The 55,103-nt window shown below is 64.9% G+C and carries 57 protein-coding genes, 1 tRNA gene and 1 other RNA gene (1 of these 59 running past the window's edge); 31 read left to right on the forward strand and 28 right to left on the reverse strand.

The features are described 5' to 3' along the window. Nucleotides 1-193 (forward strand): HNH endonuclease signature motif containing protein (locus ACIGGF_RS13115; RefSeq protein WP_397521747.1); only part of this gene is annotated, 193 nt, incomplete at its 5' end. A gap of 94 nt (nt 194-287) precedes the next feature. On the opposite strand, the gene ACIGGF_RS13120 is transcribed toward ACIGGF_RS13115, so the two are convergent. Beyond that, nucleotides 288-416, reverse strand: a complete 129-nt coding sequence (locus ACIGGF_RS13120; protein WP_397521748.1) for a hypothetical protein — start codon at nt 414-416, stop codon at nt 288-290. Nucleotides 417-678: 262 nt separating this feature from the next. Between ACIGGF_RS13120 and ACIGGF_RS13125 the strand changes: the two genes are divergently transcribed. Genes ACIGGF_RS13125 through ACIGGF_RS13135 form a run of 3 tightly spaced genes read left to right on the forward strand, consistent with a single transcriptional unit; the run spans nt 679 to nt 3,558 of the window. Then, nucleotides 679-1,533, forward strand: coding sequence for a tryptophan 2,3-dioxygenase (locus tag ACIGGF_RS13125; protein ID WP_397521749.1), 855 nt, complete (start codon nt 679-681; stop codon nt 1,531-1,533). Then, complete coding sequence (locus ACIGGF_RS13130; protein ID WP_397521864.1) at nt 1,533-2,741, forward strand: kynureninase; 1,209 nt, start codon at nt 1,533-1,535, stop codon at nt 2,739-2,741. The genes ACIGGF_RS13125 and ACIGGF_RS13130 overlap by 1 nt, the downstream gene beginning before the upstream one ends. Beyond that, on the forward strand, nt 2,722-3,558 hold the full coding sequence (locus tag ACIGGF_RS13135) for a PaaX family transcriptional regulator C-terminal domain-containing protein (RefSeq protein ID WP_397521750.1): 837 nt from the start codon (nt 2,722-2,724) through the stop codon (nt 3,556-3,558). The genes ACIGGF_RS13130 and ACIGGF_RS13135 overlap by 20 nt, the downstream gene beginning before the upstream one ends. On the opposite strand, the gene ACIGGF_RS13140 is transcribed toward ACIGGF_RS13135, so the two are convergent. The 4 genes from ACIGGF_RS13140 to ACIGGF_RS13155 all read right to left on the reverse strand — a co-directional run bounded on the left by ACIGGF_RS13140 (nt 3,555) and on the right by ACIGGF_RS13155 (nt 7,259). Continuing rightward, entirely contained in the window at nt 3,555-4,298 is a 744-nt protein-coding gene (locus ACIGGF_RS13140; RefSeq protein ID WP_397521751.1) for a queuosine precursor transporter, read from the reverse strand. The genes ACIGGF_RS13135 and ACIGGF_RS13140 overlap by 4 nt on opposite strands. Before the next feature lie 78 nt (nt 4,299-4,376). Further along, the gene (locus tag ACIGGF_RS13145) at nt 4,377-5,252 is read right to left on the reverse strand and encodes a hypothetical protein (protein ID WP_397521752.1); all 876 of its coding nucleotides are present in this window, start codon (nt 5,250-5,252) and stop codon (nt 4,377-4,379) included. A 101-nt stretch (nt 5,253-5,353) separates the two neighbouring features. Beyond that, nucleotides 5,354-6,214 carry a tRNA glutamyl-Q(34) synthetase GluQRS gene (gene gluQRS, locus ACIGGF_RS13150; RefSeq protein WP_397521753.1) on the reverse strand — a complete coding sequence of 287 codons (861 nt, stop codon included), beginning with the start codon at nt 6,212-6,214 and terminating at the stop codon, nt 5,354-5,356. Nucleotides 6,215-6,299: 85 nt separating this feature from the next. Next, the gene (locus ACIGGF_RS13155) at nt 6,300-7,259 is read right to left on the reverse strand and encodes a ferritin-like domain-containing protein (RefSeq protein WP_397521754.1); all 960 of its coding nucleotides are present in this window, start codon (nt 7,257-7,259) and stop codon (nt 6,300-6,302) included. A 524-nt stretch (nt 7,260-7,783) separates the two neighbouring features. Here ACIGGF_RS13155 and ACIGGF_RS13160 point away from each other — a divergent pair. Next, nucleotides 7,784-8,221 carry a hypothetical protein gene (locus tag ACIGGF_RS13160; RefSeq protein ID WP_397521755.1) on the forward strand — a complete coding sequence of 146 codons (438 nt, stop codon included), beginning with the start codon at nt 7,784-7,786 and terminating at the stop codon, nt 8,219-8,221. A 19-nt stretch (nt 8,222-8,240) separates the two neighbouring features. Here the strand turns inward: ACIGGF_RS13160 and ACIGGF_RS13165 are convergent, their stop codons facing one another. After that, nucleotides 8,241-8,579: a cupin domain-containing protein gene (locus tag ACIGGF_RS13165; protein ID WP_397521865.1), complete on the reverse strand. Its 339-nt coding sequence runs from the start codon at nt 8,577-8,579 to the stop codon at nt 8,241-8,243. A 208-nt stretch (nt 8,580-8,787) separates the two neighbouring features. Here ACIGGF_RS13165 and ACIGGF_RS13170 point away from each other — a divergent pair, with 208 nt between their 5' ends. Then, entirely contained in the window at nt 8,788-9,960 is a 1,173-nt protein-coding gene (locus ACIGGF_RS13170; protein WP_397521756.1) for an ATP-binding protein, read from the forward strand. Nucleotides 9,961-10,417: 457 nt separating this feature from the next. Here the strand turns inward: ACIGGF_RS13170 and ACIGGF_RS13175 are convergent, their stop codons facing one another. From ACIGGF_RS13175 to ACIGGF_RS13190, 4 genes are read right to left on the reverse strand one after another with little or no spacing between them, the layout of a single operon-like run. Continuing rightward, a complete protein-coding gene (locus ACIGGF_RS13175; RefSeq protein ID WP_397521757.1) occupies nt 10,418-11,449 on the reverse strand; it encodes an ABC transporter ATP-binding protein in 1,032 nt (343 codons plus the stop codon). Then, nucleotides 11,446-12,225 (reverse strand): ABC transporter permease, encoded by a 780-nt coding sequence (locus ACIGGF_RS13180; protein ID WP_397521758.1) that lies wholly within the window; start codon nt 12,223-12,225, stop codon nt 11,446-11,448. Before ACIGGF_RS13180 ends, ACIGGF_RS13175 begins: the two co-directional genes overlap by 4 nt. After that, the gene (locus ACIGGF_RS13185; protein WP_397521759.1) at nt 12,216-13,055 is read right to left on the reverse strand and encodes an ABC transporter permease; all 840 of its coding nucleotides are present in this window, start codon (nt 13,053-13,055) and stop codon (nt 12,216-12,218) included. The genes ACIGGF_RS13180 and ACIGGF_RS13185 overlap by 10 nt, the downstream gene beginning before the upstream one ends. Then, the gene (locus ACIGGF_RS13190) at nt 13,052-14,290 is read right to left on the reverse strand and encodes an ABC transporter substrate-binding protein (protein WP_397521760.1); all 1,239 of its coding nucleotides are present in this window, start codon (nt 14,288-14,290) and stop codon (nt 13,052-13,054) included. Before ACIGGF_RS13190 ends, ACIGGF_RS13185 begins: the two co-directional genes overlap by 4 nt. Before the next feature lie 124 nt (nt 14,291-14,414). On the opposite strand from ACIGGF_RS13190, the gene ACIGGF_RS13195 reads away from it, so the two are divergent. Together ACIGGF_RS13195 and ACIGGF_RS13200 are read left to right on the forward strand one after the other, a co-directional pair. Beyond that, nucleotides 14,415-15,185: a TVP38/TMEM64 family protein gene (locus ACIGGF_RS13195; RefSeq protein ID WP_397521761.1), complete on the forward strand. Its 771-nt coding sequence runs from the start codon at nt 14,415-14,417 to the stop codon at nt 15,183-15,185. Beyond that, nucleotides 15,182-15,793 carry a CDP-alcohol phosphatidyltransferase family protein gene (locus ACIGGF_RS13200; protein ID WP_397521762.1) on the forward strand — a complete coding sequence of 204 codons (612 nt, stop codon included), beginning with the start codon at nt 15,182-15,184 and terminating at the stop codon, nt 15,791-15,793. Before ACIGGF_RS13195 ends, ACIGGF_RS13200 begins: the two co-directional genes overlap by 4 nt. Here the strand turns inward: ACIGGF_RS13200 and ACIGGF_RS13205 are convergent. Beyond that, on the reverse strand, nt 15,788-16,516 hold the full coding sequence (locus ACIGGF_RS13205; RefSeq protein WP_397521763.1) for a haloacid dehalogenase type II: 729 nt from the start codon (nt 16,514-16,516) through the stop codon (nt 15,788-15,790). The genes ACIGGF_RS13200 and ACIGGF_RS13205 overlap by 6 nt on opposite strands. 198 nt (nt 16,517-16,714) lie before the next feature. On the opposite strand from ACIGGF_RS13205, the gene ACIGGF_RS13210 reads away from it, so the two are divergent. Then, the gene (locus ACIGGF_RS13210; RefSeq protein ID WP_397521764.1) at nt 16,715-18,133 is read left to right on the forward strand and encodes a radical SAM domain-containing protein; all 1,419 of its coding nucleotides are present in this window, start codon (nt 16,715-16,717) and stop codon (nt 18,131-18,133) included. Between the two features lie 5 nt (nt 18,134-18,138). Here ACIGGF_RS13210 and ACIGGF_RS13215 read toward each other — a convergent pair whose 3' ends face one another. Next, nucleotides 18,139-19,587, reverse strand: a complete 1,449-nt coding sequence (locus ACIGGF_RS13215; protein ID WP_397521765.1) for a dihydrolipoyl dehydrogenase family protein — start codon at nt 19,585-19,587, stop codon at nt 18,139-18,141. 149 nt (nt 19,588-19,736) lie between these two features. On the opposite strand from ACIGGF_RS13215, the gene ACIGGF_RS13220 reads away from it, so the two are divergent. After that, complete coding sequence (locus ACIGGF_RS13220) at nt 19,737-20,387, forward strand: class I SAM-dependent methyltransferase (RefSeq protein WP_397521766.1); 651 nt, start codon at nt 19,737-19,739, stop codon at nt 20,385-20,387. Between the two features lie 106 nt (nt 20,388-20,493). Here the strand turns inward: ACIGGF_RS13220 and ACIGGF_RS13225 are convergent, their stop codons facing one another. Continuing rightward, nucleotides 20,494-21,207 carry a TetR/AcrR family transcriptional regulator gene (locus ACIGGF_RS13225; RefSeq protein ID WP_397521767.1) on the reverse strand — a complete coding sequence of 238 codons (714 nt, stop codon included), beginning with the start codon at nt 21,205-21,207 and terminating at the stop codon, nt 20,494-20,496. Between the two features lie 82 nt (nt 21,208-21,289). Between ACIGGF_RS13225 and ACIGGF_RS13230 the strand changes: the two genes are divergently transcribed. The 4 genes from ACIGGF_RS13230 (at nt 21,290) to ACIGGF_RS13245 (ending at nt 24,286) form a co-directional block, all read left to right on the forward strand. Continuing rightward, nucleotides 21,290-22,150, forward strand: a complete 861-nt coding sequence (locus tag ACIGGF_RS13230; RefSeq protein WP_397521768.1) for an NAD(P)H-binding protein — start codon at nt 21,290-21,292, stop codon at nt 22,148-22,150. Nucleotides 22,151-22,269: 119 nt separating this feature from the next. Continuing rightward, nucleotides 22,270-22,731 carry an NAD(+)--rifampin ADP-ribosyltransferase gene (arr, locus tag ACIGGF_RS13235; protein WP_397521769.1) on the forward strand — a complete coding sequence of 154 codons (462 nt, stop codon included), beginning with the start codon at nt 22,270-22,272 and terminating at the stop codon, nt 22,729-22,731. A 37-nt stretch (nt 22,732-22,768) separates the two neighbouring features. After that, nucleotides 22,769-23,635 carry an alpha/beta fold hydrolase gene (locus ACIGGF_RS13240; protein ID WP_397521770.1) on the forward strand — a complete coding sequence of 289 codons (867 nt, stop codon included), beginning with the start codon at nt 22,769-22,771 and terminating at the stop codon, nt 23,633-23,635. Between the two features lie 33 nt (nt 23,636-23,668). Further along, nucleotides 23,669-24,286, forward strand: coding sequence for a dihydrofolate reductase family protein (locus tag ACIGGF_RS13245; protein WP_397521771.1), 618 nt, complete (start codon nt 23,669-23,671; stop codon nt 24,284-24,286). Between the two features lie 13 nt (nt 24,287-24,299). Here ACIGGF_RS13245 and ACIGGF_RS13250 read toward each other — a convergent pair whose 3' ends face one another. The 5 genes from ACIGGF_RS13250 to ACIGGF_RS13270 form a co-directional block, all read right to left on the reverse strand. Then, nucleotides 24,300-25,022: a hypothetical protein gene (locus ACIGGF_RS13250; protein WP_397521772.1), complete on the reverse strand. Its 723-nt coding sequence runs from the start codon at nt 25,020-25,022 to the stop codon at nt 24,300-24,302. 82 nt (nt 25,023-25,104) lie between these two features. Further along, nucleotides 25,105-25,839 (reverse strand): ABC transporter permease, encoded by a 735-nt coding sequence (locus ACIGGF_RS13255; RefSeq protein WP_397521773.1) that lies wholly within the window; start codon nt 25,837-25,839, stop codon nt 25,105-25,107. Beyond that, nucleotides 25,836-26,564, reverse strand: coding sequence for an ABC transporter ATP-binding protein (locus ACIGGF_RS13260; protein ID WP_397521774.1), 729 nt, complete (start codon nt 26,562-26,564; stop codon nt 25,836-25,838). The genes ACIGGF_RS13255 and ACIGGF_RS13260 overlap by 4 nt, the downstream gene beginning before the upstream one ends. 48 nt (nt 26,565-26,612) lie before the next feature. Then, nucleotides 26,613-27,230 carry a TetR family transcriptional regulator gene (locus tag ACIGGF_RS13265; protein ID WP_397521775.1) on the reverse strand — a complete coding sequence of 206 codons (618 nt, stop codon included), beginning with the start codon at nt 27,228-27,230 and terminating at the stop codon, nt 26,613-26,615. A 34-nt stretch (nt 27,231-27,264) separates the two neighbouring features. Next, on the reverse strand, nt 27,265-28,173 hold the full coding sequence (locus tag ACIGGF_RS13270; protein WP_397521776.1) for a LysR family transcriptional regulator: 909 nt from the start codon (nt 28,171-28,173) through the stop codon (nt 27,265-27,267). 137 nt (nt 28,174-28,310) lie between these two features. Between ACIGGF_RS13270 and ACIGGF_RS13275 the strand changes: the two genes are divergently transcribed. Beyond that, nucleotides 28,311-29,726, forward strand: a complete 1,416-nt coding sequence (locus tag ACIGGF_RS13275) for an MFS transporter (RefSeq protein ID WP_397521777.1) — start codon at nt 28,311-28,313, stop codon at nt 29,724-29,726. Next, a complete protein-coding gene (locus ACIGGF_RS13280) occupies nt 29,723-30,469 on the forward strand; it encodes a 3-hydroxybutyrate dehydrogenase (RefSeq protein ID WP_397521778.1) in 747 nt (248 codons plus the stop codon). The genes ACIGGF_RS13275 and ACIGGF_RS13280 overlap by 4 nt, the downstream gene beginning before the upstream one ends. 190 nt (nt 30,470-30,659) lie before the next feature. Here the strand turns inward: ACIGGF_RS13280 and ACIGGF_RS13285 are convergent. Continuing rightward, a tRNA-Ser gene (locus tag ACIGGF_RS13285) sits at nt 30,660-30,747 on the reverse strand. A 95-nt stretch (nt 30,748-30,842) separates the two neighbouring features. On the opposite strand from ACIGGF_RS13285, the gene ffs reads away from it, so the two are divergent. Next, nucleotides 30,843-30,937, forward strand: an RNA gene (ffs, locus tag ACIGGF_RS13290) — signal recognition particle sRNA small type. Between the two features lie 55 nt (nt 30,938-30,992). Then, nucleotides 30,993-32,279 (forward strand): aminotransferase class I/II-fold pyridoxal phosphate-dependent enzyme, encoded by a 1,287-nt coding sequence (locus tag ACIGGF_RS13295; RefSeq protein WP_397521779.1) that lies wholly within the window; start codon nt 30,993-30,995, stop codon nt 32,277-32,279. Nucleotides 32,280-32,340: 61 nt separating this feature from the next. Here ACIGGF_RS13295 and ACIGGF_RS13300 read toward each other — a convergent pair whose 3' ends face one another. Next, nucleotides 32,341-33,858 carry a DHA2 family efflux MFS transporter permease subunit gene (locus ACIGGF_RS13300; protein WP_397521780.1) on the reverse strand — a complete coding sequence of 506 codons (1,518 nt, stop codon included), beginning with the start codon at nt 33,856-33,858 and terminating at the stop codon, nt 32,341-32,343. Nucleotides 33,859-33,963: 105 nt separating this feature from the next. Here ACIGGF_RS13300 and ACIGGF_RS13305 point away from each other — a divergent pair, with 105 nt between their 5' ends. Then, complete coding sequence (locus tag ACIGGF_RS13305) at nt 33,964-34,635, forward strand: TetR/AcrR family transcriptional regulator (RefSeq protein ID WP_397521781.1); 672 nt, start codon at nt 33,964-33,966, stop codon at nt 34,633-34,635. 160 nt (nt 34,636-34,795) lie between these two features. Further along, entirely contained in the window at nt 34,796-36,052 is a 1,257-nt protein-coding gene (locus tag ACIGGF_RS13310) for a lipase family protein (protein ID WP_397521866.1), read from the forward strand. Nucleotides 36,053-36,077: 25 nt separating this feature from the next. Here the strand turns inward: ACIGGF_RS13310 and ACIGGF_RS13315 are convergent, their stop codons facing one another. Then, a complete protein-coding gene (locus ACIGGF_RS13315) occupies nt 36,078-36,407 on the reverse strand; it encodes a YnfA family protein (protein WP_397521782.1) in 330 nt (109 codons plus the stop codon). 92 nt (nt 36,408-36,499) lie between these two features. Here ACIGGF_RS13315 and phoU point away from each other — a divergent pair, with 92 nt between their 5' ends. From phoU to ACIGGF_RS13355, 8 genes are all read left to right on the forward strand, one after another. After that, complete coding sequence (gene phoU / locus ACIGGF_RS13320) at nt 36,500-37,153, forward strand: phosphate signaling complex protein PhoU (RefSeq protein WP_397521783.1); 654 nt, start codon at nt 36,500-36,502, stop codon at nt 37,151-37,153. 37 nt (nt 37,154-37,190) lie between these two features. Then, nucleotides 37,191-37,994, forward strand: a complete 804-nt coding sequence (locus tag ACIGGF_RS13325) for a transglutaminase family protein (protein ID WP_397521784.1) — start codon at nt 37,191-37,193, stop codon at nt 37,992-37,994. 46 nt (nt 37,995-38,040) lie between these two features. Then, nucleotides 38,041-38,340: a hypothetical protein gene (locus tag ACIGGF_RS13330; protein WP_397521785.1), complete on the forward strand. Its 300-nt coding sequence runs from the start codon at nt 38,041-38,043 to the stop codon at nt 38,338-38,340. A 5-nt stretch (nt 38,341-38,345) separates the two neighbouring features. Next, on the forward strand, nt 38,346-38,780 hold the full coding sequence (locus ACIGGF_RS13335) for a hypothetical protein (protein ID WP_397521786.1): 435 nt from the start codon (nt 38,346-38,348) through the stop codon (nt 38,778-38,780). Between the two features lie 74 nt (nt 38,781-38,854). Next, a complete protein-coding gene (locus ACIGGF_RS13340; RefSeq protein ID WP_397521787.1) occupies nt 38,855-39,430 on the forward strand; it encodes an HhH-GPD-type base excision DNA repair protein in 576 nt (191 codons plus the stop codon). A gap of 53 nt (nt 39,431-39,483) precedes the next feature. Beyond that, a complete protein-coding gene (locus ACIGGF_RS13345) occupies nt 39,484-41,874 on the forward strand; it encodes a helicase-associated domain-containing protein (RefSeq protein ID WP_397521788.1) in 2,391 nt (796 codons plus the stop codon). Nucleotides 41,875-41,918: 44 nt separating this feature from the next. Continuing rightward, on the forward strand, nt 41,919-44,279 hold the full coding sequence (locus tag ACIGGF_RS13350) for a DNA polymerase III subunit gamma and tau (protein WP_397521789.1): 2,361 nt from the start codon (nt 41,919-41,921) through the stop codon (nt 44,277-44,279). Nucleotides 44,280-44,391: 112 nt separating this feature from the next. Beyond that, nucleotides 44,392-45,465, forward strand: coding sequence for an MFS transporter (locus ACIGGF_RS13355; RefSeq protein ID WP_397521790.1), 1,074 nt, complete (start codon nt 44,392-44,394; stop codon nt 45,463-45,465). A 30-nt stretch (nt 45,466-45,495) separates the two neighbouring features. Here the strand turns inward: ACIGGF_RS13355 and ACIGGF_RS13360 are convergent, their stop codons facing one another. After that, nucleotides 45,496-45,732 (reverse strand): hypothetical protein, encoded by a 237-nt coding sequence (locus tag ACIGGF_RS13360; RefSeq protein WP_397521791.1) that lies wholly within the window; start codon nt 45,730-45,732, stop codon nt 45,496-45,498. 234 nt (nt 45,733-45,966) lie between these two features. Here ACIGGF_RS13360 and ACIGGF_RS13365 point away from each other — a divergent pair, with 234 nt between their 5' ends. Then, a complete protein-coding gene (locus ACIGGF_RS13365; RefSeq protein ID WP_397521792.1) occupies nt 45,967-47,178 on the forward strand; it encodes an acetyl-CoA C-acetyltransferase in 1,212 nt (403 codons plus the stop codon). Between the two features lie 9 nt (nt 47,179-47,187). Next, complete coding sequence (locus ACIGGF_RS13370) at nt 47,188-49,338, forward strand: 3-hydroxyacyl-CoA dehydrogenase NAD-binding domain-containing protein (protein WP_397521793.1); 2,151 nt, start codon at nt 47,188-47,190, stop codon at nt 49,336-49,338. Between the two features lie 66 nt (nt 49,339-49,404). On the opposite strand, the gene ACIGGF_RS13375 is transcribed toward ACIGGF_RS13370, so the two are convergent. Genes ACIGGF_RS13375 through mihF form a run of 4 tightly spaced genes read right to left on the reverse strand, consistent with a single transcriptional unit; the run spans nt 49,405 to nt 52,105 of the window. Next, complete coding sequence (locus ACIGGF_RS13375) at nt 49,405-50,061, reverse strand: GntR family transcriptional regulator (RefSeq protein ID WP_397521794.1); 657 nt, start codon at nt 50,059-50,061, stop codon at nt 49,405-49,407. 13 nt (nt 50,062-50,074) lie between these two features. Further along, entirely contained in the window at nt 50,075-51,247 is a 1,173-nt protein-coding gene (locus tag ACIGGF_RS13380) for a cation:proton antiporter (RefSeq protein WP_397521795.1), read from the reverse strand. 19 nt (nt 51,248-51,266) lie between these two features. Beyond that, nucleotides 51,267-51,749, reverse strand: coding sequence for a cation:proton antiporter regulatory subunit (locus ACIGGF_RS13385; RefSeq protein WP_397521796.1), 483 nt, complete (start codon nt 51,747-51,749; stop codon nt 51,267-51,269). A gap of 41 nt (nt 51,750-51,790) precedes the next feature. Beyond that, nucleotides 51,791-52,105 carry an integration host factor, actinobacterial type gene (mihF, locus tag ACIGGF_RS13390; RefSeq protein ID WP_008712632.1) on the reverse strand — a complete coding sequence of 105 codons (315 nt, stop codon included), beginning with the start codon at nt 52,103-52,105 and terminating at the stop codon, nt 51,791-51,793. 276 nt (nt 52,106-52,381) lie between these two features. On the opposite strand from mihF, the gene ACIGGF_RS13395 reads away from it, so the two are divergent. Next, entirely contained in the window at nt 52,382-53,434 is a 1,053-nt protein-coding gene (locus ACIGGF_RS13395; protein ID WP_397521797.1) for an alpha/beta hydrolase, read from the forward strand. A 16-nt stretch (nt 53,435-53,450) separates the two neighbouring features. On the opposite strand, the gene ACIGGF_RS13400 is transcribed toward ACIGGF_RS13395, so the two are convergent. Then, complete coding sequence (locus ACIGGF_RS13400; RefSeq protein ID WP_397521798.1) at nt 53,451-54,353, reverse strand: oxygenase MpaB family protein; 903 nt, start codon at nt 54,351-54,353, stop codon at nt 53,451-53,453. A 2-nt stretch (nt 54,354-54,355) separates the two neighbouring features. Then, nucleotides 54,356-55,103, reverse strand: partial view of an aldehyde dehydrogenase family protein gene (locus tag ACIGGF_RS13405; protein WP_397521799.1) — the final stretch only. It continues 758 nt past the right edge of the window; the window shows 748 of its 1,506 coding nt (coding positions 759-1,506); the start codon falls outside the window, past its right edge — the gene reads right to left on this strand; the stop codon is at nt 54,356-54,358.

Genomic DNA, 55,103 nt, shown 5'->3' on the forward strand with positions numbered 1-55,103 from the left:
GACCGACGGTGGCCCCACAGACATGAACAACCTCGTCCTGCTCTGCGGATTTCATCATCGACTCATCCATCATTCGGATTGGGAAGTGTTCATCGCCGCCGATCAACACCCCTGGTTTATCCCGCCCACCACCGTCGACCCCTACCGACAGCCCCGACAATCCCACGCCCGAGCCGGCCCCCACATCGCATAAGCACGTGCAAAAACAATCCAGCCCCGCACCGAGAACACGGTGCGGGGCTGGAAGAGGTTGGGGAGGAGTGCCTCCGTGGAACTACCGAAGTAGCCTACTGAGTGTGTAGTAAATGGATCGCAGTGGGCTCGTCGCCCGGGGCGTTGATGGTGTAGACGTACGACCGCCCACGGCGCTCGCGATCGACGAGGCCTTTGCCGTGCAAGCGAACCAACGCGGTCATGACGGTGGTGTGAGCGAGATCCGAGCCCAGATGCTCGCGGGCTTGGGCGACCGAGAGTTTCCGTGTGCTCGCCGAGCAAATCGAGGAATGACTCCTCCAACTGGCCGCACGCTGTGCGCACTGCGATTCCTCACCCGATGCGATTACCTCCGAGGATCGGCCATGGGCTGCGTTCTCGAAACACTTACATTTCGCTTTTCTAGCGGTCGACTCGTTGATGTAATACGCTCGTCTCATCAGCCCACCACCTCGAGGACTATCGATGAGCGTCGAAGCGAACACCCGGAGGATCGAGACAAGCGTCGTCACCGACTTCAGTGACCGCATGAGTTACGGCTCGTATCTGGACCTCGACACGTTGCTCAGCGCTCAGAAGCCGGTCAGTACCCCCGAGCATCACGACGAGCTGCTGTTCATCATTCAGCACCAGACCACCGAACTGTGGCTCAAGCTCGTGCTGCACGAGACACTGGCCGCGCGAGCCGCATTCGACGCCGACGACATCGGTACGGCGCTCAAGTGCGTCGCGCGGGTCAAGCACATCCAGAAGACGCTGACCGAGCAGTGGTCGGTGCTGGCCACACTCACCCCGACGGAGTATTCGCAGTTCCGCGACTTCCTCGGCAACTCCTCGGGCTTTCAGTCGTATCAGTACCGGGCGGTCGAGTTCGTGCTCGGCAACAAGAATGCGGGCATGCTGACGGTCTTCGAGTCCGATCCTGTTGCGCACCAATTACTTTCGACTCTGCTGCATGAGCCGAGTCTGTACGACGCCTTCTGGCAGTCGTTGGCACGCCTGGGCTACGACGTACCGGCATCTGCCCTCGATCGCGACGTCACTGCGGCATATACGTTCAACGAGGACCTGATGCCGCTGATCAAGTTCGTCTACGAGAACCACACCGAACACTGGGCGGTGTACGAGGCCTTCGAGGAGCTGGTCGATCTCGAGGAGAACTTCCAGCTGTGGCGCTTCCGTCATATGCGCACAGTGCTCCGTACCATCGGAATGAAGAGTGGCACAGGAGGATCGAGTGGGGTCGGCTTCTTACGGAAGGCACTCGAACTCACCTTCTTTCCCGAACTACTCGCAGTGAGAACGGATATCGGCCGATGATGGAACGCGCAGACGAACTCGACGCTCAGGATCCACTGCGCAGCTACCGCGAGAAATTCCTCGGTAGCGACGACCCGTCGATCACGGCATATCTCGACGGCAATTCGCTCGGACGTCCGACGAAGGCCAGCGTCGAGCGGATCAACACCTTCATGACGCAGGCGTGGGGCGGACGCCTCATCCGCGGCTGGGACGAGCAGTGGTTCGACCTCCCCGTTACCATCGGCGACGCACTGGCTGCCGCCACCCTGGGGGCAGCGCCCGGGCAGACCACGATCGGTGATTCGACGACGGTTCTGCTGTACAAGCTGGCGCGGTCGGCAATTGCGATGCGGCCGGGCCGCACCGAGATCGTGATCGACCGCGACAACTTCCCGACCGATCGATATCTGCTGGAAGGTATTGCAGCAGAGCTGAATCTGACCCTGCGGTGGATCGAGACCGACCGCCGCGGTGGTATCGAACCGGAACAACTCGCCGCGGTGGTGGGTGAGAACACTGCCCTGGTGGTGATCACCCACGTTGCGTACCGTTCCGGGTTCCTTGTCGACGTGGCCGAGGCGACGCGCATCACGCACGAGGCCGGCGCGCTGATGCTGCTGGACGTGTGCCACTCCGTCGGATCGGTGCCACTCGAACTCGATTCCTGGGGAGTGGATTTGGCCGTCGGGTGTACCTACAAGTACCTCAACGGCGGGCCCGGTTCGCCTGCCTTCGCGTACGTGCGCAGTGATCTTCTCGAAGCTTTCGTCCAACCGATCTGGGGATGGATGGGGCGGGCCGATCCGTTCGATATGGCGCAGGGTTACGTTCCTGCACAGGGCATTCGACGCGTCATCAGTGGCACGCCGTCGGTGTTCGGCATGATCGCGATGCAGGACACCATCGAGATGATCGCCGAGGTGGGCATGGACGCAATCCGTGCGAAGTCCGTTGCGCTCACCGAGTACGCCCTCGAACTCGTGCGCGAGATGCTGGTACCGCTCGGGGTGGAGATCGCCTCACCGGAGAACTCGGATCGACGCGGCGGTCACGTCACCATCGACCACCCGGACTGCAAGGCGATCACCGCTCGCCTGTGGGAGAAGGGCGTCATCCCGGATTACCGGTCACCACAGGGTATTCTGCTGGGGTTGAGCCCACTGAGTACCTCGTATCGCGAGGTGTACCTGGGCATCGTGGCGATCCGTGACGAACTCCGCGCCTAGCACCGCCGGGGCCATCCTCGACGACTTCGACTCTCGTCCAGGCAGCGCCACCTCACTCGTGCGCACGGTGCTGGGTGCCTATGTTCGACCCCTCGGCGGTTGGTTCGCCATAGCCGATTTCGTCGTCTGGATGGACGCGCTCGGAGTGCCGCCGGAGAGTACGCGGATCGCGGTGACCAGGTTGAAGAAGAAGGGCGTCGTCGAATCCAGTAGTTGTCAGGGCCGCACCGGATATCGCATCACCGAGCAGGCCGACGCGATGTTCGCGCGCGGCGACGGTCGGATCTTCGGGTTCCGGCGGATGTCCGACGGTGATCCATTTCGGTTGATTTCGTTCACTATTCCCGAGACGCAGCGCGCGGCCCGCCACCAGCTGAGGCGTCGACTCACGTCGATAGGTTGTGGGACCGTCTCACCGGGATTGTGGATCGCACCCGAATATCTCGCGTCCGAGGCCGCTGCCGTAGTCGAGGCGTTGGAGTTGTCGCAGTACGTCACGACGTTTGCCACGTCCGAGGTCGCGCCTCCCGGCACGCTGCGTGAGAGCGCCGAGCAGTGGTGGGATCTGGCCGGCATCGCCGATCGGCATCGGGCATTTCTCGCTGGGTACGACGGTGGGTCCTCGGCTGGGAGCCCCCGCGATGCGTTCGTCACGTTTGTGCCCTTGCTCGACGAATGGCGCGTCATTCCCTACGTCGACCCGGGCCTTCCGCCGTCCATGACGCCGGAGGACTGGCCGGGAACCCGGGCCGTCGCGACCTTCGAGGCAGCGCGAGAGCGCTACCTCGAGGTCAGCCGAGAATGGGTTGCAGATTAACTGCTCTGGTACGACGGCTCGCGCTTCTTGATGTACGAGATGACGCGGTAGGTGATGGGCAGGACGAGGACCTCGACGAGCGTCTTCCACAGGAATCCGACGATGACGTAATTGATGAAGTCGGTCCAGGTGGTGATGCCGATGACTCCGGCGGCGATGGCGCAGAAGATCAGGGTGTCGAAGAATTCGCCGACGACGGTCGAGCCGATCAACCGGGCCCACAGGTGCTTTTCCTTGGTGCGTTCCTTGATCTTGACCAGGACGTAGGAATTGAGCAGCTGCCCGACGGCAAAGCCGGCGAGACCGGCGAGCACCAGGCGCGGGACGACGCCGACGACGGTCTCGAGCGCTTCCTGGTTCTCGTAGAACGACGCGGCGGGAAGCTCGATGGCGATCCAGAAGCACAACGAAGTGAGTATCAGAGAGCCGAAGCCCAGGTAGATCGCGCGACGGGCGGCTTTGAAGCCGTACACCTCGCTGAGTACGTCGCCCAGAATGTAGGCGAGGGGGAACAGAAAGAATGCTCCGTCGGTATTGATGGGCAGGATTTGCAGCGGTCCGAGCATGACGTCGGACGAGGCGAAGAAGGCGACACCTTTGCTGGCGGCCACGTTCGAGATCAGCAGCGTCGCCACGAAGAGCGCGACGATGGTGGGGTAGTAGCCCCGGCTGATGTGAGCGAACGTGGCCTGTCCAGACTCGGTGCCGCCACTGGCGGCGTTGGATTCGGTGGTAGTCACTGCTCGATCCAAGCACCGAGACGACGATGGGCGCGAATCCCGGGGAGGGATGCGCGCCCATCGAGGCGGATTTGCAGGTCAGGCGACGCGGCCACCCACGGTGACGCGGTAGGCGTAGGTACCGGCGATGATCGTGATCGGAATGGTCACCAGCAGACCGAGGCCGACCGGGATCGCGCCGAGGATGTTGAGGCCGAACAGGGCGAGGGCGAGCACGAAGATGGTCCCACCGTTCGACGCGATCGCCTGAGCGCTGGCCTTGATGGCGGGGATCGGCTCGTCGCCGCGGTCTATGACGAACTGGAAGGTCCACCAGGTGAAGAACATGACGACGAGTCCGGGGACGAAGAGCAAGACGAAGCCGATGCTGGTTGCTATGCCGACGATGATGCCGGCAATGATGACGGCGGCGACGTTGTGGAACTGGAAGAAGGACCCGAACGCAGGCTTGATCCCGTCCACCTCGTGGAGAGCGCCGCGGACTAGTGCCGCCTGGATCAGGAGTGAGACGACGCCGACTACGACGCTGAAGATCAGGCTGAAGACGATGTTGTCGGAGCTCAACACGAAGTTCAGTACGACCTGGATGATCGCGGCGATCAGAACGATCCCGATCCAGACGAGGGCGTTCTCCTTGAACTTGTCGAAGGCGTAGCCGATGGCCGTTCCCACGGACAGCTGCGTGGGCATAGGCGAATTACCGAACGACGACGGCGGCGGTGGATAGTTGCCCTGGGGAGGCGGTGGGTAGCTGCCCGGCGGTGGGTAGTTGCCCTGGGGAGGCGGCGGGTAGCCGCCCTGCTGGGGGTAATCGCCGGGTGGCGGGTAGCCGCCCTGCTGGGGGTAATCCGAGGGCGGTGGGTAGTTGCCGGGTGGTGGGTAGTTGCCCTGCGGCGGGGGATAACCACCGGGGTTCTGCGGATCCTTGTCGGGGTCGTAGCCGCCTGTGGTCATGGTGTCCTTCTCCTTCGGGGCAGTCGTATCAATAACTGTACTTCCGATGGCCGTTCAAGGGGGCTGTGGCTTGTTGCAACGTGCTCACGATGGGTTGCAGGTCAGAAATTCGACGGGTCGAACACCCAGGGCTCGCGCGGTACCTGCCTCGGGTTCCACCGCTCGAGCAGTTCCTCGGAGTTCTTCGCGTCCGGCACACCGAGGGAGGCGGTGATCAGAGCCCACGCATCGGGTCGTTCGCGCAGCGTCACCGCGCCGTCCCGCTTGGCCAGTCTCTTGCCCTCGACGTTGAGCGCGAGCGGAACGTGGACGTACGTCGCGGGGGTGAAACCGAGGAGCTGAGCGAGGTAAGCCTGCCGCGGTGCGGAGGTGAGCAGGTCGTCGCCGCGCACGATCTGGTCGATGCCTTGCGCGCCATCATCGACGACGACGGCAAGGTTGTAGGCGGGGACGCCGTCGGAGCGGCGGAGCACGAAGTCGTCCACCTGACCTCGGAAGAGGCCGTGCAGCTGATCGACGATGGTGAATTCAGTTACCTGCGAACGTAATCGGATGGCCGGTGGGCGGTCCTTCGCGGCTTTTTGGTCTGCGGTGAGATCGCGGCAGGTTCCGGGATACGCGCCGTCGGGAGCGTGCGGGGCCGATGCGGCTTGCAGGATTTCCCGACGCGTACAGAAGCACTCGTACGTCATCCCGGCTGCGGTGAGTGAGCGAATGGTGGCGTCGTAGATCTCCCGACGCTCGGATTGCCGCATGATGGGCCCGTCCCAGTCGATGCCGAGGGAAGTCATGTCGTCGAGTTGGCGTTGCTCGGAGCCGGGTTTCACGCGATCGAGATCCTCGACCCGCATGACGAAGCGTCGTTCGGTGGAGCGGGCGAACAGCCACGCCAACAATGCGGTTCGGAGATTCCCGAGATGCAGATCGCCGGAGGGACTGGGTGCGAAACGTCCGGCGGGCATGCAGACATCCTAGTTTCGGGTGCTGCAGCCGGGCTCTGCTCGGGTGGTGCCGAGTCAGACGACACCACCCGAACGAGACCGTCGGCTATCCGCCGCTGGTGTTGAGCTCGCCGTTGACACCTGCGGGGAAGAATCCACCGGACGTGACCGGAGCCGGGTTCAGGTACACGATGTTGAGGACCTGGCCGGGTGAGCGAGAATACGCAATTCCGTTGGCGTCCAGGGGAACCAGATTGGCTGCACCGTCGAGAGTGATTCCCTGATCCAGATCGTCCGGCCCGTCGAGGCTGTCTCTCGCGTCGGAGATGGCGTTTGTCGGTGCCTCGAGACCCAGAGAGAACAAGCTCGTACGGATGATGCCCGCGTGGTACGCCTCAGCAGCGAGGATGCCTGCGGCGGCTTCGAGGAACGTCTTGTTCGACACCAGGGGTGCTGCGCCCTTGTATGCGGTCACGCCGACGTCCTCGAAGATGAAGGCTCCGAGCAAGAAGTTCTGCTCGTTCGCATAGACGTCGAAGGTCTCGCCCGCGCCGATCAACCCTGCTGCCATGGCAGCGGCGGTGAAGCTCGCGTCGAGATCGATCGCCGGCCGCGCAACTGCCGCGTTTCCGAGTGCTCCGCGCAGGAACGCCACGTGATTGAGCTCGTCGAATGCGATTTCCTCGGCGTACGCCTTGATCAACTTGCTCTCGAAGGTCACCTGTCGACCTCCGGTGACAGGCCCGGGAGTTCCGGTGCCGCCCACCAGAGTGTCCGGCAGACCCTTTCCGGTGACCGCCCGCTGATAGAACTCCGCCTCCAAGTACTCGAGGTTGAGGGCGAAGTTCAGGATCGCTGCATCGGATGGGCCTTGACCGGGCATTCCGGGAATGAGTGGACCATCCGAGGAGCCGAAGGGGAAGGCGGATGCGACGCCTGAGCCCACAGTCATAGCCGCGCCTGCGCCCAACCCGGTGAGACCGGCTGCCCGCATGAAACGCCTGCGGTCGAGCCCGTTTTCGGAGCTGCTGTTGATGGCCTTGGTGATGAATTTCTTGTCGAACATATGCGACTGGGCCTCTCGTCCGGGTGAAGTGCATGATGCCGACGCCCCCGCGGACCAGGCAACAGTAGCCCCTCGAACGACTATTGGTGCTTTTCCTCAGAATTTTCCTATATCTGCTGGTTGAGACCCTGTGTATTGTCCAGCGACGCCTCACTGTCTGGAGCTGGTGGGTGAATCCTGGCTGAACGCGTTCCGCCAACGGCCGTCTTTCCGGAGCCAGAGCGAGCTTATGAACATCGACTCGCCCACGCTGCGGTGAGGCCGTTGGTAAATGGCGCGGTCGCGGAGCATCGCTGCATCCGTGGACACCTCGATCAGTTTCGCTTCTGTGATCGAGTAGGACGCGATGGTGGGCCCGTCGGCTAGTTGGACTGCGTGGTCAGCCCTATTGGCGAAACCGGTGGGATACACGCCGACGAAGAACGACAGCTACGAGAAGCGTTGTGCGTAGCCAAAACTCGTTCGACAGAACAGTGTCGTAGCACCGTCTGTAACGCGCTGGGCCGCGCAGCCGACGAAGTGGCATGAAACTCGATCGGCTCGCTTACTTCTCCGCCGTTGCCACCGCCTGCATCGGCCTGGCGCTGGTCGCCGCGCCCACGGCGTCGGCCGACGTTGTCGAACTGGACATTCTGCCTGGGCTCAGCTTCGGGCCGACCACACCGTACGGCGTCGGATGCACGTATGTCGCGGTCGCGCGGACCGAAGGCCTGAACGAACCCCGGACGGACATCGCGGCAATCGGGTACGACTCGATCATGCCGATCGAAGAATTCGTGTGGCAGTTCGACCCGTACTTCAGTGTCCCGGCCGTTCTCGGTCACAAGATCACGCTGTGGACTCCCCTCACAACAGGGGAGCACTCACTCATGGCGTACCAGACCTCGGCCGGCGGGCCCATCGCAACGGTGAATGTGAATCCGGCAACGCCGTTGGGGCCGATTTGCCTTGTAGCGCCGTAGAGTTGACGGCAGTCGCCGCCTAGTGGCCGAGTTCGCACAGTTGCGCGGTGCGGTCACCGCCCGCGTCGCCGGTGTTTGCGGTCCCTTGTCGCTCGAACAGAATCGCGTGCACCTCACCTTCGGACTTCGGGCAGTGCTCGACCCCTTTTGGAACAACGAAGACGTCGTTCGGGCGGAGGACGACGTCGCGATCGCGGAGTTGGATTGTCAGCTCGCCGTCAACGACCATGAAGAGTTCGTCGGTGTCGGGGTGTGTATGCCAGACGAACTCGCCCTGTAGCTTGACCACCTTGACGTCGTAGTCGTTGACGGACGTGAGCGGTGTGGCCGCTCGCCGCGCCGAAGCCGGTACCTGCAGACCTCGACTCCGGGTACTACCGCTCAGGTGTCGCGGCACGTTGCCGTGTCCACACAGCGCCGGCCGATGTGCCGGACATGGTTGACGACGTCGAGGATTGTCGACATAGTGCGCCCGGGTCTGCACCGAGTTACCGATCTATCGGAATGTATCTTCTTATATAAGACAGAATCTGATACATATACATACAATCCGATAGTATGAGCGCATGGAGTACGGACTGAACCCCTTCACACCCGGGTCTGGCACCCGACCCCCCGAGCTCGTAGGGCGTACCGCCGAACTCGAGCGATTCGACTTGTTGATCGCCCGCGCGAAACAGCGCCGCTACGACCGCGGGTTGATGCTGCAGGGACTCCGGGGGGTAGGCAAGACCACGCTCCTAGCGACCATGGCGGACCAGGCTCGCCGCCACAACTGGGTGGTGGTCGAGGTCGAAGCCCAGACCAGTGTGGAAGGTGCCGAAGCCCTGAGGCGGCGCATCGCCAAAGACATCTCTCGAGCTGTACGGCGTCGTCAGTTCGCCGGCCCGGTCGCGGACAAGATCCGGCAGCTGACCGAGGAGTTCTCGTTGTCCGCCACAGCATTCGGTGTCGGAGTCGAGCTCGCTCGCTCCGCCGGGGCCGAGAAGCCGACCCTGGGAGTCGAATTCGAGGATCTCGTCGAGGATCTGACGGAGGAACTCCGCAAGGACGGCACCGCGCTGGGGCTGTTCATCGACGAGATGCAGGAACTCGAACCGCCGCTCCTGCAGGTGATCCTGGCAACTCAACACCGTGCAGCCCAGCGCGAATGGCCGTTCTTCGTGTGCGGCGCAGGCTTGCCGAACCTCGCGCAAGCATTGGCCGACGCACGGTCGTACGCCGAGCGCCAGTTCGACTACAGGACCATCGGCCCGCTCGCCGACGATCAGGCCCGCGATGCGATCGTCACCCCCATCAACCGGTTGAACCAGGACATCGATGCCGAGGCAACCGACTACGTAGTCGCGGCGAGCGATGGATACCCGTACTTCCTTCAGGTGTTCGGTCACGAGCTCTGGCAGGCAGCCCAGCAATCCCCGTTCACACTCGCCGACGCCGAGGACGCCGTCGACACCGGCCACGCCTCGCTCGATTCCGGGTTCTACAGCTCGCGGTGGCTACGGGCCACCGAAGCAGAGAAGCGATACCTGGTTGCCATCGCACGCAGCGGAACCGATACCCCGCGGACGGCAGCCCTCGCCGAGGCCCTCGGATCGAACCCGCAATCGATGGCACCGCACCGTGACTCGTGCATACGCAAAGGCCTCATCTGGTCTCCCGCCCGCGGCCTGGTTGCGTTCACTGTCCCCGGAATGGCGGATTTCATCCGCCGTCAACCCAACGCACCGATCATCTGACTCGACGACGAACGTCGACCGGGCCGACGTCGAGCACGTCAACGGGTCGTGCAGCGTGAGGCCGTGATGACGGCCGATGTCGTCGAGTTCTACCGGCCCGACACCGATGCGGGCGTTCTCGACCGTGAGCAGACCGGCGACGCACAGGTCCAACAGAGCCTTGTATCCGCTGGGGTGTGCCGGCATCGGACCCGACGGTCAGGATGTCGGACACTGCAGGCGGGTCGAGGTCGACGAGGGTGCGGTAGCCGCCTTCTCTGCATTGAGAGCCCGGCACGGTGATGCACCCCGTGGCGTCGTTCGCCATCGATGTGATGTCCAACGTGGTAAGTCGGGCTGCGAAAAGGCGCGACCGCGGCCGGATCTCGTCGGCGGTGACTGTAGTTTCGTGGCTGAGTGATACGCCCGAACGCCGGGATCCCGGGCACGAGTGATACCGGCTGCCACATCCTCGACTTCAATTCTCGACAACAAACCTCGCCTGACCCGGAATATCCAACCCCACCGAATCGCCCACCCGCGTAGAAGAGCCCGCCGCCAGCTCCACCTTCACAACCGTCGAACCCACGGTCACGTCAGCAATGCTGCGAAATCCGGTCGGGCGCAGATCCGAAACAACCCCACGAATCCCATTGTCATTCAGTGTGATCAGCTCATGCCTCAATAACAACACAGCAGGTCCGGCCGGCAGATCCACAACGGCCACGTCCAGCTCACCGAGCTCGGAGCGATGCATCCCAACCCCGTCCCAAACTCCGTCGATTTCGTTCATCCCACCCATCAGTCGCGAGACCGCCAGCGTGCTGGGGCGCGTGTAGGCAGTCGCGATATCGGAGTGATGTTCGAGCCGGCCGTCGATGAGCACCGCCACCGAATCGGCCAGCACTGCCGCTTCCTCCTGATCGTGGGTGACGAGCAGCAGAGTCTGATCCAACGTCGAACGCAATTCCCTTACCAGGTCGTGCATCTCGGTGCGCAGCACCGGATCGAGTGCACTGAAGGGCTCGTCCAACAACAACACTCGCGGCGAACCGGCGAGTGAGCGCGCCAACGCCACCCGCTGCGCTTGTCCGCCCGACACTTCGGAGACGGCCCGGTCGCTCATGTCACCCAAATGCACCAGATCGAGATATTCGCGGGCCCGCTCGCGGGAACGCTTCCTACTCTCACCAGCGGCGCGGTAGGCGAATCCGACGTTGTCCAACACGCTCATGTGCGGGAACAACATCGGACGCTGAAAGACCATGCCCACTCCGCGATTCTCGGCCGCTTCGTCGTTCACCCCGCGGCCGTCGATCAGAACCGACCCCGCAGTGGGCGAGTCCAATCCAGCTATGAGTCGTAGCGCAGTGCTCTTGCCCGAGCCCGATGGTCCGAGAATCGCCGTGCACGACCCCGGTGGCACGGTGAGATCCAACGAATCCAGCGCCGCAACCGATTGACCGGCATGCACTTTGGTGAGCCCCTTGACGGACAATTCGACGCTCATCGCGCATTCCTCCGACGCAGCCGAGCGAGCATGAGCACCAACAGCAACGGCGGCACGACGGCAGCGACCGACAGGGCAGCCACCACCGAATCATTACCGGTTCCGGCGGCGAACGAGGCAACGAGAATGGGCACGGTCACCAGTCTGCCTCCACCGATCAACAGCGTGATCACGTAGTCGCTCCACGCCACGAGGAACGCGAGCAATGCCGCACCCGCCAACGCCGGAGCCAACAGCGGAATGCGAATCTTTCGCAGAATCAAGGCGGGTGATGCTCCGAGGGTGCGGGCCTCCTCCTCGTAGCCGATGTCGTACGCGCCGAACGCCACTCGCATCAGATAGGTCGTGTACGGAATCGCCGCGACGGTCAGTAGAGCGATCACCGCCACCGTGCTCGGAACCCGTGAGCGCAGCACCAGCACGTCTAGACCCAATGCCACGGCGAACGGGGGCAGGGCCAACGGTGCGAAGAGAATCCCGGCCACCACAGCGGGGAATCGCACAGTACCGTTCACCAGGGCGCGAGCCGCCAACGCTCCCAACGGTGTTGCAATGGCGGCGACGGCGAGAGCGAGAAGGGTGGATCGCAGGAAAGCGTCGCTGCCCCCGGCGTCCAGAGCGCTGCGGACGCCGTCGAATCCCCATTCCTGGGGAACCGAGCCGGGAAACGACCAGCGATTGCTGATGGCCCACAACACGATCGGAACCAGGGGCAGGAGGAACCACAGCGCCAACAAGGCCCGGCCCAATGCTGGAAAGACCCGAGTCACTTCCATACCGCCGATCGGCGCAGATAGTGCAGCGCCACCGCGGCCACGACCACCGTCACCGCCGTAGCCACAGTCGCAGCGGCAGCAGCCTGCGGGCGCGTTTGAAGGTCGATCGAGGTGAACAGGCGTATTGCCATGACCGACAACGGCTCCGGATACGGTCGACCCAGAATGCGGGCCACCTCGTACGAGCCGACGGTGTAGGCGAACGCGATAGCGCTCGACGCGATCAGCGCTGGCCGAGCCAGTGGCAGCGTCACCAGCCGCAGCCGAGCCCATCGGCCCGCGCCCAGGGTCGCGGCCGTCTCGTCGAATGCAGCTACTCGGGTCGCGAGCGTCCCCGCGACGACGACGGCCACGAAAGCCGATTCCTTCCAAGCGTATTCGGCGACGACGGCAATCCACCACTTGCCGCCGACCAATTCCGGCCAGCCGCCGTCGGTCAAGCCGAGAATGCGTGGCAGCATGCCCGAGTCGGCCAACAGCAACGCCATCGCGGCGGCACCGATCAGGTGCGGCACCGTCACCGTCACTCCGGCGGCGACGAGGGCGGCGCGTCCCCCCGACAGTGCCGTCAGCGCCGCGGCAAGTCCGATCACAGCAGCCAGAGCCGTCGAGGCAACGGCGATCGACAGCGTCAACGCCACCGAACGCCACAGATCATCGCCCAGCGCCGAGTACGCGTCGACCGACAAGGCCGGCGTTCCCACCAGCGGCATCAGACCCAGGCTCTGCAGCACCACGGTTCCGAGACCGCCGCCGACCACGAGTGCTACCAACACGACTGCGGGGAGCACCGCAGCCGTGCCGCGAAAGCTCCTCGTGGACGCTCTCACTGACCGGCGAGCACGTTTCGACGCCAACCCTCGTCGACCGGCGTGACCCAGTCCGCCGAGAGTTCGGGATGCGCGTTGGCCGACAACTCCTCGTAGGACGGCAGTACCGTCGAACTCGGCAATTCCTCGAACCGAGCGCGAGCATCGTCCGGCAACCGGTCGAGATCGAGCACGGTGAACTGGCCCCACACGTCCGGCGTCGCCTTCGCGAGTTGCTGCTCGGGCGACAACGCGAGATTGGCGACCACCTGCGCCGCGGCCGATTTCCCCGACGTCGACGGGATGGCCAGGAAGCTCGCATTCCCGACGGTTCCCTCGTCGAGAGTCAGGACGCGGGTCTCCGGGGGATACGTGCCGTCGGCGACGAGTTGCGGAAGTGTCGCGGGGCCGTAGGTCATGGTCATGTCCACCTGGCCACCGGCGTAGAGGGCGTCGAGCTCGGAGGAGGACTGCGGATACGTCGTGCCTTCGCGCCAGAGCGAGGGCGCGAGCTCGTTCAATCGGTCGAACAAGGCCGGGGCGAGTTCGTCGTAGGAGTCCTGATCGAACTGCGCCGGAACCTCGTCGACGCCGCCGGAGACGTTGACCAGCGCCTCACGCACGAACACCGAACCGGTGAAGTCCGGGGGAGCGGGGTAGGTGAAGCGGCCCGGGTTCTCTCGGGCCCAGTCGAGCACGCCGTCGAATGTCGTCGGTGGATCCGGAATCGCTGCTGCGTTGTAGACAAGAGTGAATTGTGCTTTGTGCCAGGGTGATTCACAGTTATCGACCGGGGTGCCGAAGTCGTCGAGCAGCAGCGGGTCCTCGGGATCGGTGAATTCCATGTTCGGCAGATTCTGCGTCCAGCCGCACAGCCACGCGCCGGCCTGCTTACCGGTGCCGAAGTTCGCGCCGTTGACCCACACCAGATCCACCTCGCCGTCGGTGACCCCGGCCTGCCGCTCGGAGAGGATGCGGTTGACGGCGTCGGTGGTGTCCTCCACCGGTACCCGGCGCAGAGTGACGCCTTCCTCGGCGGCGGCGGGGGTGAGGACGTCGTCGACGTATGCGTTGCCCTGCTCGTCCCCGCCGTACATCCACAGTGACACCGTCTGTCCCTGCGCCTGCTCTTCGATCTCGCTCCACGATTGCTCCTCGGCGAGCGGAGCTTCGGAGTCCGGGGCCGCGCACGCCGTCAGAAGCAACCCGGCGCTGGCGGCGATCGATACTGCGAGCCGTGATGAGCGAAACTTCAACGTAGGGCCTCCTGGTCCACGGAAGCAGACATCGTCGACGCTGCTGCCTCCACCGTAATGGGTCGAATCCGACAGAACGGGAACACACTGGGATGGCCGGGGACTTCCCTGTACGAACGTGCACGTGCGATCCACCGAGAAAGGCGTGATGGTGAACGAGGACCGACCGGCCGAGGAAAGCCGACCGAATTCCAACCGACGGCGGACGGGGCTGAAATTGGCGGCGGTCGCAGTCGTGGTCATCGCCATCGTGATCGTCGCCGGCACCGTCGACCTTCCCGATCCGTCGTTCATCCGTGATCGGGTCGCGTCGGCCGGGCCCTGGGGCATCGCGCTGTTCATCGTGCTCTACGCCGTCCTGTCCGCCACCCCGTTCCCGGCCAGCACGCTCACCATCGCGTCGGGACTGCTGTTCGGCCTCGCTGTGGGCGCGACGGTGGTGGTGGTCGCCGCCACGATGGGTGCCTATCTCGGCTACTGGGGTGCGCGGGCTCTGGGACGTGGGCAGGTGGCCCGCACCGAATGGGGCAAACTGCGCAGGCTCGACGCCTTGCTCGGCCGGCGCGGATTGATCTCGGTGTTGCTGGTGCGATTGGTGCCGTTGCCGTTCTCGTTGGTCAATTACGCGGCCGGCGTCAGTGCCGTGGGGCAACGCGACTACGTGATCGGGACGATGGTCGGAATCGTTCCCGCGACCGTCGCCTACACCGCGCTCGGAGCCTACGGGACCTCACCGCTGTCGTGGCCGTTCGCCATCGCGTTGCTCGCCGTATTGGCGATCGCAGTCGGGTCGGGGCTGTTGGCCCGCAAACTCGGCCTCACCACCGAGCCGGCAGCGGAGCCGGCCGTGAAACCGACAGTGGATCCGACTGCGGCACCGGGCGAGGCCCGATGATCGACGCCTACCTGCGTCGCCGCCTCGACGGCCCGCTCGATCTCTGTGCCCGCGCGCTCGACCGCCCTGCGATCACCCCGGACCGCATCACCGGTGCGGGACTCGTACTGGGTCTCGGCAGCGCTCTGGCAGCCGGCCTGCAGTTCTGGCTGCTCGCGTTGGCATTGTGGATCGTCTCCCGCATCGCCGACGGCCTCGACGGACCCTTGGCGCGCAGGCGAGCGACAATCGCCGGAGCAGGCGGATTCTTCGACATCACAGCCGATTTCGTGGTCTACGGAACCACGGTGGTGGGTGTCGCGGTGGGGGCCTCGGCCGGATACGACGCCCCGTGGTGGCCGTTCCTGCTGGTGCTGTTGGCGTACTACATCAACGGCACCGCATTCTTGGCGTTCTCCTCGATTGCCGAACGCAACGGCCGAACCATCGACGACGGCCGCTCGCTGTCGTTCCTCGGCGGTTTGGCCGAGGGGGCGGAAACGATTGCAGTGCACAGCTTATGGCTGCTGCTACCGGGAATTTCGTGGCAGATCGCGGTGGTGTGGGCGGCTGTGGTCGCGGTGAGCTCCGGTCAGCGAATCATTGCCGGGTATCGCGCCCTCTCATGATCCGCTCAATAGTCGAGCCAGGTGTGCGATCGAGGTTGCTTCGACGTCGGGTTCGGAGAAGTAGCTCGGATACCGCGCCGCGTTACGGTTGATCCACGCTGTGCTCATTCCCGCTCGCCGCGCTCCATCGATGTCCCACGGGTGTACCGCGACGAGCATGGCGTCTTCGGCTGCGACGGCGCGCTGCGTCAACGCGTACCGGTATGCATCGGCATGCGGTTTCCAGCGGCCCGCTGCCTCGACTGACAACATCGCATCGAAGCTGTCTGCAATGCCGGCTTTGCCGAGTAGCGCGCGGGCCACATCGGTGGACCCGTTGGACAGGGTGACCAACTCCGTTCCGCTGCGGGCAAGCTCGGTGATGCCCTCGACCACATCGGGATGGACGTCGAGGTCGGTGAATCCGGACATGATGTGGTCGACGGCGTAGTCGACCGGGCGGTCGAGGTCCGTGCCGGACAGAATGTTCGCCAACAGTGCGGAGCCGATGGTGGCGAACGGCTCAGCGGTACCGGCGGAGGTGAGTGCGAATCCGTCTCGAAGCAGCCCGGCGAACCACACGTCGAACAGGTGCCCCGGCGCTCCGACGTCGGCGAATCGCTCGAACATCGCGGACGTGTCGGACAAGGTCTCGTTCACGTCGAACACGATGAGCCGCGGTCTGCGTGTCGAAGTGAGACCGCCGGTGGGCGAGGAACGCGGTTCGTGCGCAGCAGTGTTCAAGGTCTCGCCTCTTCTGTCGGGTGATACGGCCGTCGGATATGCAGTACCCGGATCGACGGAATCGACCCGTCGTGCGCGCTGCAGTACGCGGGGAAACTGCGCACCGCCCGATCGTGGCTATCGTCGAGTGGACGGGCGCATCCCGAGCCCCGTCGAGCGCGACCCTGGGAGGGTGTCATCGCCACTACGAAGTTCGACGTGTTCTCTGCACTACGACGTGTTGCCGCGGCCACTCGGCCAGTGGACCCGCGCACCCGTGCGGCGCTGGCGGAGCGGTGGGCGGCGCTTCCGGACGCGGTGCGCACGCCCGGACAGACGTTGGGGCGGCATGCGGTCGGCTGCGAGGGCACTCACGGGGTGTTTCCGAAATGCAATCTGACGTGCAGTCCGTGCTATCACAGCGCGGACGCCAACAAGGTGCGTGTCGACGGTAACCACACTCTCCGTGAAGTGGCCGCGCAGATGAAATACTTGGCGGCGCGGCGCGGACCGCGAGCGCACGCTCAGCTGATCGGCGGCGAGGTGAGCCTGTTGTCGCCCGAGGATCACGCTGCGGCCCTGCTGATCATGCGTGAGCACGGCCGCGAACCGATGTCGTTCACACACGGCGATTTCGACTACGACTACCTCCGTGCCGTCGTCCTCGACGACCGTGGCAATCCCCGTTTCGGGCGGGTGTCCTACGCCGCGCACTTCGACAAGCTGATGCGCGGCAGACGCGGTGTGCCTCGTCCGCGCAGTGAAGCCGAACTGCACCCCTACCGTCGTCGGTTCGCCGAGATGTTCGTTCGGTTGCGCCGTGAGCACGGCGTCAAGTCGTATCTGGCACACAACATGACCGTCACACCGGACAACCTCGCCGAGGTTGGCGAAGTCACCGCCGAAGTGGTTGGTATGGGCGGATATTCGATGCTGTCCTTCCAGCCCGCGGCGTTCATCGGGGACGACCGCCGATGGCGCGGCGAGTACCGAGACGTCGACATCGACACGGTCTGGGAGCAGATCGAAACCGGCCTGGGGCAGACGATCTCGCACGATGCCGTCCAATTCGGCGACCCACGTTGCAACAGAACGGCACTGGGCTTCATGGTCGACGACCGGTGGCTGCCGTTCGTCGACGTCGGTATCGAGGCGGAGCGGGCGGCGCGAGACCACTTCTTCACCCACCTCGGCGGCGTCAACTTCGGGGGAACACCTCCGATGTTGCTCGTCTGCAAGCTCATTCGGGTGCTGGTGGGCTATCCACGCGGGGTGGCCGTTGCCGTCGGGTGGGCGCGCAGTGTTGCCCGACGAATCGGAGGCGTTCGAGCTCTCACCGGACCATTACGACTCGGCCGACTACGTCCGATGACCTTCGTGGTCCACCAGTTCATGGACGCCGAAAATGTCGCTCCCGCTTGGGAATTGACCAAGGCGGGGATGCTGTCCGACGATCCGATACTCCTCGAGACGCAGGAACGACTGGCAGCCTGCACCTACTCCATGGCGCACCCGGAGACCGGTGAGCTGGTACCGGCATGCGTCCAGCACTCGGTGCTCGACCCGCAGGAGAACGTGGAGCTACGGCGTTTGCTTCCCCTGACCGCGACCTCGTCAACCGGCGGTTGCTGCAGCTGAGTGCATCAACGCCGCCGAAGCCACAGTCGCCGGACCGCAGCGACGGCTCCAAGTCCACGCGACGCGACAGGTGCGTCCAATTGCGATCGGACGTCGGCGATTGCGGCGTTCCAGGGTCCGTCGTTGTAGGTCGGGTACGGATGGGTGGCTCCGGCGAGGTCACGCGTGCGCATCCCATGCTTGACGGCCAGGACGAGCTCTCCGATTGTTTCGCCGGCGCGGGGGCCGACGACGGTGGCACCGACGATCCGGCGTCGCCCGTCGAGTACCAGCGAGACCAGCCCTTCGGTGCGGCCCTCGGTGACTGCGCGATCGAGGTGTTCGTGGGTCAGCGTCTGCACGCGCAACCCCGAGATTCGCCGCGCGGCACGGACGTCGATTCCCACGGACGCGATCTCCGGATCGGTGAACGTCACCCGAGGAGCGCCTGCCGCGTCGACCCGTCGTCTCAGTCCCAGAACCGCATTGGTGGCTGCGAGTGACCCGTGCATCCCTGCGATGTGGGTGAACTGGGGGTGGCCGGTGAGATCACCCGCTGCCCGGATGCGGGGATTGCTGGTGGCGAGGTGGTCGTCGACCACGACGTATCCATGCTGGTCCACCTCGACGCCTGCGGCATCGAGCCCGAGACCGACGGTGCGCGGGGTGCGGCCGACCGCCACGAGCACGCGGTCGAAGGCAATCCTGTCGCCGGCGTCGGTGACGGCGCTGGAGTGGTCGATCTCGACGACCGACGTGGACGTGCGGACGGTCACTCCGTCCGCTTCGAGGGCAGCGGCCACGATCGCCGACGCCGACTCGTCCTCCCGCGGAAGAATGGTCGGCGCGCGGCCGACCAAGGTGACCGTCGAGCCCAGCCGGGCGAATGCCTGCGCCATCTCGCAGCCGACGGCTCCTGCACCGATTATCAGCAGCCGCCCGGGCAGCTCCGTCACGTCCCACAGGGTGTCGCTGGTGAGGTAGTCGATCGTCGCCAGACCGGGGATCGGCGGGACAGTCGGCCCCGCCCCGGTGGTGATGATGGCCTGGACGAAACGCACGGCTCGGCCGTCGACGGTCACGGTGTCGGGCGCGGTGAACACGGCGTCGCCGCTCGTCACGGTGACTCCGGCATCGGTCAGCGCCTGGGGCGAATCGATCGGGGCGATGTGGTCGATCGACCCGTGTACATGCGCCATCACCCGCCCGAAGTCCACGCGTGCGGGGCCGGTGTCCACTCCGAACCTGGACGCCGAGCGCACGGTGGCCGCCGCCGACGCGGCCGCGATGAGCGCTTTGGACGGCACGCAACCTGTCCATAGGCAGTCTCCGCCGGTGCGGGCGCGTTCGACCAGCACGACGGCGGCACCGAGATTAGCGGCGGTCTTCGCCGCGACAATGCCGGCCGTGCCGCCTCCGATCACGAGCAGGTCGACCGTTTCCGGGTCTGCTTCGCCGTGCGGTGTTTTGCTCATGCGAGAACAGCATTGCTGGCAGCCAGGCTGCCGCTGCCTGCGGTACCGCCGCCCACCACGACCACGTCGGGACGGTCGTCGGGCACACTCGAAGGCGAACGACGGATTTTCATACCTCCCACTATGCCCGCGCCTTGGAGAGAACCGAGATGAGACGACCGACCAAGTACACCTTCTCGGCGCGCCTGTACGACGTGATCTCCTTCGAGTGGCCGGTGTACCGCGCCGGGCGGGAGGCGGCGTTCGAGATGCTGAATCTGCCTGCCGGAAGCCATGTTCTGGATCTCGGCTGCGGAACGGGGCTGAACTTCGCGGGGTTGCAGCAAATGATCGGCCCGACCGGCTCGATCACCGGACTCGACGCCAGCCCGCAGATGCTCGACGAGGCCCGACAGCGAGTTGACCGGGCCGGTTGGAGCAACGTCACGCTCGTCGCCGCCGATGCTACCGCCCTGACACCCGCCGATCTGGGGGAGCAGGCCCCCTTCGATGCGGCCGTGAGCAGCTACGCGCTGTCCCTGATGACGCCGTGGCAGGCGGCCCTCGAATCGATGATCGCGGCTACGCGGGTGGGCGGCGTCGTGGCCGTCGTCGACATGCAGCGGCCCGTCGGACGAGCCGCTGCGTGGACGCCGCTCGCGAAGCTTGCGTGTCGCCTGGGAGGGGCGGACATCGAGGCTCATCCGTGGACGGCGATGACGCCACTGCTGCGGGATCTTTCGGCCCGCACTGTCCGTGGAGGCCATATCCAGATTCGCGTCGGGACGGTCAACTCTGGCTCGGCAGAGCCGAGTTCATGAACGACGGCGCCGAACGGCTGGTCGGCGCGCGAGGTCTGCCTCGTCGAACGTCGATCGAGTCAAGTTGTGCGGCCGTACCACCAGCGTCCGCGCATCGGGTGCATCGTCACCCGGATATCCGATCGAGCCATTCGCCCAACAACTGCCGCTCCGAATTGCTCAGTACGTCGATGTCGGAAATAGAGGCTCGCAGGGCAATCGCTGCACCGTGCGCAGAGCTCTCGGGATACCGAGGTGTGTCGATGACAATGTGGCGCACGACGGCATCGAACAGCTCGTCGGCGAGTCCGATGTCGCGGCGATCATGCGGTGTACCGAGGATGGTCAGAACAGCACCCGTACCCGCAGCATGAATCAGCTCCACCGCGCGCTGCTCGGTGACCCGAAGTCGGCCGGTGCGGGCTATCCGTCGAATCCGTGCCGCGAGAACGGCTTCTCCTTCCCGGACCGCCGCCGAATCGGGCACTCGAGCAGGGTCGCTGAGCAGCGCGAACAAGGTTGGGTTGGCGACTCCGAACTCGATCTGTGCGCGCCATCCGGCTCTCAGATCCTCCACGGGGTCACCATTCGCGGCGAGCTCGTTGCCGGCGAGCTCGGACTTGGTGGACACATAGGTGGCCATCACATGTTCGGCCACGGCGTCGAGTAGACCGTCCTTGTCCCCGAACAATCGGTAGATGGCCGGTGCCTGAACCCCGGCCGACTCGGCGACGCCGCGAGTGGTCACCGCCCCCGGGCCGTGTTCCTGCAGAAGCCGAGCTGCGGCGTCGACGATTCGTCGACGTGTGCTCTCTCTGGTGCTCGTCGGCGATTCCGTCACGTATCGACGATAACGCACCGTTGCTATCGTTATGTTTCCAGTGATAGCTTCAACGCAATTCCATTGATAACAGGAGGTTGTCATGATTGTCATCACCGGAGCTACCGGGGCATTGAACGGTGCCGCCGTCGACCATCTACTCGAACTCGTTCCCCCCTCGGAGATCGCCGTCGCGGTTCGCGATGTGGCTCGGGCGCAGCGCTTCGCGGATCGAGGCGTGCAGGTGCGTCGAGGCGATTACGCGGACCCGGACTCGCTGACGACGGCGTTCGCCGGGGCAGCTCAGGTGTTGCTCGTCTCGTCCAGCGACCCTGGCGCCGACGCGATCGCGTTACATCGCAACGCGATCGACGCGGCGGTTGCCTCCGGTGCCGGACGCATTCTCTATACGAGTCATCAGGGCGCGGGGCTCGACAGTCCGTTCAGGCCTGCGCGCGATCATGCTGCGACCGAGCAGATGCTGGCCGACAGCGGAGTGGCCTGGACGTCGTTACGCAACGGCTTCTACGCACACAGCCTCGATATCGTCATGGGCGATTGGCGTCGGACCGGTGTTGTGTCCATACCCGTCGACGGCCCTGTTTCGTGGACCCACAGAGCAGATTCGGCGGAAGCTGCCGCCGCAATACTCGCCTCGGATGGCACCTATGACGGCCCCACGGTGTTGACGGCCCGCGAAGCCCCGACAATGACCGAGGTAACGGCCATCGCGTCGGAAGTCGTGGGTCGAGACATCGAGGTATCGATCGTGGGCGAGGAGCAGTGGGTCGCCGATCGCGCGGCTGCAGGTGCGAACGAATTCATGGCTCGCTTCGCCCTCGGCATCTTCCTCGCCGCCCACGACGGCCGATTCGCCGGTACCGACCCACTGTTGGGTGAGCTGCTCGGCCGCGAACCACACACCGCGCGTGACTTTCTCGTGTCGCGAGAACGCGCGAACTGATAGGGCCGTGAACGCCACCGTTGGCTTCAGTTTATCGCCGGAGTGGGGGCTTGCGGCAAGGCCCCGTCGGTGGTGCACACTCTTCCGGCTACCGACACGGAGGAGTTCCCATAGCAGACATGGCGGATACACCTGAGCGCTTTCGAGTACACGAGTCCGGTGCGTCCCAGGAGCACAGCCTGCGGAGCGACCAGAGTTACTTTCATGGCACGAAGGCCGATCTGAGGGTGGGTGATTTCTTGTCTCCCGGCTATCGCTCGAATTACCGTCCCGAGCACATCTCGAACTACGTCTACATGACCAAGGTGCTGGACGGTGCCGTGCTCGCGGCCGAGATGGCCGTCGGCGAGGGTCGGCCGCGGGTCTACATCGTCCAGCCGACCGGCAGTGTCGAGGACGATCCGAACGTGACCGACAAGAAGTTCCCCGGCAATCCGACCCATTCCTACCGCAGCGCGGAACCGGTACGCATCGTCGACGAGATGACCGAGTGGGTCGGGCATTCGCCCGAATACCTGAGCCGATTCAGAGAAGGTCTGGAGAAGTTGAGACAGACGGGAAATGCGGTTCTCTACGACTAGCCGGTGACTTTTCGCGCGGACCCAGGTCCACACCAGCATGACGACACAGACAGTTTCCGTTCCCGGTGCGACCCTGACGTACGACGTGATCGGCGAACTCGAGCCCGGGGTCACCCCGTTGGTACTCATCGGCTCGCCGATGGATGCGAGCGGGTTCGGGACGTTGGCATCGCACTTCCGCGACCGAGTGGTCGTCACGTACGACCCGAGAAATGTCGGACGCAGTCGACGAGACCACACGACCGCCGCGGTGACCTTCGGAGAACATGCCGACGACCTGCACGCAGTGCTCACCGCCGTCGGCCATGGGCCTGTGGACGTGTTCGCCTCGAGCGGGGGTGCGGTCAATGCGCTGGTACTCGTCAGCAGGTACCCGTCCGATGTGCGGATGTTGGTGGCCCACGAACCACCTGCCGGAGGGACCCTGCCGGACCGCGAGAACATCGCGGCCGTGTGCGCAAACATGGTGGCCGCATATGACACTCACGGCCGCGGTCCGGCCATGGCCCAGTTCATGGCGCTGCTCATGCACTCGGGGCCGATCGACGACGCCTATTTCGAGCGCCCGGCACCGGACCCGGCGCAGTTCGGTCTCCCGACCGAGGACGACGGCACGCGTGACGACGCCCTGATGTCCAATATGCGCGGCGGCGGAGTCGATTTCGCACCCGACGTGGATGCGGTGCGTGCTGCTCCCACCACGGTGGTGATCGGAGTAGGCGAGGAATCCGGTGGTCCCGAGGACGGGCACATCGCCGCTCGCGCGGCATATTCGACTGCGACGCTTCTCGGATCGGAGCCGGTCGTCTTCCCCGGCGGCCACTCGGGCTTCCTCGGCGGCGAGTTCGGGCAGATGGGTAAGCCAACCGAATTCGCCGAGACGCTACGGAAAATATTGGGCTGATACAGCTTTCGTTCTATACCACCAGGAGCAATCATGGGCCTCATCACGCTGGAGCTGTTCACCACCCTCGACCTCGTCGCGCGATCACCCGGAAGCCCGGAGGAGGATCCCGAGAACTTTCCCTACGGTGGCTGGCAGGCTCCGCTGCTCGACGAGGTCTCAGGGGCTCAAGTCGCCGCCGCATACGAGGGCACGGATGCGCTTTTGCTCGGGCGGCGCACCTACGACATCTTCGCCGCGTACTGGCCGCGTCAACACGATTCGTTCGCCACGTTGTTCAACACGATCCCGAAGTACGTGGCTTCGCGCGGCACGCCCGAACTGCAGTGGGACGGCTCTACCCAACTCGGACCGGACCTGGCCACAGCAGTGCGTGGGATCCGAGATCGACACGAGAACATCAAAGTGGTCGGAAGTCTCGATCTGGTGCAGACTCTGTTGCGCCAGAAGCTCTTCGATCGGCTCGATCTTTGGGTGCATCCCATCCTTCTCGGAGTGGGAAAGAAAGTATTCGCCGACGGCACCGTGCCCAGCAATCTGACGTTGCTCGAGCCACCGACCGTCGGCGGCAAAGGCACCGTGTACCTGCGTTACGGCCTCGACGCGGGGACCCCGGAAGTCGGGAATATGGACGACGTATCGAGCGACTGATGCGGCCGAACGCTCACTTCTTCTGACGTCGGCTCCCGCCGTGCCAGTCCTGCTGCACGCCCGCCTCGTCTTCCGTCACCCCGAGCGCCTTCAGCTGAGGAAGCTCACGCATGCTGCGCTTCATCTCGGCGAAACCCGGGAAGCGAGCGAGTCCGATCACGTTGTCCCACAACGGTACTGCCTCGTCGTCGCTGGGGAGCCTGCTGATCACCGGACCGAAGAACGCAACACCGTCCGGCGGCTCGAAGGCGATGATCGGTGTTCCGACGTCCTTGCCGGTCAGTGACAACGCGTGATCGGTTTCGGCGCGGATCTCCTGGTCGAGCGTCGAATCATCCAGTGCCGCAGTGTGATGCGTGGGCAGACCTAATCCTTCGAGGATCGGACCCAGGAATTCTGCGGTACCGCGATAGCCGTGGCTCGACGCGTCGTCGGGCACCACCTCGGTGTCGAAGATGTGCGTTCCGAGGGCCTCGTACAGTGGCCCGATCGCGTCCGACCCGTGTTCACGACGAATGTCGGCAGCGGCCCGCAGCAGTCGCAGACCCGCGGTGTGGCCTGCCTCGTACTCCGGCGGGAAGTGCGCGTCGTAATCGATGTGCGAATTGAGCAGTCGAAGCGAAATGAACCGCCAGTCGACGCTGTAGTCGCGCTGGGCCTGGACCTTGCGGACCCATTTGCTGGTCATCCACGCGAACGGGCACACCGGATCGAAGTAGAAGTCGATATCGGCCATGGGGGACGCTCCTTCTCGGACGACGGTTTCTTGGTGTCGACCGTATCCCCGGGGCGCGCTCGTGCCGAGGAGACGGCCGGGTTCATTGCGTCCGCCGTCGCAGAGTTGCGGCCCCCAGAACGACGAATCCGATGGTGAACGCGAGCACCACAACCACATCCGACACCACCTCGGAGCCGGGTGACGCCGAGATGGAGACGGTTCGCATCGCATCGATCGCGTACGAAAGCGGCAAAGCGTCGCTGATCACCGATAGCACCGGCGGTAGATCGTCTCGCCGTACGAGTAGCCCGCACAGAAGAAACTGGGGAAGCACGATGGCGGGCAGGAACTGGACGGCCTGGAATTCGGTGGCGGCGAAAGCAGAGACGAACAGACCGAGCGCCGTTCCGAGCAGCGCGACCGACACCGCCACGACCACGAGCATCCAGGCCGGCCCGGCGATATCGAGGCGCAGTGCGGTGAGGGCGAACGTCCCGGCGAGCAATGCCTGCAGGCCCGCAACGGTTCCGAACGCGACTGCGTACCCGCCGATGAGATCGGCTTTCGCCAGCGGCATGGTGAGCAGACGCTCCAGGGTTCCGGACTGTCGCTCGCGCAGAGTGGCGATACTGGTGACGAGAAACATCACCAGGAACGGGAAGACCCCGAGCAGCGGAGCCCCGATGGGGTCGAACACGTCTGTGCCGTAATAGATCCAGGCAAGAAGCCCCATGAGCAGAAGCGGCACCACGAGTAGCAGCGCAACGGTCCGGTGGTCACGCCGCAGCTGACGAAGAACGCGTGCGGCCGTCGCGAACGTCATCCGAATGCTCATGCCGCTTCCTCGTTTTCGATCAGGCTCAGGAATGCCGACTCGACGTCGTCAGCCCCGGTGGCGGCGAGCAGTCGAGCGACGGTCTCGTCTGCGAGCAGAGCTCCTTCGCGGAGCAGTAGCAGCCGATCGCACCGCGACGCTTCGTCCATGACGTGGCTCGACACGATGAGCGTGGTCCCGTCAGCTGCCAACTCTGCGAACAACGCCCACAGATCACGTCGCAGGACGGGGTCGAGGCCGACGGTCGGTTCGTCGAGTACCAGCAGGTCGGGCCGCCCCAGAAGCGCGGCACCGAGGCTGACCCGTCCGCGCTGACCGCCGGACAGAGTGGCCACGACGGCGTCGGCGTGACTCTCGAGATCGACGAGACCGAGCACCCGGTCGACGTCCGCGCCGGAGGACTGCAGGATTGCCGCGAAGTACGACAGGTTCTCGCGGACGGAGAGGTCTGCATAGACGCTGGGGGATTGCGTGACGTAGCCGACGCGAGCACGCAGGCTCCGATCGCCGGCGTTCGTGCCGAGAACGCGCACGGTGCCCGAGGACGTCTTCTGGACACCGACGATGCTGCGCAGCAGCGTCGATTTCCCTCCTCCGCTCGGGCCGAGGAGGCCCACCACTTGCCCGTAGGGGATCTCGAAGGACACGTCGCCCAGGACCGTTTTTTCACCTCGAACAACGTGAAGATGCTGCACCGCGACGGCGGACTCACTTTTATTCATCATGTGATGAATTATGCGCCGCCGTGACGGTACGAGCAAGAGGTCGAGCTGTCAGGGGGCCGTGAGGTACCGCTGGACCGTGGGGGCGAGCAGCGGAACGAGCTCGTCCAACGACGCGGACGCGACCGGCTCGATCTTCAAGACGTGTCGAACGAAGACGAGCCCGGTCATCTGAGACGCGACGAGAGCGGCACGCATCTGCGGGTCCGGAGTGTCGACAGCCGACGCGATGCGGCCGAGAATCGCGCCGGTCACGAACTGTTGCAACATCTGCGCGGCATCGTCGTGGGAGACCGCCGAGCGCACCAATGCAAGGATCACCGGCCGACCCTCGGGGGAATCCCACACTCCGAGGAAGAATCGAACGAGCCTCTCGCCGATCCGATCGCGCGGACCGTCGAGCACCTTCTCGATCAGGTCGTTCGGATGGATCGGTAGTTCCATCGCTGCAACGAACAAGTCCTCTTTGCTGTCGAAATAGTGATGAACAAGTCTCGCGTCGACTCCTGCCGCACGGGCGATACTGCGCATCGTCGCGGTTTCGTAACCACGCGAAGCGAATTCGCTTCTCGCGGCCGCCACCACCGTCGCCCGGGTGTCCTCACCGGAAGGGCGGCGCCCGCGTCGAGGGCGTGGAGCCGACTCCGAGTCGTCGGCGGAAGTTGTCATCGGCCTTGTCTACCCGACGGTGCCCGCCCGGAAATCACGACTCGCCCAACAGCGCTGAACGCTGCTCGGTGACGACCGCGCGGATGGCGTCGACCACAGCCGAGACCTCCGGTCGTCGCAGTGTCTCTGCTCGGGTGACGAGCCAGTACGTCAGTTTCACCGCGATGGCGTCGGGCAGGATTCGTTGTAGGTCGGGATGGCGGTCGGCCATGAAGCACGGCAGCAGTCCGATACCGGCGGACGCGCGGGTGGCCTCGACGTGGACGAAGACGTTGGTGGACGTCACCGATTCGCGCATGGTCGGGGTGAAGTTGGGGGCCAGGTCGAGATCGTCGACGTGCAGCATCGAGTCGATGAAGTAGATGAACGGGTGAGCGGCCAGGTCGGCCGGAATCTGCGGCGTGCCATGCTCGCCGAGGTAGGTCTGCGATGCGTACAGGCCGAGGCGATAGTCCCCGAGCCGGATCGCCTCGGCGCGGTGCACCTGCGGTTGGCCGACGACGATCTCGATATCGAGTCCCGATCGTTGCTGCGACGCACGCCGGGTGACGGCGACGATCTCCACCGACACCAGAGGGTGCGTTCGCTGCACTCGCGCCGCTGCCGGGGCGGCGATATAGGCGCTGAAGCCGTCGGTGGCCGAAATACGCACCACACCCTCGAGTGACCCGGCGTCGGTCGAGACCAAGGTGCGCAGAGCATGCTCGACGGTCTCGGCTGCCGTCAGCGCCCCGCGGCCCAGTTGCGTCAGCTCCCAACCGCCTGCTGCCCGGGTCAGGACGCGGCCGCCGAGGGTGTCCTCGAGCGCGGCGATACGTCGCGAAATGGTCGTGTGATTGATCCCGAGATCATCGGCGGCCGAGCTGTACCGACCGGTTCGGCTCACAGCGAGAAGCACCAGCAGGTCGTCTGCACTGGGGATCTTCGCGCCACCGAGTGTCATGTCTGCATTTTCGCAGATCCGACCTGCGTTCATGGTCCTTGCATCGACAAACATCTGCACCAATACTCAACTGAACCCACCACTGTGTGGTCTGTCACAACAACACGACTGCAGTGCCGAGCAACACAGGAGAGTCAATGAGCGTCGATCAGCCGCTGGCAGGACGGTCCGATCCGGACCCCGATGCCACCCCCGCAGGCCTCAAGAAGGTAGTCGGGGCATCGATGGCCGGCACCATCGTCGAGTGGTACGAGTTCTTCCTCTACGGAACCGCCGCGACGCTGGTGTTCAGCAAGATCTTCTTCGCCGCCGGAACCAGCGAACTCGACGCCATCCTCGCGGCCTTCGTCACCTATGCCGTCGGCTTCGTCGCACGGCCGTTGGGCGGCATCGTCTTCGGTCACTACGGAGACAAGTACGGGCGTAAGAAGCTGCTGCAGTTCAGCCTCGTGCTCGTCGGCGGAGCCACCTTCCTCATGGGCTGCCTGCCCACCTTCGAAGCCATCGGCTACTGGGCCCCCGGCCTGCTCGTCGCGCTGCGGTTCATTCAGGGCTTCGCCGTGGGCGGCGAATGGGGCGGCGCGGTTCTCCTTGTCGCAGAACACAGCCCGAACAAATCCCGCGGATTCTGGGCCAGCTGGCCCCAGGCTGGCGTTCCCGCCGGCAATCTCCTCGCCACCGTCGCGCTGCTGGTCCTGACGACCACCCTGTCCGACGAAGCCTTCCTCAGCTGGGGCTGGCGAGTGGCGTTCTGGCTTTCTGCCGTCATCGTGTTCGTCGGCTACTACATCCGCACCAAGGTCTCCGATGCCCCGATCTTCCTCGAGGCACACAAGCAGGCCGAGGTCATCAAGGCCGCGTCGTACGGCGTCTTCGAGGTCGTGAAGCGTTACCCGCGTGGCGTGTTCACCGCGATGGGTCTGCGCTTCGGCGAGAACGTCATGTACTACCTCGTCGTCACCTTCTCGATCACCTACCTCTCGGTGGAAGTGGGAACGGACACCTCGACAATCCTGTGGTGGATGCTCATCGCTCACACGATCCACTTCTGCACAATTCCGTTGGTGGGCAAGCTCGCCGACCGCGTCGGGCGTCGCCCGGTCTACTTCGCCGGTGCGCTCACCGCGGCGACGTGGGGCTTCTTCGCCTTCCCGATGATGAACAGCGGCCACAACGTCGTCATCATGCTGGCCATCATCATCGGCCTGATGTTCCACGCCTTCATGTACGCCACGCAGCCCGCCATCATGGCCGAGATGTTCCCGACGCGGATGCGGTATTCCGGTGTGTCCCTGGGCTACCAGGTGACCTCGATCGTCGCCGGTTCGTTGGCCCCGATCATCGCGGTCAAGCTGCTCGACATCTACGGCTCGTCCGTCCCGATCGCGGTGTACCTGGCCGTGGCCTGCACAATCACCGTGGTAGCCGTCGTCGTGGCCCGGGAGACAAAGGGGTTGGCGCTCGAAAGCATCGACATCGCCGACGCCAAGAACCTGGCCACCGAAGCGGAGCTCGCCAAGGCCGGTCTGCTCGATCAGAGTGCACAGCGGTGACCGACCTGACCGGACGCTCTGCCCTCGTCACCGGGGGAGCGTCCGGCATCGGGGCCGCCTGTGCCCGTGAGCTCGCCGGCCGGGGGGCGCGCGTCACCGTCGCCGATGTGAACGACGTCGCCGCAAAGGAATTGGCGGCGGAGATCGGCGGTGAGGTGTGGTCGGTGGACTTGCTCGACACCACCGCGCTGGACGACCTTCGGCTCGACATCGACATCCTGATCAACAACGCGGGTATCCAGACGGTGGCACCGATCGTCGACTTCGACCCCGGCGCATTCCGCCGCATCCAGACGCTGATGGTCGAGGCACCGTTCCTGTTGATTCGTGCGGCGCTGCCTGGGATGTATGCCCGCGGTTTCGGCCGGGTCGTCAACCTGTCGTCGGTGCACGGGTTGCGGGCGTCGGAATTCAAGGTCGCCTACGTCACCGCGAAGCATGCGCTCGAAGGACTGTCGAAAGTGACGGCCCTCGAAGGTGCCGCCCACGGCGTGACGAGCAACTGCGTCAACCCGGGATACGTCCGCACACCCCTGGTCGAAAAGCAGATCGCCGACCAGGCCAAGGCACACGGCATTGCTGAGAACGAGGTACTCGAGAAAGTTCTGTTGACCGAGGCCGCCATCAAGAGACTCGTCGAGCCCTCGGAGGTGGCGTCGTTGGTGGGCTGGTTGACCTCCGAGCATGCGGGCATGGTCACCGGAGCGGCCTACACCATGGACGGTGGTTGGTCGGCTCGCTAGCTTCGCTTCACCCCGTTCCGCGTCAATGGTCCACTACACACGTCTGGCCGCGTCAATGTGACATCGACGCGGAATTGTGAGCTGGGTGGATGGTCCGTTGCATACGTCTGACCGCTGCAAGGGTCCATTGACGCGAACGGGGTGAGCGCGCGAACAGCAAGAAGCCCCCGTGCATGCACGGGGGCTTCTTTGGCGGAGGATAGGGGATTTGAACCCCTGAGGGCGTTAACCCAACCCGCGTTCCAGGCGAGCGCCATAGGCCACTAGGCGAATCCTCCGTGGGGGAGCTTACCCGGTTACCCCCACCATCTCCCAAATCGGGAGGCGCGAAGGGTGGTGATGCGTTGCCCGACTGGAGGCGGCTACACTTGCCAACGGATCCCGCGCGGCGCGCATCCTGTGAACTCCCCCAGGGCCGGAAGGCAGCAAGGGTCAATGGGCTCTGCCGGGTGCGCGGGGTCCCCTTTATTTTCAGCGACATCAACACTGTCCGGGGAACCCCGTCACCGAGAGGCCGCTCCGCATGCCAGCGCAAACCCAGTTGGGTCTGATGAACCATGAGGAGCTCGCCTCCGAGCACGAGCGGCAGAGCGCGAAGTACACGCAGCTCAAAGCCGAGGATCTCACCCTCGATCTCACTCGCGGCAAGCCGTCCCCCGAGCAGCTCGATCTCGCCGCCGAGCTGTTGACGCTCCCCGGAGCGGACTACAAGGACGGCAACGGCACCGATTGCCGCAACTACGGCGGCCTTGCGGGTCTACCGGAGCTGCGGGCGATCTTCGGTGAACTGCTCGGCATCCCGGTGAAGAATCTGCTGGCCGGCAACAACGCGAGCCTCGAGATCATGCAGGACCTGGTTGTCTGGGCACTGCTGCACGGTCTGCCGGATTCGCCGCGCGCGTGGTCAGCCGAGCCGAACGTTCGCTTCCTGTGCCCGGCCCCCGGCTACGACCGTCACTTCGCGATCACCGAGAGCTTCGGCATCGAGATGATCCCGGTTCCGATGGGTCCCGACGGTCCGGACGTGCACGAGATCGCCAACTTGGTGGCGTCGGATCCGCAGATCAAGGGCATGTGGGTGGTGCCGAACTACGCGAATCCCACCGGTGCCGTCTACTCCGAAGAAGTAGTGCGCGCGTTGGCCACCATGCCTACTGCTGCACCCGACTTCCGACTGTTCTGGGACAACGCCTACGCGGTGCACCCGCTGACCGAGGAGTTCGCGCCCTCGTACGACGTCATCGGCATGGCGGCCGACGCAGGTTTCCCCAATCGCGCGTTCGTGTTCGCGTCGACGTCGAAGGTCACGTTCGCCGGTGCGGGCGTCAGCTTCTTCGGCAGCTCCGAGGAAAACCTCGCTTGGTACCAGAAGCACCTCGGCAAGAAGAGCATCGGCCCGGACAAGCTGAATCAGCTTCGGCACATGCGTTTCTTCGGTGACGCAGAGGGGGTGCGGGCTCATATGGCTAAGCATCGCGAGATCCTGAAGCCCAAGTTCGCTCTGGTGCAGCAAATTCTCGAAGACCGACTCGGTGCGTCGAAGATCGCGTCCTGGACGGAACCCAAGGGCGGTTACTTCATCAGTCTCGACGTGCTCGAGGGCACGGCTGCGCGGTCGATCGCCCTGGCCAAGGATGCCGGAATCGCGCTGACGGCCGCCGGCTCGGCCTTCCCGTACGGAAAAGATCCGGAAGACAAGAACATTCGCCTCGCCCCGAGCTTCCCGTCGCTCGGTGAGCTGGAGAAGTCGATGGACGGCGTCGCGACCTGCGTGTTGCTGGCCGCGACCGAAAAGTTGCTCGAAGGCTGAACGCATGTGAGCGGAACCTCGTAGCAGGCTACGAGGTTCCGCTCACATGCGGCGAAGCCGCTCAGTGCCCGACGACGACCGCACCCTCGGGAGCGGTGGGCAGCGGCCCCTTCTTCAACAGCGTGGCTGATAGCACCGCGCCCAGTAGGAAGATGCCCGACGCCCACCAGAAGGTGGTCGTGTAACTGGCGATCTCGGCATTGGCCTGCAGCAGTGCAGCATCGGTTGCCGTCGCCATGTTGGAGCTGACGTAACCGGTGGCCGCGTTTGCGGCGACGGTGCTCAGCAGGGCTGTGCCGATCGAGCCACCCACCTGCTGCATCGTGTTCACCGTGGCCGACGCGACGCCGGAGTCGTCCGGGTCGACGCCTGAGATTGCGCCCTGCATGGCCGGTGCCATGGTGGCGCCGAGGCCGAGGCCCATGATGATCAGGCCGGGCAGGATGTGCGTCACATAGCTGCTGTCGATCTGGATCTGCGTCAGCAGTCCCATGCCGATCGACGCGACGATCAGGCCGGTGGTCATGAGGATGCGGGGCCCGAACCGGGGCAGGATCAGCGCAGTGGACAGTGTCGCGGTGAGAATCAGCGACGCGATCATCGGCATGAACGCGAACCCGGTGGTGATGGGTGTGTACTTCAGCGTGTTCTGTAGGTAGTACGTCAGGAACAGGAACACCGCGAACATGCCTGCACCGGTGACGAATACGGCCAAGAACGATCCGGCCCGGGTGCGGTTCAGAACGATCCGCAACGGCAGCAACGGATGTGCGACGCGCCTCTGGATGGTCACGAATGCGGCGAGGAGTACGACACCTGCGGCGAGGAACCCGAGGGTGACCGGATTGCTCCAGCCGTCGGACTCGGCATGGGCGAAGCCGTAGACGATCGAGAACAGCGCAGCCGAGACGACGATCGTGCCGGGGATGTCGAGCTTGGGCCGGACGTCGACCTTGTGCTTGGCCAGGAACATCAAGCCGCCGACGAACGCGAGTGCTGCGAAGATCAGGTTGACGTACAGGCTCCAGCGCCAGTTGGCCCATTCGGTGAGCATGCCGCCGAGCAGCAGACCGAGTGCGCCGCCGCCGCCGGCGATGGCACCGAAGATGCCGAATGCCTTGGCTCGTTCCTTGGTGTCGGTGAAGGTGGTGGCCAGCAGCGACAGAGCCGCGGGTGCCAGAAGCGCACCGAAAACTCCCTGACCGGCGCGGGCTGCGACGAGCATGCCGAAGTTGACGGCGGCACCGCCCACCGCTGACATCAGCGCGAAGCCGACGAGACCGATGAGGAAGGTGTTGCGCCGTCCGAACAGGTCGCTCAGGCGTCCGCCGAGCAGCAGCAGGCTGCCGAACGCGAGTGCATACGAAGTGACCACCCAGGAGCGATCGGCATTGTCGAAGCCCAGGTCGAGCTGGGCGGCGGGGAGTGCAATGTTCACGATGGTCGCGTCGAGCACGACCATGAGCTGCGCCAGTCCGAGCGTGGCCAGAATCAGCCAACGATTCCGATGCGCGCGTTCGTCGACCGGCGCGGTGGTCGACGCGGCGTCGCCCACGTTCTCCGATGAAAGGGTGGTCATGGTGTCCTCGGTTCGACTATGCGGAGGTGTATCCTCCGGTTGTAGAGCGAAGGTAGCAGCTAAGTGGAGGAATGTCCTCCGCTTATCGGGTGAAACGGACATCGAATGAGTGTGAGAGCGGACACAGGGGCGTCGAAGCCCCTGCGGGCGGATGCCGAACGCAATCGACGCCGCATCGTCGACGCGGCTCGGGAGCTGTTCGCTTCTCGCGGTATCGACATCACCCTCGACGACGTTGCCGCGCACGCCAAGGTGGGCGTCGGCACCGTCTACCGGCGCTTTTCCTGCAAGGAAGAATTGATCGACGGCGTCTTCGAGCAGCGGCTCGAGGGCATGCTCGCCAGTGCCGAACGCGCCCTCGACACCGACGATGCCTGGGATGGGCTGGTCGGTTTTCTGTCCGACGTGTGCGAGCAGATGGCCTCCGATCGCGGCCTCGGCGACGTGGTGCTCGGATCCGACGAAGGCTGCCGCGGCATCGCGGAGGTGCGTCGACGCATCGATCCGTTCTTCGCGAAGATCGTCGCTCGCGCGCTCGAATCCGGTCAGTTGCGTCCGGACGTGGCCGTCACCGACTTCTATCCGGTTCTGGGGATGATCGGCTCCACCGTCGAGTTCTCCAGCCATGTCGATCCCGCGAACTGGCGTCGATACTTCACGGTGCTGCTCGACGGCTTGCGCGGTGACTCGGTGCCCCGATCGGAGCTCCCCGGCCGCCCCTTCACGGACGACGAAGTGGACACGGCCAAGGCGGCAATGCACGGCCGCCGTCGCTGACTGGTGAATCGTCCAACTCGGCCCTGTACGTTGTGTGCGCCGTCACGTAAGGTGCGTCACGGTAAGTGCTACGCGGGGTAGCGCACACCTGGCAACAGGTGTTCAACGTTAGGGGTTCGATTTGCGTTCGACGCGTGTCTTCGGTTCGGCCGTGGCAGTGATGGCAGTGTTCATGGGGGTGACTGCACCGGCCGTGTCGGCAGCACCGTCGACGGGTTCGACCGTCGAATCCGATTTCTACATCCCGCCGAGCCCGCTGCCCGCCGGCTCACCGGGTGATGTGATCCGTTCGGAGCCCTCGCATCTCGCACTGTCGGTGCCGGGAATCGGTGGCCCGCTCCCCGGTGCCGCGACTCGAATCATGTACCGCAGCAACGATTCCAACGACGCTGCCAATGCCGTCACCGGCACCTACATCGACCCCGCCGCGGAGTGGACCGGCCCGGGCCCTCGTCCGCTGGTGGTCCTCGCCCCTGGAACGCAGGGTCAGGGCGATCAGTGCGCGCCGTCGAAGATGCTCAACAACGTCATCACCTACACCCCGCCACTCGGATTCATGGTCGAGTACGAGGTTCTCGCGGCCTACTCGCTGTTGTCCCAGGGGTACGGCGTCGTCATCACCGATTACGAAGGTCTCGGCACCCCCGGTGCGCACACGTACGTCAACCGCGCAGCGGAAGGCCACGCTGTGCTCGACGCGGCGCGCGCGGCCCAGAAGCTGCAGGGCACGAAGATTTCCGCGGATGGCCCGGTCGCGGCTTACGGCTACTCCCAGGGTGGCGGGGCGGCCGCTGCCGCAGCGGAACTCGCCGACGAGTACGCACCCGAGATGAACCTCGTCGGCACCTACGCGGGCGCACCTCCGGCAGACCTGAAGGCAACCCTCGAGCAGGTCGACGGCACCATCCTCACGGGTGTCATCGGTTACACCCTCAACGGACTGCTCAACTCCGACCCCGGTCTCCAGCCGATCGTCGACGAGAACATCAACGACGCCGGCAAAGCGATGCTGAATCTGGTTGCGAATCAGTGTGTCGGAGAGACGATTCTGAACGTCGGGCTGCACCGCACCAACGAATACACCAAGACCGGCGAGCCGCTGTCGGTGGTGCTGGACAGGTTGCCCGTCGCCCAGGAGATATTGGCCAAGAACAAGATCGGTGAGCGGACGCCCAATGCTCCGGTGCTGATCCAGTCCGGTACGTCCGACGACATCGTGCCCCACGGCCAGGCAGTGGGCCTGGCCGGCGACTGGTGTGGCAAGGGCGCAACCGTGCAGCTGAGCGCCGCTCAGGTCCCGGCGATCGTCCCGGGCTCCGGTGCAGGACATCTGATTCCGGACATCCTGGGTCTCGGTGAGGCGCAGAGCTGGATCAAGGATCGGTTCTACGGAGTGCCTGCACCGTCGAACTGCTGATCCGCTGAAGTACGGCCCGTGCGAGTCAGCGCGGGCCGTACATGATCACCGCTACGCCGATCAAGGCGATCGACGCACCGGTGATGTCCCAGCGATCGGGTCGAAAGCCGTCGACCACCATCCCCCAGAGCAGTGATCCCGCGACGAACACTCCGCCGTACGCGGCGAGGATCCGACCGAAGTTGGCGTCGGGTTGCAGGGTCGCGACAAATCCATAGGCACCGAGAGCAATCACCCCGGCTCCAGCCCACAGCCACCCCTTATGCTCTCGAACCCCCTGCCACACCAACCATGCCCCGCCGATTTCGAGTAGGGCGGCGATGCCGAACAGTGCTATCGACTTCGACACAGTCATGTCGATCAGAGTCCCACAGCAGCGGCAGAGGTGTAGAAAGAGGTGTTCGGGGGTAAGGCCCAGCTGGGTCGAACGGTAGGGGTTGAGTACGAATGCGGGACAGTTACGCCGAGACGTTGGATGCGTTGGCGTCGAATTTGTCCGAGATGTGCCGAATCGCAGAGAAGGCGATGGCAGACGCCACGCGCTCATTGCTGACGGCAGACATCGTCCTGGCCGAGCAGACCATCGAATATCGCGACGAGATCGACACGCTCGCTGTCGAATGGGAGCACGGGGCATTCGGGTTCCTGGCACTGCAGGCACCCGTCGCCCACGATCTGCGCCGGGTCGTTTCCGGCATCAACATCGTCGCCGACCTTCAGCGCATGGGTGGCTTGGCCGTCCACATCGCGGAATTGGCCCGACGCCGTCATCCCGCCCACGTTCTCCCTCCCGAGGTCGAGGGCGTGTTCGACGAGATGGGTCGGGTAGCCGTCGCGCAGGCGAAGGTGACCCAGCGCGTTCTGGAAACCAGAGATGCCGAGCTCGCCGCCAGCCTGCGCATTCGAGACGAGGAAATGGACGATCTGCATCGCAGTCTGTTCATGCTGACGTCCGCACCCGACTGGCCGCACGGCGTGCCCGCAGCAGTGGACATCACGCTGCTCGGCCGGTTCTACGAGCGATATTCCGACCATACGGTCGAGGTGGCCAAACGCGTCATATTCCTGGTGACGGGTGAACGTCTCACCGACGAGTCATAGTCTGCGCGAACGGCTCGGAGATGGCAGGATCGGCACGATGAAACGTGATGTCTCCGCGTACCTCGACGTCGACGTGACCGAGGCCAGCACCCTCGAGTTTCAGATCGCGATCGCACCGCATCCAGGAACCGAAGTGTGGGAAGCGCTCTCGTTCACGCTCGACGGTCAACCGATCGAGGCTCAGGAGATCAGTGGTGCCCACGGCACCCGCATCCACAAGCTCTACGCCGGAGTCGGCAAACTCGAAGCGTCGTACTCGGCAACCGTCTACGGCAACACCGAGCCGGCACCGGTGTCCGATTACGATCTCTCGCTGTACCTGCGTCCCAGCCGGTACGCCGAGGCAGACAAGTTCTTCGGCTTCGCCGCAACGGAATTCGGCTCGTACCCGCCGTCGGAGAAATTGCTGGCCGAGGTGTCATCGTGGGTCGGCGCGCGGCTGAGCTACGTACCCGGCAGCAGCGACCCCATCGACGGTGCCGTCGACACCCTCCTGGCCGGTGCCGGAGTGTGCCGCGACTACACCCACCTGGTGGTAGCTCTGCTCCGCGCGGTGAACGTGCCGGCTCGGCTCGTCGCCGTCTACGCGCCGGGCTGCGATCCGATGGACTTCCACGCGGTCGCCGAGGCATTCGTCGAAGGCCAGTGGCGAGTGGTCGACGCGACATGCCTCGCTCCCAGGTCGACCCTGGTGCGCATCGCCACCGGACGCGATGCGGCAGACACGGCCTTCCTCGACAACCACGGCGGATCGATCATCCTCAACAGCGCCGTCGTCGGAGCGGTCGTCGACGGTCCCTTGCCCTTCGACGACATCACCCAGTTGGTGTCGATTACTTGATCGGGTCGCTCCTGGCACCGGATCGAATCACCGTTGGGCTGCGGCCGTGCGAATCTCTCTGTTGCGTGGTGTGCGGCAACGTCGTAGCCGTCGCCGTGGTTACCGGGGGGACTTCGAGCCCTCCGAGAACCCATGGGGTGCGGTCACATTGCCGGATGGATCGCACTTTCGTGGCGACATTCCCGGTGCGAGTGTGATGACTCTCGACGGTGACCCGGTCGAGGGAGTCACGTTGGTCAAACCGTCGGGTACCGGAGTGGACGTGGGCATTGCTGCATCGGAAACCGCCGTGGACCGGCCGCTCTTGCAGGCAACCGCTGTAGCCGTAGCCGGTTCGGTCGACTGAGAATCATGATCTTCATTGCCGGCTTCATGATCTTGGTGGTCGTATCGATTGCGGCTGCTCGTTCACGTGACGGCAAGTGCAAGGTCGCCGCCGCGCTGGTGTGGCTTCCCCTCGGCATTGCATTCCTGACGGTGTGGGTTTTCAGTCATCGGTGGGCGAACCAATCTGGTTGTCGCGACGCCTTTCCCGAGCATTTCGGGTACCGTCCACCGGATTACGAGGTGGCACCGTTTCCCGTCGAGGACCGGCAGACGTGGTGGCCGCTCGGTCGAGAATGCGTCGGCCGCGACTCCGACACCGGCATAGTTGTTGTCGAGCACACTGGCTGGGTTACAACCTTGATCGTGTATCCAGCTCTGACCTGTGCGGCGGGTGCACTGGCTGTGGTCGTCGTGAGAATGGCGGCTCTCGAACTACGCGCCGGCCGTGGGCGGTCGTGAGCTCGTCGCATCACTGGACGTCTCCCCGGGGGAATCGTTATCCGGCGCGGACGGTGCATGGCAGGATCGATGCCATGTCTCGCACTCTGCACCTCGTCGGCGATCCGGAGGCCGATGCCCTGCTCGCCGAGGATCCGTTCGCGTTGCTGATCGGCATGCTGCTCGATCAGCAGGTGCCGATGGAATCGGCGTTCGCCGGCCCGAAGAAGCTCGTCGATCGCCTCGGTGACCTGAAAGTCGACACCGTCGCCGACGCTGATCCCGAAGAGTTCGCGGCCCTGTGCGCGCAGACTCCCGCGGTGCATCGGTTCCCGGGTTCGATGGCCAAGCGCATCCAGGGTCTTGCGGCATTTCTGGTCGAGAACTACGACGGCACGCCGCAAGAGATCTGGACCCGCGAGAACCCCGACGGAGCCGAGGTGCTGAAGCGTCTCAAAGCCCTACCCGGCTACGGCGATCAGAAGGCGCGCATCTTTCTCGCACTGCTCGGAAAGCAGATGGGCGTCACTCCCGACGGGTGGCGTAAAGCCGCCGGAGCGTACGGCGACGAAGATGCGCGTCGGTCCATCGCCGACGTCGTCGACGAGAAATCCCTGCTCGAGGTACGCGAGTTCAAGAAGGCAGCGAAAGCGGCAGCCAAGAAGAAATAAGTTTGTCGGCACCCGTCGGTACGTTGTGGCAGAACATTCACCGGGGGGATGAGATGACCGAGAACATGGGGTACGAGGAGTGGCTGGCCTCGCTCGACGAGGACGAATTGACCGGCCTGCTGCGCCGTCGCCCGGACGTGGCCACCGACCCGCCGCCGCGCTCGTTCGGGTTGCTTGCGCAACTGCTGAGTGCCCCCTCCCGGGTGTCGATGCTGCCGCGTCGACTCGACAGCGGTGCGCTCGCTCTCCTCGAATTGTTCGCGCTCATGGGCGATCTGAGCCGCGCCGAGATCGGGCATTGGTCAAGTGAAGGATCGATCAACGAGACATCGCACATCGATGCAGCTCTCGCCACACTGACGGCCTACGGGTTGATCTGGCCGCGTTCCGCACTCGGCGCAGGCACCGTGGAATACACGCCTGTCGATCTGTCCGGGGTGTTCTCGCGTCCGTTCGGACTGGCTCTTCGGCAACGAAAGTTGTTCTTGCGCTGCGCCGTCGAGCAGGATCGGTTGGCGCTGCTCGCCCGTGTGGGCATCGACCCCGCGCTGGACCGGACTGAACGCGCGGACGCCGTCGCGGCCGCGATGACACCGGAGCGTATCCGCGCCTTGTACGAGGATGGCCCGGCCGAGATGCGAGAGATGTTGTCACGCTTCGTCGATGGCAATCCGGTGTCACTGATCTTCGACATTCCTCCGAATGCGGGGACGCCCGCATTCGAGCGAGGTCTGCTGTATCGACTGGACGGGCATCGCGTCGAGATGCCGTTGGAGGTGAGCATCGCGCTGCGCGGGGAGGGGTGGCAGTTGCCCATCGAGCTCGGCCCGCCGAGGTTTTCCACGCGCGCGCTCTCGCAGGACGACGTGCGGCGAACCCGGTCCATCGCCCTGCTGCAGTTCTGCGAACACACGCAGGCGTTGCTGACGACCGTCGACACCGACGGTCTGACGATGATGAAAACCGGTGGTGTCAGCGCCAAGGAGCTTCGGTCGCTGACTACGCGGTTGGGATTCGCCGACGAGCACGACACTGCGCTGATGCTGATGCTGGCGCGCGAGGCCGGGTTACTCGCAGAGCGGGGAAAGACCGGCGTTGCATTGACCTCCGCCTACGAAACATGGTCAACCAGCACGCGAGCCGAGCAGGCGGCGGCGTTGTTGGCCGCCTGGTGGTGTGCGCCGTTCACGCCCACCCATCGTGTGCCGCGAGCGTCGCAGAAGACCGTGCCGGTGCTCAAGAAGATGCTCGACGATCCCGTGGCAGCGGACCTGCGCGCAACCGCGCTGGCAGCCCTGGTGCGACACGATGACGACGACAGCCCGACGGCGGTGCTGTCCGCTCCCGACGAATTCGACCGCTACCTCGACTGGCACATTCCTGTCGTCGCAAGGAGCGCCGGGGAAGGCCATGGACCAGCGCTCTGGATCGAAGCCACTCGACTCGGGGTACTGGCCGACGGCGCACCGACCGATCTGTGCCGCATCCTCGCGGACTTTCCGGTCGGTCGAGACGCCGATCGTCGTCAGGTTGTCGCGGCCCTGACCGCGCAGTTACAGGACATGGCAGACCGGGTGCCGTTCTCGGTGCGACTGCTGCCCGATTCGACGGCGGTGGTGACCGGTCCACCGAGCACCGAGGTGGCATCGATTCTCGGCGCGGCCGCACAGCCCGAGTCGAGGGAAGTGGCGTCGGTCTGGCGATTCACCCCGGCGACGATCCGCAGTTTCTTCGGCACCGGCGGCACCGGCGACGAGCTGATCGAGGCCTTGGCCGCGATGTCCGACGGCGACGTCCCCCAAGCGTTGGCGTACACGATTCGAGACTGTTGGCGTACCTTCGGCGCGCTGGCCGTCCGAAAGATTCCGTGCGCCATCGTCTCCGAGGACGTCGTACTGCTCACCACCATCGAGGAGGACGAGGCCCTGGCGGTGCTGGAATTCCAACGGCTCGCGCCCACGGTCCTGGTCAGCTCGGCTACTCCCATCGACACGATCGCAGTGCTTCGCCGGCACGGATACTCCCCGGTGCGACATTCCGACACCGGCCGGCTCGAACTCGAGAGCGCGCCGCGAGTGCGTGCGGCGACCGACCGGACGACGCATCCGCCAGTCCATGGCACACCGCGCCGACGCGACCCACGCGAGCTGGCACGGCTCCTGCGCACAGGCGACCCGGGCGGCGTCGACCAGGCCCGAGTGCGAGCGTCGTTGCAACATCACAGCCGATTGCTGCCCAGGGAGCTCGACGCGTTGACCGACGCGGCAGCGCGGGGCACGCCCGTCTCGATCGACTACCAGAACTCCAAGGGAGCCATCGTGCGCCACGCGATCTCGGACGCACTGCAGGACGGAAACTGGCTGTACGCGCTCTCGGATTCCACCGGTACCAGGGAGAGCTTCGCGATCATGAACATCAGGGCGGTCTCCGCCGGCCCTCGGTGACGCGCGATGCAAGTCTGTCCGTGGTCGCCGGTACCCTTTCGGGCGTGGCCCTCTACCGGAAGTACCGTCCTGCGACCTTCGCCGAAGTCGTCGGTCAGGAGCACGTCACCGAACCGATCAGCGTGGCGCTCGATTCCAACAGAATCAACCACGCCTACCTCTTCTCCGGCCCGCGTGGCTGCGGAAAGACATCCTCGGCGCGCATCCTCGCCCGATCGCTGAACTGCGCCGAAGGGCCGACGTCGACGCCGTGCGGCGTGTGCAACTCCTGCGTTGCGCTCGCACCCGGCGGGCCCGGAAACTTCGACGTCGTGGAGATGGACGCGGCCAGCCACGGCGGCGTCGACGATGCCCGAGACCTGCGAGACAAAGCCGTGTACGCCCCGGCCGAGTCGCGCTACGTCATCTTCATCATCGACGAGGCACACATGGTGACCCCGGCAGGCTTCAACGCACTGCTCAAGGTCGTCGAGGAACCGCCGGAGCATCTGGTGTTCATCTTCGCGACCACCGAGCCCGAGAAGGTCCTGCCCACCATCCGCTCGCGTACCCACCACTACCCCTTCCGGCTGCTCGCGCCCTCGACGATGCGCGGGTTGCTCGAGAAGATCTGCGGCCAGGAGCAGGTCGCCGTCGACGATGCTGTGTATCCACTGGTCATCCGCGCCGGCGGTGGCTCGCCCCGTGACTCGCTCAGCGTCATGGATCAGCTGCTGGCCGGAGCCGGGCCCGAGGGCGTCACCTACCCGCGGGCGTTGTCGCTGCTCGGCGTCACCGACGTCGCACTCATCGACGAGGCCGTCGACGCATTGGCAGCGGGCGACGGCGGCGCACTGTTCGGCACCGTCGACAAGGTGATGGACGCCGGCCACGACCCCCGCCGCTTCGCCGTCGACCTGCTCGATCGGCTGCGAGATCTGATCCTGATGAAGGCCGTGCCCGACGCCGGAGAGCGCGGTCTGGTCGACGTGCCCGGCGACGTCCTCGAACGACTACGCGACGAGGCGGACCTACTCGGCTCGGCGACGCTCACCCGCTATGCCGAGATCGTGCACTCGGGCCTGGGCGAGATGCGTGGAGCGACGGCACCGCGTCTGCTGCTCGAAGTGATGTGTGCCCGCATGCTGCTCCCGTCCGCGTCCGATGCGGAATCGGCTGTGCTGCAACGACTCGAGCGGGTGGAGCGTCGACTCGACGTCACCCTTCCGGCGGGGGAGCAGGCGGCCGTCACACAGGCAACCGCAGATCCGACGCGACCGCAATTGCAACCTGCCGAGCAACCGGCACCATCGAATGCAGGGTCGGCCGCAGCCGCCCCGGCGAACAAGTTCCAGAGACCGTCTCAACGGCCTCCCGCCGCAGAAGCGGCTCCCGCGCCAGCACCGCCGGCTCCCGCACCTGCGCCCGTCGCGACCCCCGAACCTGTGGTGACGCCCGAGCCCGCCCCAACGCCCGAGCCCGCCCCAAGGCCCGAGTCCGCCCCAAGGCCCGAGCCTGTCGCAACGCCCGAGCCTGACCCGACGCCCGAACCTGCCCCAACCCCCGAGCCTGTCGCAACGCCGGACCCGGCTGCCGAGCCCGTTGTGGAACACCAACCTGCAGCAGCGGCCGATCAGGTGTCGGAGCCAGTGCCCGCCGCATCGTCCGATTCCGTTGCAGCGCAGCAGGATACAAAACCGACCTCCGTGCCCCACGAGGACTTTCCCCCGGAGCCGGAGGACGACTACGGCCCCGAACCGGAACCGATGTTCGAGCCGGAACCTGAACCCGCGGCGGCTCCGGCTGCAGCGTCGAACGAGCCCGACGCGGCCGCAGTGCGGGCGGTGTGGTCCGAGGTGCGCACGAAGGTACGAGACCGAAGCAGGACGGTCGAGGTGATGCTGTCCGGCGCTTCGGTGCGCACCGTCGAGAACGGCACCATCACCCTCGGCCACGATTCGGCCCCGCTGGCCAAGCGGCTCGAGGAGCCGCGGAACGCCGACGTCATTCGCGATGCCCTGCGTGATGTGTTCGGGGTGGAGTGGTCGGTCGTCTGTCTGGTCGGTGCTGCGGCACCACCGGAACAGTCATCAGCAAAAAAAGATGAACCGGCAGCGAAACCCGCGTCGCTGCCGAAGTTCTCGAGGCCGAGCCAGGCAGGGGCTTCTCGTCCCACGTCGGACGGCTTCGGATCAGCGGGCGATGGATCGACCGGAGATGCCGACATTCCGATGCCCGAAGCGCCGGACTACCCGGACGAACCCGAGCCGGTAGGGCCGCCGCCACCCGAGACGCCGGAGGACGAGGAAGAACTGCTCAAGGCCGCAGCCGAGCCTGCGGATCCCACGGTTCGCCGCGACCCCGAAACAGTGGCGATGGAACTGCTCGTCAGTGAACTGGGTGCGGTACCGCTCAAGGAGACCTGAGAGAACGGACGCGGAGGAGGGCTCGAGTGACACTGTCCGAAGGCACTCGTATCGGTGTGGCCGGAGCAGCAGTTGTCGGCGTCGCCTTCGGTATGGCCGGTATGCGTACGGGTTGACCCTTCCGTCTGTTCGGAACGATCTGGGACTCTCGGAGTTGGTTCTCGGTCTGATCGGTAGCGCCACCTTCGCGGGCTTCTTGGCCGCTCTCCTGCTGGCTGGGCCGTTGGCAGACCGCCGAGGTCCTCGGGCACCGACGACGGTGGGCGGGGTGTTCGGCGCGGTGGGTGCGGTGCTCGTCACATTCGCGCACTCGCCCTGGTTGCTCGCCGCGGGAGCGATCGCGGCCGGCAGCGCGGGCGGTTGGGTGTGGGCTCCCTACTCGGACATCGTGACGCGAACGGTGGCAGCCCGGCAGCAACCTCGTGCGCTTGCCACGATCACGACAGGCACAGGGGGCGGGCTCGTAGTGCTGGGGGCACTGGCCACCGTCGCACTGCTGGGTTCGTGGCGTGTGGTGTGGGCCGGTGTCGCCATCGCCGCCGTGGTCGCGGGCGTCGTCAACCTTCGCCTGGTTCCCCGGCCGCACCCACGACCGCGGAAGAACGGTGATCGCGGCACGTCCAGCCTGTTCCGTGCGCTGCGGATTCCCGGGGCATATTCGGTCGTGTATTTCGCGGTCGTGATCGTGTACTTCACCTACGCCGCGGACGTACTCGGCAGCGGAACCTTGCCGGCTGCCGCTGTCCCGGCGCTCTATGCGGTCATCGGGTGTACGGGTGTTCTGGCGCTTTCCACGGGAGCGATGGTCAGGCGTATCGGCAGCACGCGCGTCGCTGCGGCCTGTCTCGCAGCGGTAGGTGCTGCGCTGATGATTCTGGGGCTGGCTCCCAGTTCGCCGACGGCGGTTGCCGTCTCGGCGGCGATTTTCGGCGTCGGCTACATGACCGGGTCCGCGGTGCTCGCGGTATGGACCGCCGAGGTGGTGCCGGACCGCGCGGGAGCGGCATTCACTGCCTGCCTCGTCGTGGGAGCTGTGAGTTCGGTGGCCACACCGGCTGTGGCAGGTGCCGTCATACCCGGTCTCGGTCTGGGACCGCTGCTTCTGTGCAGTGCCGTCTTGTCTGTGCTCGGTGCGGTGGGTCTGTACATGCACAGCTGGGTTCGCCCGAACACCGCGACGCCGTAGCGGTCGAAAGGATCGGGCGAGAAGGGGCCGTCAGCCGACCGTGAGATCTTCGTTGTCTGCGAACACCAGGCGTCCACTGTCCAAAGCCACGCCCCAACGCCGCGCAACTGCCCACTCACGTGAGGTGGTGTCCGATGCCTGAACGCCGAAATCCTCGACGATCGATCCTGTTTCGTAGGCGTCCTGACCGGCTTTGCCATCGGTACCGGGGTTCTGAATGTGCACTTTGACGCGCGAGCCCACGGTCAATTCGTTGTCAGTTTCCATGGTCGATCTTCTTTCGCGCTCGGTAGATCTGATCTGACCGAGTTTCCCAGGTATGCGCCGTTCAAACCGAATCGGAGCTGTCGGGTCATCTACGACGCTCGTTTCGGTCCTTACGCCGGATCTTCCGGTCGCCTTACTGTGGCATGAGCTGAGGTCTGTCATGGCCTCGCACCGACGCGGTCGGCCGGGACGGTGATCGCGACAAGATCGAGTATGTGGAAGGAACTGCGCGCTGTGACTACAGAGGCATTCATTTACGAGGCCATCAGGACTCCCCGAGGCAAGGGCAAGAACGGCTCATTGCACTCGGTGAAGCCGATTTCCCTGGTGACGGGCCTGATCGACGAGCTTCGTCGACGTTTCCCCAATATGGACGAGAACCGAATCTCCGATCTCATTCTCGGTGTGGTCTCGCCTGTCGGCGATCAGGGTGCAGACCTCGCTCGTACGGCGGTCCTCGCGGCCAAGATGCCCGACACCGTCGGCGGATTTCAGCTCAACCGCTTCTGCGCGTCGGGCCTCGAGGCAGTCAACCTGGCCGCGCAGAAGGTGCGCTCGGGCTGGGACGAACTGGTCGTCGCCGGTGGCGTCGAGTCGATGTCTCGCGTGCCGATGGGCAGTGACGGCGGCGCATGGGCCATGGACCCGGCCACCAACTACGACACCTACTTCGCCCCGCAGGGCATCGGTGCCGACCTGATCGCCACCATCGAAGGCTTCACCCGCGAAGACGTCGACGCGTATGCCGTCCAGTCCCAGGAGCGCGCCGCAGCGGCGTGGTCCGGTGGCTACTTCGCCAAGTCCGTCGTTCCGGTCACCGACCAGAACGGTCTGCTGATCCTCGATCAGGACGAGCACATGCGTCCGGGCAGCACCGTCGAGTCGCTCGGCAAGCTGAACCCGGCATTCACCGGTATCGCGGCCATGGGCGGATTCGACGACGTCGCACTGCAGAAGTACCACTGGATCGAGAAGATCGATCACGTCCACACCGGCGGCAACAGCTCCGGCATCGTCGACGGCGCAGCCCTCGTCCTCGTCGGCAGCGAGCAGGCAGGTAAGGACCTCAACATGGTCCCGCGTGCCCGCATCGTCGCGACGGCCACCAGCGGTGCCGACACGACCATCATGCTCACCGGACCGACGCCGGCGTCGAAGAAGGTTCTCGCCACCGCGGGCCTGACCGTCGACGACATCGATCTGTTCGAGCTCAACGAGGCATTCGCTTCCGTCGTGCTGCGTTTCCAGAAGGATCTCAAGATCCCGAACGAGAAGCTCAACGTCAACGGCGGTGCCATCGCCATGGGCCATCCGCTCGGTGCCACCGGAGCCATGATCACCGGAACTGTGCTCGACGAGCTCGAGCGCCGCGGCGGCCGATACGCGTTGATCACCCTGTGCATCGGCGGCGGCATGGGTGTTGCCACCATCATCGAGCGAGTCTGAGGCTGAGACATGACAAACACTGAAACCGCCGGAAACATGATCAAGTGGGACCAGGACGCCGACGGCATCGTCGTGCTGACGATGGACGATCCCAACCAGGGCGCCAACACGATGAACGAGCTGTACAAGGACTCGATGGGCGCGACGGTCGACCGCCTCGAGGCCGAGGTCGATTCCATCACCGGTGTCGTGATCACCTCGGCGAAGAAGACCTTCTTCGCCGGCGGTGACCTCAACAACCTCATCAAGGCGCAGCCCGAGGACGCTCAGCAGGTGTTCGACGAGGTTCAGGGCATCAAGGCGCAGCTGCGCCGGCTCGAGAAGCTCGGCAAGCCTGTTGTTGCCGCCATCAACGGCGCGGCTCTCGGCGGCGGACTCGAAATCGCACTCGCGACACATCACCGCATTGCTGCGAACGTGTCCGGCGTCCAGCTCGGACTGCCCGAGGTCTCCCTCGGCCTGCTCCCCGGCGGCGGCGGCGTCACCCGCATCACCCGACTGCTCGGCATCCAGAACGGCTTCATGACCGTTCTGGCGCAGGGCACCCGGTTCCGTCCGGAGAAGGCTCTCGAGATCGGCCTGGTTCACGAATTGGTCGGCAGCATCGACGAATTGGTGCCCACCGCCAAGGCGTGGATCAAGGCCAACCCCGAGGGCGGCGTCGCACCGTGGGACGTCAAGGGCTACAAGATCCCCGGCGGAACGCCGTCGAACCCGAAGCTCGCGCAGATCCTGCCTGCCTTCCCGTCCAACCTGCGCAAGCAGATCAAGGGCGCACCGATGCCGGCTCCGCGCGCGATTCTCGCTGCGGCAGTAGAGGGTGCGCAGGTCGACTTCGACAATGCATCCACCATCGAGTCGCGGTACTTCACCGAGCTGGTCACCGGACTGGTGTCCAAGAACATGATTCAGGCGTTCTTCTTCGACCTGCAGGCGATCAACGCCGGCAAGTCTCGCCCCGACGGCATCGAGAAGACCACCTTCACCAAGGTCGCGGTTCTCGGCGCAGGCATGATGGGCGCGGGTATCGCGTACGTGTGTGCCAAGGCCGGTATCGACGTGGTGCTCAAGGACGTCGCCATCGAGTCGGCGCAGAAGGGCAAGGCGTACTCCGAGGCCATCGAGGCCAAGGCGCTCTCGCGTGGCAAGACCACCCAGGAGAAGTCCGACGCTCTGCTCGCACGTATCCACCCGACGGCCGATGCCAAGGACGGCGAAGGTGCCGACCTCGTCATCGAGGCCGTCTTCGAGTCGGAAGAGCTCAAGCAGAAGGTGTTCCAGGAGATCGAGGATCTCGTCGATCCGACGGCGCTGCTCGGTTCCAACACCTCGACGCTGCCCATCACGAGCCTCGCTCAGGGCATCAAGCGTCAAGAAGATTTCATCGGAATCCACTTCTTCTCGCCCGTCGACAAGATGCCGCTGGTGGAGATCATCCGCGGCGAGAAGACGTCGGATGCGGCTTTGGCCAAGGCATTCGATCTGGTGCAGCTCATCAAGAAGACCCCGATCGTCGTCAACGACAGCCGCGGCTTCTTCACCTCGCGCGTGATCGGCACCTTCATCAACGAGGCCATCGCGATGCTGGGCGAGGGCGTGGAGCCGTCGACCATCGAGCAGGCCGGTCTGCAGGCCGGTTACCCGGCTGCGCCGCTGCAGCTTTCGGACGAGCTCACGCTCAACCTGATGCAGAAGATCCGCAAGGAGACCTACGACGCCATCAAGGCTGCCGGTGGAACTCCGCCCGAGGATCCGGCCGGCGAGGTCATCGACAAGATGGTCGACGAGTTCGAGCGTCCGTCGAAGGCCAAGGGTGCGGGCTTCTACGAGTACGAGGACGGCAAGCGCGCCGGCCTGTGGCCCGGACTGCGTGATGCCTTCAAGTCGGGCTCGGCGGACATCCCGTTCGAGGACCTCAAGGAGCGCATGCTGTTCATCGAGGCCATCGAGACGCAGAAGTGCTTCGACGAGGGTGTCCTGAACACCACCGCCGACGCCAACATCGGCTCGATCTTCGGCATCGGTTTCCCGGCGTGGACGGGTGGCGTGCACCAGTACGTCGTCGGCTACCCGGGAGGTCAGGCCGGATTCGTCACTCGTGCAGACGAATTGGCGAAGAAGTACGGCGAGCGTTTCCAGGTTCCGGCCTCGCTGCGCTAGTGCCAAGGCAGTGGTGTGGTTAAGTGCCGCCTGTGGCACATAACCGCACCACTGCGCGGAGCGCACTCAACCGCGATGCGCGATCAACCTCTCGGCGCCGTCTGTGAATTGTTGTTTCATCAATTCGCAGGCGGCGTCGATGTCGTTTCGAAACAGAGCCTCGATGAGTTTCTCGTGGTTACGCACAGCTGCTCGACCCCAGTCGCGGTCGGCGGCGTAGAGCCGAGTGGGTGTGTAGCGAGTGGCGTTGTTGAGGAACCACGCCAGTTTGGCGGAATCGGCGAGGCGATTGAGGACTCGGTGGAACTCGAATTCACAGTTTTCGACTTCCTCGGGTCTGCCGTCCTCGACGGCTGTGGACAGCGCCGCGGTCAGCTCGGCGAGCCGGTCGAGCTCTGCTCGGGTGATCTTCGGGGCCGCGCGGCGCACCAGTTCGACGGCGATCGTGCCCTGCAGCCAGAAGATGTCGACGATGTCGGTCGGCGTCAGGGGCGACACCACGTAACCGCGGTGCGGAACGAGCTCCACGATGCCCTCGCCGCGCAAGGTCAGTAGCGCCTCACGCACCGGGGTGACACTGACGCCGAGCTGGGCTGCGGTCTCGTCGAGCCGAATGAAGTCTCCGGGACTCGCCTCTCCGGACATGATGCGGTGCCGGACGTGGCTGGCGACTTCCTCGGACAACTGCGGCCGTCGCCTCAGAGCCGTCCGCTTGTCTGCCATGTCGAAAAGCCAATCACATCGAGGGCTTGGTGCGAAGCACGACCTTCGCGACGGGTTCGACGACGCGGGCGGCAATCGGCCCCAGAATGGCCATCAGCAGCACGTACGCCGTCGCCAGGGCTGCGAGTTCGCCCTCCACCGCGCCTGCCGCCACGGCGAGTCCGGCGATGACGATCGAGAACTCGCCGCGAGCGACCAGCGCTGCACCGGCGCGCAGCCGTCCCGGTCTCCCGATTCCCTGACGCCCTGCCGCCCACCAGCCGGTCGCGATCTTGGTGGCTGTCGTCGTGACCGCGAGTACCACCGCCCAGCCCAGTACCGGTGGGATGGTCGCGGGGTCGGTGGCCAGACCGAACACCACAAAGAACATCGCCGCGAACAAGTCGCGGAGCGGTTCGAGAATGCGGGTGGCGTTGTCGGCGGTCGACCCGGAGATCGCGATCCCGAGCAAGAAGGCACCGACGGCGGCCGAGACCTGCAGCTCCGACGCGATGCCGGCCACCAGCAGCGCCGATCCGAGGACTTTGAGCAGGACGACTTCACGGTCGGGGCTGTCGACGATCGCCGAGACGAATCGGCCGTATTTCAGCGCGACGACCAAGACAAAGGTGATGACGAACAGTGAGATGCCGAGGGCTTCGAGCCCGCCGAGGAAGCTCACTCCGCTCAGCACGGCGGTGAGGATCGGCAGGTAGATGGCCATCGCGAGGTCCTCGAACACGAGAATCGACAGCACGACGGGCGTTTCGCGGTTTCCGAGACGGCCTAGATCGGTGAGGACTTTGGCGATGATGCCCGACGAGGAGATGTAGGTGACTCCGCCCAGCACCAGCGCTCCGACCCCACCCCAGCCCAGGAGCAGCGCGACGACGGCACCCGGCGCGGAGTTCAGCACGATGTCGACCACGCCGGCCATCCAGGATCGGCGTAGTCCGGTGACGAGTTCGGCGGCGGTGTATTCGAGTCCGAGCAGGAGCAGCAGCAGGATGACGCCGATTTCGCTGGCGATCTCACTGAATTCGTCGATGCCGCCGAGGGTCACGATGCCGCCGTTGCCGAAGGCCAGCCCACCGAGTAGGTAGAACGGGATGGGGGAGACGCCGATGCGGCCGGCGAGCCGGGCGAGGAGTCCGAGGGCGAAGAACACGGCACCCAGCTCGGTGAGGGCGAGCGCGCTCTCGGCCACGGCTCAGACCCGACTGATCTCAGGCATTGCCGAGCAATTTGGCTGCGGCATCCAGTCCCTCTGCAGTACCGACTGCGACCAACAGGTCGCCTGCGGCAAGTGTGAAGTCGGGGGTGGGTGACGGTTGTACCTGGCCGGCGCGCATGACAGCGACGACGGATACTCCGGTTCTGGTGCGCATGGTGGTGTCGCCGAGCGTGCGGCTGACGAACCGTGAATTCGGGTGAATGGGAAGTTGGCGAGTGTTGATTCCGGGGAGTTCGCGATGCTCTTCCCCGAGCTGAGCGATGAGTTGCGGCGACCCGAGCAGAGTGCCCAGAGCCGCCGCTTCCTCATTGCTCAGCGTGATCGATGCCTGCGTGGCATCGGGGTCGTCCTTGCGCGAGACGATCAGCTCGTTCGCGCCGTCCTTGCGGGTGATGACGCCTATGCGTCTCCCGGAAGAGAGGGCGAAATCCTTCCGCACCCCGATTCCGGGTAGCAGGGTCACTTCGACGTTCATGGTCGAAATGCTAGCCCTGCAGGTAACGCGCTATCGCAGGATCAGGATGCGACGGCAGCCAGGAGGGCTTCGCGCTGGTTGGCACCGAGTCCACCGATACGGCGGGTATCGGCGATGGACAGCTGCTCGAGCAGCTGTGCGGCGCGCACCGATCCAACACCCGGCAGGGCCTTGATCAGGGCGGACACCTTGGTCTTCTTGACGATCTCGTCGTTCTCCGCCTTGGCGAGAACGTCAGCGACGCTGAGCTCGCCGGACTTGACGGATGCGAGCAGCTTCGACCGCGCAGTGCGTGCCTCGGCCGCCTTGGCCAGCGCCGCGGTGCGCTGTTCCGGTGTCAATACTGGTAAAGCCATGGCCTGTTCTCCTCGATTGTGGTGACCCGTCGCTCGTTGACAGGTCTCGACCCTCTTGCATCGTGCCTGGTGGCTCTTCCAATCTAACCGAACAACACGGATGTCATTCACGGTCGAACCACCGAACCTTCCCAGCCAGGCTACGTCCTGGCCGAATCGGGGTGTGCCCCGACCAGCACTTCGGCCCTACCGGGCCTGTTCACCGCGACCGTCGGAGGCTGCTGATCGGGGTCGTCGAACGCCTTATCGGGGCGGTCGGATTGTTATCCTGTGGGCATGTTGCGTACCAGAGGACTGCTCGCCGGACTGGCTGCGTCGTTGCTCCTTGTCGTCGGCGCGGGGACCGCGCCCGCCGCTCCGATCAACGTTCCGTGGTCACCCGACGACGCGCTCGACTCCGAAGTTAGCTTCGAGTCCGGTGGCGTCACCTTCTACGGCAGCCTTCGCACGCCAGTGGGCGACACTCGCGGCGTCGCTTTGGTGCTGCCGGGCAGCGGGCCCACCGATCGCAACGGGAACTCGGGTGGTCTCCACCTGAACACGACTGCGTATGTTGCCGACGAGCTGTCCAGACGAGGTATCGCGAGTCTGCGATTCGACAAGCTCGGCAGCGGCCGCACCGGACTGGCCGGGGTCGATCCGAACAACCCTCCCGGCTTCGATGCACAGGTTCGCAATGCTGCGGATGCACTGGCGTTCCTGCAGCAGCGCACGGGTGTCGGAGCGGATCGCACTACCGTGATCGGGCACAGCGAGGGTGCGCTGACGGCATTGCGCCTGGCCGACGCCGACAGTACGTCCTTCACCCGGGTCGGTCTGCTCGCGCCTCTGTCGATCCGATACCTGGACCTACTGACCGCCCAGGTCGATCGCAACATCGATCAGGCGGTGGCGACCGGCCAGTTCACCGAGGAGCGGGCCGCATCGTCACGGGATCGCTTCGCGCAGGCCGTCGCCGACATTCGTGCGGGACGGCCGGTGTCCGCCGAGTCGGACCCGATCGTCGACGGTCTGGGTCTGCGGCAGAACGCCACTTTCCTGCGCGAAGCGGATGCCACCGACCCGGCGACTCTGGCTGCGGCACTCCCGGACTCGTATTCGTCGTTCCTGACGTGTTCCGACAAGGACCTCAACGTCTCCTGCGGTCAAGTCGACAACGTGCGAGAGGCTTTGGAGCACACCGATCTCGACTTCGCGCACTTCGCCGACAGCTCACACTCGTTGGGCGAGCTCGGCCCGCTGCCCGCGGATCCGAACATCGCAGTTGCACCGCTGCCGCTCTCGTCGGAGTTCCGCGATGCGTTCGGCCGCTGGGTCGACGGCCTCTGATCTATCGAGTGCGCAGCTACGTCGTCGCCACCGGACAACCGCGAACGCGCGGTGCAGCGAGGGTGCCCAGGTCGCTCGGCTCGTAGCCGTCCGGATAGCCGGGATAGGTCTTGTTCGACGGGTCGGCGGTGGTGCGCGATCGGGTTCGCTTCGGAAGGAACCGCTCCACGCTGGCCTTGGCGCGCAACGCCCGCACGGCGGTCCGCTCGATCGTCGGCGATCCTGCGGGAAAGCCGAAGGCGTGGGCCATTCGGTCGTCGAGCAGTGCGAAGACTCCCTGCTTCACGGCAGGGGTCAGCACAGCAGGAAACCACGAGCAGTACAGATCGAGGGTGTAGGTGCCGATCCGTCGGTTGTCCTCGCTGAAGCGGAAGGTGCGCTCCTCGTAGTCGAGCTTGAACTGCGCGAGCTCGGTGTACGACTCCGGAATGTGTTTGATGCCCATCCGCTTTCCCACTTCGCAGTAGAAGTGGAACGTCGCGAGTCGTTCCTTGGGGTGCAGGCGACGCCACCCGTAGGTGTCGATCCACTCGATGGGCTCGTAGATGAACGTCGTCAGCACGTACAGCATGTCGTCGTTCGAGATGTCGTACTGCGCATGCATCCGGTTGACCATCCGAAGCGATTCACGGCCCCGCTCGGACTCGTACCCGTGCTCGACCATCTCGGCCATCAGCAACGCGGTGTCGTCGTAGCGCTTCTGCGGGCGCTTCTCGAATTCTCCGGTCGCGGCGAGCAACTCGGAGATCGTCGGCACGCAGTACGTACGAAACAGCGCGAACTCGAGGGCACGTTGGTAGTCCCACGGAAACTCGTAGCCGGCGGTGATCCGGTGAATCGTCTGACAGTCCCGCACCGGGTCCATTTCCTCGATGCGGGCCAGCCAGCCGAAGCGCCCCTTCTTCGGTGTGACGTTCATGGTCAGCCGCGTCCGTGCCGAAGCTTCAGTGCGAGAACGGAGAGCTTCATGTTTCGCGCCTTGCGCTTCATCGTCAGCAGGTTCACCGGAGCGGCGAAGCTCTGCACCGTCATCGACTTCACGGTGCTGAATTCGCGCAGACCGTCGGCCCCGTGGATCCGGCCGAACCCCGAATCGCCGGTGCCGCCGAACGGCAACGCCGGAACACCGGCGAAGCCGAGTACCGAGTTGACCGTGACGATTCCGCAGTCGAGCTTCTCCGCGGCGCGCCTACCCACCGCATCGTCCTGGGTGAACACCGACGCTCCCAGTCCGTACTTGGAGGCATTGGCTCGCTCGATGGCCTCGTCCAGATCTCGGACCTTGTTGACGACGACCGTCGGACCGAACGTTTCCTCGGTGATGGCCGTGGAATCCTCGGGCACCTCGGTCAGGACCACCGGGTCGATGTAGGGCCCGTGCAGCGAATCGAGTCCTCCGACAACGGCTTTGCCACCCCTGGCCAGCGCGTCCTCGATCTGGCCCCGCACGATCTCGCTCTGCTTGCCCAGGGTCATCGGACCGTAGGACGAGGACTTCGTTCCACCGGGTTTCAGGGCCTTCACCGCGGCGGTGAAGTCGGTGACGAATCGGTCGTACACGGGAGCTGCGACGTAAATGCGTTCGACACCCGCGCAGGTCTGACCGGCATTGCCCATTGCGCCGAACGTCGCGAATTCCACTGCCGCAGCGATGTTCGCGTCGGAGTCG

It is taken from the genome of Rhodococcus sp. NPDC078407 (genome assembly GCF_044542515.1).
GTDB lineage: Bacteria > Actinomycetota > Actinomycetes > Mycobacteriales > Mycobacteriaceae > Rhodococcoides.

What these genes read in the sequence shown, in the direction of transcription:
- ACIGGF_RS13120 (WP_397521748.1), bottom strand. Translation starts at nt 416, where the DNA reads ATGACCGCGTTGGTTCGCTTGCACGGCAAAGGCCTCGTCGATCGCGAG.
- ACIGGF_RS13125 (WP_397521749.1), top strand. Translation starts at nt 679, where the DNA reads ATGAGCGTCGAAGCGAACACCCGGAGGATCGAGACAAGCGTCGTCACC.
- ACIGGF_RS13130 (WP_397521864.1), top strand. Translation starts at nt 1,533, where the DNA reads ATGGAACGCGCAGACGAACTCGACGCTCAGGATCCACTGCGCAGCTAC.
- ACIGGF_RS13145 (WP_397521752.1), bottom strand. Translation starts at nt 5,252, where the DNA reads ATGACCACAGGCGGCTACGACCCCGACAAGGATCCGCAGAACCCCGGT.
- gluQRS (WP_397521753.1), bottom strand. Translation starts at nt 6,214, where the DNA reads ATGCCCGCCGGACGTTTCGCACCCAGTCCCTCCGGCGATCTGCATCTC.
- ACIGGF_RS13155 (WP_397521754.1), bottom strand. Translation starts at nt 7,259, where the DNA reads ATGTTCGACAAGAAATTCATCACCAAGGCCATCAACAGCAGCTCCGAA.
- ACIGGF_RS13160 (WP_397521755.1), top strand. Translation starts at nt 7,784, where the DNA reads ATGAAACTCGATCGGCTCGCTTACTTCTCCGCCGTTGCCACCGCCTGC.
- ACIGGF_RS13170 (WP_397521756.1), top strand. Translation starts at nt 8,788, where the DNA reads ATGGAGTACGGACTGAACCCCTTCACACCCGGGTCTGGCACCCGACCC.
- ACIGGF_RS13175 (WP_397521757.1), bottom strand. Translation starts at nt 11,449, where the DNA reads ATGAGCGTCGAATTGTCCGTCAAGGGGCTCACCAAAGTGCATGCCGGT.
- ACIGGF_RS13180 (WP_397521758.1), bottom strand. Translation starts at nt 12,225, where the DNA reads ATGGAAGTGACTCGGGTCTTTCCAGCATTGGGCCGGGCCTTGTTGGCG.
- ACIGGF_RS13200 (WP_397521762.1), top strand. Translation starts at nt 15,182, where the DNA reads ATGATCGACGCCTACCTGCGTCGCCGCCTCGACGGCCCGCTCGATCTC.
- ACIGGF_RS13215 (WP_397521765.1), bottom strand. Translation starts at nt 19,587, where the DNA reads ATGAGCAAAACACCGCACGGCGAAGCAGACCCGGAAACGGTCGACCTG.
- ACIGGF_RS13220 (WP_397521766.1), top strand. Translation starts at nt 19,737, where the DNA reads ATGAGACGACCGACCAAGTACACCTTCTCGGCGCGCCTGTACGACGTG.
- ACIGGF_RS13230 (WP_397521768.1), top strand. Translation starts at nt 21,290, where the DNA reads ATGATTGTCATCACCGGAGCTACCGGGGCATTGAACGGTGCCGCCGTC.
- arr (WP_397521769.1), top strand. Translation starts at nt 22,270, where the DNA reads ATGGCGGATACACCTGAGCGCTTTCGAGTACACGAGTCCGGTGCGTCC.
- ACIGGF_RS13240 (WP_397521770.1), top strand. Translation starts at nt 22,769, where the DNA reads ATGACGACACAGACAGTTTCCGTTCCCGGTGCGACCCTGACGTACGAC.
- ACIGGF_RS13245 (WP_397521771.1), top strand. Translation starts at nt 23,669, where the DNA reads ATGGGCCTCATCACGCTGGAGCTGTTCACCACCCTCGACCTCGTCGCG.
- ACIGGF_RS13250 (WP_397521772.1), bottom strand. Translation starts at nt 25,022, where the DNA reads ATGGCCGATATCGACTTCTACTTCGATCCGGTGTGCCCGTTCGCGTGG.
- ACIGGF_RS13255 (WP_397521773.1), bottom strand. Translation starts at nt 25,839, where the DNA reads ATGAGCATTCGGATGACGTTCGCGACGGCCGCACGCGTTCTTCGTCAG.
- ACIGGF_RS13260 (WP_397521774.1), bottom strand. Translation starts at nt 26,564, where the DNA reads ATGATGAATAAAAGTGAGTCCGCCGTCGCGGTGCAGCATCTTCACGTT.
- ACIGGF_RS13265 (WP_397521775.1), bottom strand. Translation starts at nt 27,230, where the DNA reads ATGACAACTTCCGCCGACGACTCGGAGTCGGCTCCACGCCCTCGACGC.
- ACIGGF_RS13270 (WP_397521776.1), bottom strand. Translation starts at nt 28,173, where the DNA reads ATGACACTCGGTGGCGCGAAGATCCCCAGTGCAGACGACCTGCTGGTG.
- ACIGGF_RS13275 (WP_397521777.1), top strand. Translation starts at nt 28,311, where the DNA reads ATGAGCGTCGATCAGCCGCTGGCAGGACGGTCCGATCCGGACCCCGAT.
- ACIGGF_RS13295 (WP_397521779.1), top strand. Translation starts at nt 30,993, where the DNA reads ATGCCAGCGCAAACCCAGTTGGGTCTGATGAACCATGAGGAGCTCGCC.
- ACIGGF_RS13300 (WP_397521780.1), bottom strand. Translation starts at nt 33,858, where the DNA reads ATGACCACCCTTTCATCGGAGAACGTGGGCGACGCCGCGTCGACCACC.
- ACIGGF_RS13305 (WP_397521781.1), top strand. Translation starts at nt 33,964, where the DNA reads ATGAGTGTGAGAGCGGACACAGGGGCGTCGAAGCCCCTGCGGGCGGAT.
- ACIGGF_RS13310 (WP_397521866.1), top strand. Translation starts at nt 34,796, where the DNA reads ATGGCAGTGTTCATGGGGGTGACTGCACCGGCCGTGTCGGCAGCACCG.
- ACIGGF_RS13315 (WP_397521782.1), bottom strand. Translation starts at nt 36,407, where the DNA reads ATGACTGTGTCGAAGTCGATAGCACTGTTCGGCATCGCCGCCCTACTC.
- phoU (WP_397521783.1), top strand. Translation starts at nt 36,500, where the DNA reads ATGCGGGACAGTTACGCCGAGACGTTGGATGCGTTGGCGTCGAATTTG.
- ACIGGF_RS13325 (WP_397521784.1), top strand. Translation starts at nt 37,191, where the DNA reads ATGAAACGTGATGTCTCCGCGTACCTCGACGTCGACGTGACCGAGGCC.
- ACIGGF_RS13335 (WP_397521786.1), top strand. Translation starts at nt 38,346, where the DNA reads ATGATCTTCATTGCCGGCTTCATGATCTTGGTGGTCGTATCGATTGCG.
- ACIGGF_RS13340 (WP_397521787.1), top strand. Translation starts at nt 38,855, where the DNA reads ATGTCTCGCACTCTGCACCTCGTCGGCGATCCGGAGGCCGATGCCCTG.
- ACIGGF_RS13345 (WP_397521788.1), top strand. Translation starts at nt 39,484, where the DNA reads ATGACCGAGAACATGGGGTACGAGGAGTGGCTGGCCTCGCTCGACGAG.
- ACIGGF_RS13360 (WP_397521791.1), bottom strand. Translation starts at nt 45,732, where the DNA reads ATGGAAACTGACAACGAATTGACCGTGGGCTCGCGCGTCAAAGTGCAC.
- ACIGGF_RS13370 (WP_397521793.1), top strand. Translation starts at nt 47,188, where the DNA reads ATGACAAACACTGAAACCGCCGGAAACATGATCAAGTGGGACCAGGAC.
- ACIGGF_RS13375 (WP_397521794.1), bottom strand. Translation starts at nt 50,061, where the DNA reads ATGGCAGACAAGCGGACGGCTCTGAGGCGACGGCCGCAGTTGTCCGAG.
- ACIGGF_RS13385 (WP_397521796.1), bottom strand. Translation starts at nt 51,749, where the DNA reads ATGAACGTCGAAGTGACCCTGCTACCCGGAATCGGGGTGCGGAAGGAT.
- mihF (WP_008712632.1), bottom strand. Translation starts at nt 52,105, where the DNA reads ATGGCTTTACCAGTATTGACACCGGAACAGCGCACCGCGGCGCTGGCC.
- ACIGGF_RS13395 (WP_397521797.1), top strand. Translation starts at nt 52,382, where the DNA reads ATGTTGCGTACCAGAGGACTGCTCGCCGGACTGGCTGCGTCGTTGCTC.
- ACIGGF_RS13400 (WP_397521798.1), bottom strand. Translation starts at nt 54,353, where the DNA reads ATGAACGTCACACCGAAGAAGGGGCGCTTCGGCTGGCTGGCCCGCATC.